A 57671-nucleotide genomic window follows, 5' to 3' on the forward strand; every position below is an offset into this window, starting at 1 on the left:
AGGATGACTAGCGTTGAAAAAGCTTGGTTTAAAGCGCATTTTCAATGCAGTCAGCTACTGCCAATATGAAACGAGGCTAGGACAATCAATAGTGTCCTAGCCTCGTTTGATTTAAGCTTGTTGTTTTAATTCTGCTTCTAACTTACCTAAATGTCGTAATGTTGGTGTTAAAGCGGCGAAGAAAAATCCTTCTTTTAATTTACGCGCTTGTGGTGCTTTATGAGAGTATGCACGTGCACCGCCATTGACCATAGAAGCTTGATTAACTTCAAGTAATAAATAACCTGCTTCTTTTTTAATACGGATAATGTCAGCGAAATAAGCAGACAATTCATCTTTATGCGCATGAACAAGCTCATAAAATTCTGTTCTTAATTGTTGGTACTGTGCTTCATAAGCATCAACATCATAATCAAGATATTGATTAATGCCATTTTGCGCAGTAGAAAATTTATGAATCAAGTCAAGTGATGAGCGAATAGATCCTAAGGCAATAGGTATTTGCAATGTCACGAATTGTGGTCTGATTTGTGTAGCAAAAGACTTAGCATCTTTTGTAATGATATGTTTCTCTGGGATGATGACATCGTCAAATTGAATAGTATAAGTTGCAGAGCCATTGACACCTAAGAAATTAGACATTTCTGTTAACTTAATGCCTTCTTGGTTGGCACGAACAATAAACATTACTAATTCTTCACCGTCTTGAGCTTTCGAAATTGCTCCAAAATAATGGTCGTCTCCAATATTGCTGACCGCTGGTAACTTTCCATTAACATATAATGTACCATCTATATAATAGTGGTTTAAATTAAAAGCTTCTAAGTCGTTAAAAGATTTCATTGGATTAGATAAGCCAGTTGCACCTAAAATTTCGCCATTTAATAGTTTGTTTTGTAACTCAGTGTTTAAATAGTTTGTGGATGCATGTTGTAAGTAGGTGGAAAATGCTAATTCACACCATAAACAAAAACCTGTAGTTAAACATGAGTTTGAAACTTGTTCAATTGTAAGTAAGTTTTTTTCGATATCTTGTTTTGAAAAATGGTTTTCTTTAAATAAATCCTGAATAAAATCTTTGGCATAGTGAGACCCGTCATCAATTTCTACTAAATAAGGATCTAATTTGTTTGCTATTAATGTATTTAACGTCATAATTTTAACACTCCTAATTTTCTCCAAATCGTTTTAAAATATATGTTTCTAAATATGTGATTAAGCGGTCTATAATAAAGCCAAATAAACCAATAAAGAAAATAGCTGATAATACATCTTCTAAATTCAGCATATTTCGAGCATCGACAATTAAAAATCCTAAGCCCGATTGTGCACCAATCATTTCACCGGAAACTAAGAAGATCCAACTGGTTCCAACTGCCATGTGTATTCCACCCATAATGTGTTTAAAAGCACCGGGGAATAAAATATTTCTATAAAGTGACCATCCAGTTAAATTCAAATTAGACGCTATTTTTAAATATTGTGGTTCCACACCTTTTACTCCTTTGATGGTATTAAAGGTAATAGGGAAAAACGCAGCAATAAAAATAATAGCCATCGCTGGCAAACTTCCTATGCCAAACCACAACACTACGAATGGTGACCATGCGATTGGTGAAATTGGACGTATTAGTTGAAAGATTGGTTCAATGGCAGTATAAAAAAACTGACTTCTACCGAGTAGAAAACCAATAGGTATCCCGACAATAATAGCTAAAATGAATCCTACAGCAAAGCGGAATAAACTAATACCTAAATGACTAAAGATTTCACCAGTGAATATAAAGTTTATAATACTTTTGCCAACAAGTAGTGGCCCAGGTAATAAAATGGGTTGGTAATCTCCAATCCATATAATACATTGCCAAATAAATAATAATAGGATAACCGATCCTATTGGAAGGGTGTATCTTTTTACAATATTAAAAGCCACAGCTTACCCCTCCTTATATAATGATGAATCGACAAATGATTTGTACGAAGGCGCTGTAAATAATTTATGTTCTTGTACTAACTCAGTAATTTTCTGATAGCCATCTTCTTCAATTGTTAAATCGCCGTAAGATGTCCATTCTGCAGATTGTGCCAATACTTTGTCATCTTGTTTAAAGTGTTTAGACATAACGTCGACACTTTTACTTTTGTCAGTCATTTGGTAACCTGCTTTTTTATAATCAGTCATAAATTGTTGAGCGACATCGTGCTGGTTATTAATTAAATCTTCACGTAAAACAAGGGCACAACAATAGGCATCAGGTATAATTTCACTACCATGTTTAAGTGTATGTCCTTTACCTAGTTTTTCTCCTAATGCACCAAAGGGTTCAGCTACAGAATAACCTGCAATGCGGTTTTCATTTAAAGCAGCAGGCATTTCTGCGGGAGCCATTTCATGATAGTCAAATGTATTATGGTCTAGTTTCAATTGTTTGCGCATTTCTTCTAACAACAGATAGTGTGTAGAATAGCGGTGCGGTATAGCAAAACTATAGTTATTATGGTTGTGTAAATCTTCTACACTTTTACCTTTTTGTCCCATAATGACGTTACCTTCATGATGTCCTAAGGCAGCAGCTTTAATAGGGCTACCTTTTTGTTTTGATTTCATAGCTAATTCGATTAAAGTTGATGCACCATCTATACGACCGCTATTTAAAGCATCCATCAAATCTGGCCAATTATTAAATCTAGCTAATTCTAAGTTGTAATTGCCATTACTACGCGATTCTAATACTTTTTTCGTCATCATTAAATTAGCTGCATGTGTAATGGGTAGATAACCGATTTTTATAGTTTTTTTATCTGCTTGGTGATTTGAGCGTTCATTAGATGTGTTGTTATTGCTACACCCAGAAATCAATATAAGAAGTACCAACATACTATACAAAAGTTTTTTCATAGGTGACACTCCTTAGATAAAATATTCCGGCTCAGCCATATGATGATTCAACGCGAAAGTCTCCATAATATTATTCCTAATTTGTAATAAATGACTATCATTACGATTACGAGGATGAGATTGGGAAATACTGTATTGATTAATAATTTCACAACCATCACCGAGTAAGATGACTTCATCAGATAAATAGATAGCTTCATCAATATCATGAGTAACTAAAATAATAGTAGCAGTCGTGTGTTCAGATAATTGGATAAGTTGATCTTGTAAGTTATAGCGAGTAAAAGCATCTAAAGCTCCCAGTGGTTCGTCCATTAATATGGCATCTGGTTGATGAACTTGTGCACGACATAAGGCTACACGTTGTTTCATTCCTCCTGATAATTCTTCAGGGAATAAATGTCCCTTATCTTTTAAATCTACATTAGATAAATATTTGTTGATGTCTTCATCACTCAGCGAGTAACTTAAACCTAACCTGATATTGTCATTGATATTTTTCCAAGGTAATAAATTATGGTGTTGAAAAATCATTAAGCAATCTGGTGAAGGCTCAGACTTTAAGTTGTTATTAATGAGGACCTCACCGTTAGTAGGGGAAAGGAAGCCACCGATAATATTTAGTAACGTGGACTTTCCGCAACCACTTTTTCCTATGAAGCTAACAATTTTCCCTTTATCAATAGAATAGTCAAAATCATTAATTACTTGATGGTCTCCAAACTTATGTTGGATGTTATTAATTTGAATCACTACAACACCTCTAATTAATCATATCGTTTTAGTAGGCTTTTGTTATAACAAAGGGAGCGAGATTGAAATTATATAACTTAATTTCATATGCTCGCCCCCATTTAGGGTTTTATAAGTCTACAAGCTTATTTTATAATTTATAATTTTTCAATATCATCGATAGGTGTATCGACAGCTTTTCTAGCGCGTCTTACCGCATCTTCATCAGGTGCGTCATATAGACAGATACATTTTGACATATCTTCGCAGACATAAGTACGTTGGAATTGTACTTCTGGTACTTCTTCATAATGTACTGAATTTTTCTTTTTACGTGCTAAATATTGATCCATTGTAACGCCTTCTGGAATATTCCAAGTTACAAGATAGTCAACTTTAGCATCGCCTTGTTTAATCTCATCTAATTCCTTGCCGACTAAGCGTACTTCTTTAGTTAGTGAGATAGGTACTTCAGCTTGTTCTAAAAAGTCTTTAGCTTCATTTTCGTCGTTAGCTTCGACGATAAAATAAGCGTGTGTAAGATCTTCTGTTGCTTGTACTTCTATTAAAGTTGGAATTGAATTAGTTGATAATGATTGTGCTTTATTTTCTAGTTCGCTTTTAGTTGCAGCGAAAGATAAGTCATTAGATTCTAATAAATATAAAGTCATTTGAATTGCCTCCTAGTAAAATGATAAGGCTATAATATAATAAAACCTATCGAAATACAAAGGATTATAACAAGAATTAACTAAATTTTAAGAAAATTTAGAACAAAATTAATCTATGTTTAAAGTGTCTTATAAATAAAAATTGGCTTGCTATAAAGCTTGTTAAAACTAGGTGTTAATCACTGAAAGATATATATATAAATTGTTAGATAAAATTTTTTTCTTAGCGTTTTAAAAATTTTAGTGGTATCGTGTTTAAATGAACTATTTTAAATAAAGGGGGATATATTTATTTGAATGGTTTGAATACTCGGATTAGAGTATTTTATGAGGTTTTTGAGATAGCTATAGACTTTTTTAATGGCAGTTAAAAGGGTGTACAACTATTTTGAAAATCTTTCTAATTGAATATTAGGAGGAACAAGCACATGGATTCATCACAAACCTTTAAGGGAGATAATAGACTTCTCTTGGGGATTTTTTTAGCTGTTATTACATTCTGGCTCTTTGCGCAATCGCTCGTGAATATAGTGCCAGATCTAGAGTCATCGTACCACACGAACTATGGCACTATAAATGTTGCAGTTAGTTTAACGGCATTATTGTGTGGTTTGTTTGTAGTTGGAGCAGGAGGATTAGCAGACAGATATGGCAGAATGAAAATGCTGTATATTGGACTAATTATGAGCATTATTGGCTCGCTGTTGATCATTATACCTGGCTTCACTACGTTGTTAGTATTAGGTAGAGGGATTCAAGGTTTATCTGCTGCCTTTATCATGCCCTCGACATTAGCTGTTATTAATGAGTATTATATCGGAACTGACAGACAGCGTGCCTTAAGTTATTGGTCAATTGGCTCTTGGGGTGGCGGTGGCATTTGTTCTTTTTTAGGTGGGGCAATGTCAACATTTGTAGGATGGCGATCTATATTTATCGTATCAATAATAGTTACAATAGCTGCGATACTATTAATCAGACATACACCTGAAACAAAGGCACCAGTGACAGAACAATCGAAAAATGCAAAATTTGATATTGTTGGATTGATTATTTTGATTATTGCAATGTTAAGTATTAATTTAATTATTACGCAATCATCAGATTATGGTCTGTTGTCGCCATTTATTATGACTTTAATAGCTATATTTATTATTTCGTTAGTGGTGTTCATTATATTTGAAAGTAAAAAAACGAACCCACTTATTGATTTTCGAGTGTTTAAACATAAAGCTTATAGTGGTGCAACGATTTCAAACTTTATGTTGAATGCAGTAGCAGGTACTTTAATCGTTGCTAATACTTACTTCCAATCAGGATTACATTTTAGTTCGTTCCAATCAGGAGCTATGAGTATTGCTTACTTAGTATCGGTATTATTAATGATTCGTGTTGGTGAAAAACTGTTACAAGAAATTGGAGCGAAACGGCCAATGTTAATTGGTGCAGCGCTAAATGCTAGCGGTATTTTGCTAATTTCTCTCACTTTTTTACCAACAGCAGTGTACATCGTGTCATGTATTATAGGTTATCTATTGTTCGGACTAGGCCTTGGCATGTATGCAACACCTTCAACAGATACAGCGGTATCTACTTCACCTGAAGATAAAGTAGGCGTAGCATCAGGAATTTACAAAATGGCATCTTCTTTAGGAAATTCTTTTGGTGTTGCTATATCAGCTACGATATTCGGTGTAGTATCAGCAACTACTAACTTACATGTAGGGGCAATGTTTGGACTGTTTTTTAATTTGGCATTAGCCATTATTGCTTTTATAGCGATTTTAATTTTAGTACCTAAACATCAATTTAATAATTAATATTAATAGTAAGTACTACTTATTATAATTGAGGAGGCTGGGACAATATTGATTCGTCCTAGCCTTTTTTCATATTGGCAGTAGCTGACTGCATTGAAAATGCGCTTTAAACAAAGCTTGTTTCAACGCTAGTCATCCTTGCCGGGGTGGGACGACGAAATCATTTTTCCAAAATCAGATTTCTGTCCCACTCCCTTCTCTATTTATTGCTAATTACTTGTGCAACGTATTATAATCTTATAAAAGCGCTTTCTTATAGGAGGATAGGATTATATGCAATTATTATGGCAAACATACGAAGCAAGAGAAAATTTGTTAAAGCAATTAGTGCAACAGCAGACAATAACAAACACACCCGGAGAAAAAACATTTGCACGTTTTGTTGAATCATTATTACTTAAATTAACATATTTTAATCAACATCGAGAGTTAATCCAACATAGTGTCACTGAAGATGATAAAGAGTTACTTACTGCGCTATACCGTGGACAAAATAGTAATAAAACGATTGTGTTACTTAGTCATTTTGATACGGTAGGAGTGGATGATTATGCAACACATCATCAATATGCATTTAATCCAGACAAACTACAAGAAGTATTTCATGCACATCCTAACTATTTAGATGACCAAGCTCAAACAGATTTGCAATCTGATGAATTTTTATTCGGTAGAGGTGTAATGGACATGAAAGCAGGACTCATGCTCCATATGTCATTACTTGAAAAAGCATCAATGGAGCAATGGGATGTAAACTTATTATTAGTAACTGTGCCTGATGAAGAAGTGAATTCTTCTGGCATGCGTAAAGCAATCCACATTATTGCAGAGTATCAACAACAATACGACCTTGATATTCAATTACATTTAAATAGCGAGCCGAGTTTTCAGCAATTAGATAATGATCTAACGCATTATGTATATTCTGGCTCTATAGGAAAAATCATGCCAGGCGTGTTGTGTTTTGGGAAAGAAACACATGTAGGTAATCCTTTAGAGGGATTAAGTTCTAATTTTATATTAAGTTATATTACACAGTCGATTGAATACAATGCTAGATTTAAAGAAAAGTTTGAACACGAGACAACGCCCTTACCATTATCAATCGCTAATAAAGATATAAAAGAGAATTATGACGTGCAAACGCCATTTAGATCATATGCTTTATACAATATGTTTTTATTTCAACAAACACCGGCGACACTATACCAAACGTTTTTAGATGTAGTTATTAAAGCGGTGGAACGTTGTGAATATGATTGGCTGAATATTTTAGAACTAGAAAATCAATCATTTGAGTCAAAAATTAATGTACTTACATTTGAACAGTTAAACAATTATGTAGTTGCACAACATGGAGAGGAGAAAGTATCACAAATTATCCAACATGTATTAGATACGACACCTTCATTGCACATGCAAAGTATTGCTATTGCAGATGAACTGATCAAACTTTGTCGTGAAATAACGCCTGCGGTTGTTACGTTTTTTGCGCCACCATTTTATCCAGCAGTCAATTCTTCCGAGAATACGTTAGTGCAAGGTATTGTGGAGACCGTTAAAGAGACCTCTCGAACACAATTTAATAGAGATAGTCAATTAGTGCACTATTTTAATGGCATTAGTGATTCAAGTTATGTGCAATTAAATAATCATTTAGATGAAATGACAATATTTAGTAAAAATGCGCCTAGCTTCAATCGTACTTATACCATTCCTTTTGATAAAATAGCTGAAATTAGTGCCCCTGTTATTTTGTGTGGTCCTATAGGTAAAGATGCGCATAAAGTTGGCGAACGTGTTTATAAGAAAAGTGCATTTGAGGAATTGCCAATAATATTAGAAACTATTATAAAGAAACATTTTGTATAAATAATTGTGAAATTGACAACACTTACGTTATATTAATTAATATAGATAGATATTGGAGTGTTGGATAATGGTAGAGGCATATACAGATTTTTGGAAAAGGTATATAGATTTTAAAAGCAAATCAAATAGAACAGAATTTTGGGTACCAGTGCTCGTACATATTCTAGTTATTTTTATTTTGTCATTAATTGGAGCCATAACTTTTTTGACAGGATTACTGGTAATAGCTATTATTATTTTTAGTGTTATTGCTTTGTTTTTATTAGCCAACATTGTACCGATGATAGCTATAACTATGAGACGATTTTATGATGCTGGACGTAAACGTATGACAGCACTCATGTTAATTTTAATTACGTTAATAGGGGATATTATCTTTGATATTATCCAGATAGATAGTTTGGCCATTTTAATGAATATTATTACTTTAATTTCTACAATTATTTTAATTGTTATTACGTTACTACCAACTAAACCTAATCCTGAAGCACAATTGAAATGGATTTAACACTACACACGTATAGTAAAAGACCTTGAATAATCAAATGATTGATTGTTCAAGGCCTTTTTATGTTGAGTTAATTAGACGAAATAGCGATTAATTTTCATGTTCCATACGGTAAAAATCCATGCGAATTTCATTATATGTTTTACCGAAGTAGATGGGGCTCGTATGCTTTGTTGTTTTAAAACCAATTTGCTCATAAAAGGCTATGGCATTATCATTTTCTTCAACAACCCATAAGGTCATATTATCAGGATATGAAAGTTCCAAAGCACGTTGTGTCAAAGCAAAACCAATTAAATGATTTTGATATTCTTCTAATAAATAAAGGGCATAAATTTGACTCCAGTCATCGTTATCATTAACTTCTTGAGTTTTGCCATAAGCAATAAACCCAACTACTTCATTATTAACGATTGCCACAAGCGTAGGGACATCTTGTAATGCGGATTTTTTAATAAATTGATCTTTGTTAAGATTTTCTAAGTAATTATTAACAGCGATATCTTCGTATGTTTCTATCCAACTTTGGTAATGGACTAACGCCTTACTCTGTTTATCAGATTCTTCGAGCGCTCTAATTGTAAATTCCATAAGAGTCCCCCCTTTTTGATTGGTGAATAATTTCATTTATTATAGCATTTTTCTACTTCTAAGATTAACTAAAACCACTCTGAATAAGGAAGGATTTTTACCTTTAAAGTGGAGTAAAGGTCACAAAGAGGATTGAGTAAGCGAGTAAGTCCGAATGATTAAGATAAAAAGCTATTTATGTCATAATTAAAAATATATGATAAATAAATAGAGGGATAGTTATGAAAATTGGTGTGATTTCAGATTTACATATAGATAGAAGCAAGCGCTATACACCTGAAGACTTTGAACGACATTTATGTAATAGTGTACAAAGCCAACGTATAGACGTCTTATTAATTGCTGGTGATATTTCAAATAATTATCAACTTAGTGCACAGTTTATAAAGACCATAAAAACAAAGTTACAAATTACTGTGTTATTTGTGCCTGGTAATCATGATTTTTGGACTCAATCAGGTGACTTAGCATCATTAGAAATACTTGATTATTATATGGCAATGCAAGAATGTTTAATTGGGCAACCGTACATTATTAATGACGAATGGGCAATCGTTGGCAATACGGGTTGGTATGATTATAGTTACGCTGATAGTAGGTTCTCACTAGAACGCATTGAACAAAGAAAATACATTGGTGCGACTTGGCAAGATAAGGAACGGATTAATTGGCCAATTCATGATAGAAAAATGTCAGATATAGCGGTCAGACAAATTACTAAAGATATTCAACAAGTGGCTGACAAAAAACTAATATTAATGACACACATAGTAACGCATAATAATTTTGCGGTACCTATGCCGCATCGTATATTTGATTATTTCAATGCATTTATTGGTACTTCAGATTTTGATCAAATCTATGATCGATATCCAATTCACTATAGCATTATGGGACACGTACATTTTCGTAATCATTTTGAAGAACAAGGTACGACTTATATATGTCCTTGCTTGGGATATGAACGTCAATGGCGAACTACAGATCTTGCTAGGGAAATTACGCAATCATTGTATACGTTTAATATTTAAGTAATATATTATTTTGCGTTTGTAGCAGGATAGTTTAAATAAAAACTCATTCGACCTGGTGCATTAAAACTTTTTTCCATACGTGCTTTCGAAATTTTTAGTAATTGAAATTTATTAGGAACTAAAGCAGGTAATATGATAGCCTTACCAAAATGTGACCACAGTGGGTCTATATAGTAATAATGAGTGTCGTCATAGCCAACTAACACTATAGTGTGAATATTAGAGACGATTTTGGTAGGTCTATTTTCAAATTTAAACGTACGCATAATTGGTCTCTTACCTAAAACAGTATGGTATATCACTACAGGTTGGCCTTGAGTTATAACACGTTCTAATGAGTGTAATGATTGTCCTGTGCTATCTTCAATGTGCGCATTAAATTGTTGAAGGTGAGGGACAAAGGCAGTAGGAAATATTGTTTGATGGTAACCAAATTTAATACCTATTTGGTGACCTACATAGCCTTTATAAGGATTGTTAGGATGTTTAGGCCAACTTTTCATAATATCTGTAGCTTTGATAGGATAATCATTATATTGGAGAATCATTGCAGCACAGACACCTTCGCAACCCATAATCATTGGTATGGGGAATAATTGACTAATCGGTGTAACATTCAAAATTTTTGTCATGTATGTTCACTCCTGTATGACACAATATATTAATATGTTAATTATTATAGCTTGCATTGTACAAAAGGGGTAGTATAGCGTTTTAACTTGATGCGAATTGTATATGTACCTGTACCCGGGTGAGTAGATTTGGTATGCTGTCACAAAAGAGAGATGGGGTGTTAATAGTGGATTATCGTATTGACAAAACAGAAAAAATGACAATTGTTGGTTTGAAGACAAAGTATGCAACTGGTCAAAAAGCAAAAGAACATATTTATAAGTTTTGGTTGGATTTTGATGCGTAACAATATAAAACTACACTCACTTTATTAAATAACAACTATTTTGCAGGGATTTTGGGTGTTTGTATGCCACAAAATAATGGTGAGATGCATTATTTAATTGGCGTTACTACCGATGATGAAAATAACAATTTCGATGCAATAGAGTTACAGGCAGGACGCTACCTTGTATTTGAAGCAAAGGGTCCAGTTCCAGAATCGATTCATAACGCAATGCAACATATAAATAAAACACTTCTACCATCATTGGATTATAAATTACGAGAAGCACCATTTTTTGAATATTATCGTGACGGCAATACAGCCGAAGATAGCTATATTACTGAATTATGGTTACCAATAGAATAGCTACAAAAAAACTAGTCTGGTAAGATGCTGTTCCAGACTAGTTTTTATTATGTTCATATTAAATAGTGGTATATTACTTGCTCTGAAGCGGTCTATTAAACTTGAGGGCTACTTCAAGCACAATAATAATGACAGAAGTAATAATTAAAATATATAAGTATGGTGTAACGCTATATTGACCTTGTAGTCCTACTAAAGGCGAAATTGCGCCCCCTAAAATAAATTGGAAGAGACCTAGTAAACTAGAGGCATTACCACTTCCTGCAGTACGTGACTCCATAGCTAAAGCAAAGCTAAGAGGACCAATGCCTGTAACAGGACAAACATTTAAGAAGAAACCAATCACTACGACCCATAACGGTAAATGTACCACTAAGGCAAAGACTATAATAACAACGCCTATGATTTGTATAGCTGTCAAAATAAGTAATAAAACGTAGCGATTCATATATTCGACTAATTTAGCCGTAAGTTGACTCATAATAATTAAACCCACACCATTAATAGCAAATAAAACACTAAATTGCTGAGGTGTCATATCATAGATTTTTTGTGTTATAAAAGGCGCTGCAGCTGAAAAGCTAAAGAGCATAATGTAGGTTAATCCTTGTAATAACATAGGAAGAATAAATCTTGGCTTCTTAAATAACTGGCCAAAGTCCTTGAAAATAGCACCAAAATTTAATCGTTTGTTAGCTACTGATTGTGTTTCTGTCATTTTAATAGTAGCTAATACTAAAATAATTAAGCTGATAACAGTTAGAACAGCAAAAATACCTTGCCAAGTAGTGACGCTTAAAGTATAACCACCAATTAATGGTGCTAAAATTGTAATAATACCGTTCACTACTAACAATGATGCTAGACCTTTAGCTAAGGTTGCACCTTGGTAACGATCACCAACTGAAGCTTTAGCAATAACAATGGCGCCACCACCTGTTAAACCTTGAATAAAGCGTAACAATAAGAACAGGGGCATTATTGTAGTAAATATTGCGATAAATGAAGCGATGATATAAATTGCGATAATAATAAGTGCCACTTTTTTACGGCCAAAAGCATCAGACAGAGGTCCGAAGATAAATTGACCAATGGCTAAACCAATCATAGCAAAGGATAACGTGAGTTGTACTTGAGAGGTTGTGGAACCAAAGTCATTTTGCACGCTTGGTAAAGATGGCACATACATATCTATAGTTAAAGGACCAAAAGTAGTCATTATGCCCAAAACAATAAGCATCATTAAAGGGAAAGGGCGTTTAATGTGGTTGTCCATTGAAAGATCTCCTTTATATTTCATTCAATAATTCATTATAACCCCTGTTATATGGTTTGTAACTAGCAGATTAGAACTTTTCCGTGAGCGTTATAACTCTTGCAATGTTTTCAGCAGTCTTTTCGATATTGAGCACACCATTTTTTAAAGCGGTAAGTAAATCATGAGGTTGTTGCAATATATTAAATACTGCATCAATACCATGCTGATACACAGCTTCATAGCCCTCACCAAGACTACCAGAGAGTGCTATTACTGGAATATTATATTTTTTAGCAAGCTGTGCTACGCCTATAGGTGTTTTACCATAAATAGTTTGATGATCTATTTTACCTTCTCCAGTAATAACTAGGTCTGCACCTTGGAGATGTGTATCAAATTTTGTTTCCGTTAATACAATATCAATACCTTTTTTTAGTGTTGTATGACAAAACGCCAATAACCCTGTCCCTAAACCTCCTGCAGCTCCTGCTCCTGCAATATCTTTAACTGATATATTGAGTTGTACTTCTATTTGATTATGATAATGGGCTAATGCTTTATCTAATTGTTGAACCATCTGAACATTAGCTCCTTTTTGCGGACCGTATATCACACTTGCTCCTTGAGAGCCAAGTAATGGATTTGTTACGTCACATGCTACTTCAAAAGAAACATGGGCGAGGCGTGAATCGAGTTTTGATAAATCAATAGTAGCCAAACGCAATAAATCAGCCCCTCCTGCTTGTAACGGTTGCTGCTGTGCATCTAAAAATTGAACACCTAGTGCAGAAAGCATACCTGTGCCACCGTCATTAGTAGCACTACCACCAATGCCTAAAATAATACGTTCAGCACCTTGGTCTAATGCACTTTTAATTAGCTGTCCCGTACCGTATGTTGTAGTAATTAGTGGATTACGTTCAGTTGTTGATACTAAATCTAGTCCGGAAGCTGCAGCCATTTCAATAACAGCAGTGTTAGTCGTAGCAGAAAAACCATACTGTGCTTGAATTGGACGTTGTAACGGGTCGAGTACCGTAGTTGAAACGTAGCTAGCATTCAAAGCATGCATGAGTGCATCAGTAGTACCTTCACCGCCATCAGCCATTGGGATTAATTCGTAATGGGTATCGTGTGGAAAAATTTTCGACATACCTTGTTGAACTGCTTGAGCAGCTTGCATAGCAGACATACTTTCTTTAAATGAATCTGGTGCGATAATAACCTTCGAAATAGTCATCTTAATACCTCCAGCAAATGTTAATGTGTTAATAATTTTTTTATCTTATTATGAAACTATATGTGAGTAAAACGGTTACAATAAGTTTAACTATATTATTACAATAATCATTGAAATAAAAAAATATAGTGCCTGTAAAAATGTAGGCGCAAAATTAAGTGATGTGTTAAAGTATGATTGTTATATATTGCATGACTAAAGGAGTACGTAAATGAATTTAACAAAAACACAATATGAAATATTAAAGTTTATTATAGTGGGTGGTATTAATACTTTAAATTATTACATTATTTATTTGTTATTATTGAAATTAATTGGTGTGAACTACTTAGTTAGTCACATCTCAGGTTTTGTTATTAGTTTTATAATTTCATATTATCTTAATTGTTACTTTGTTTATAAAGTACAACCAACTTGGAAAAAATTTATACAGTTTCCACTAACTCAAGTAGTTAACATGGGTATGCAGACTTTATTATTATATATATTCGTACAATGGTTTAATATTTCTTCTGTGATTGCGCCATTTGCAGGTTTAATTATTACTATTCCTGTAACATTCATATTATCTAAATATATTTTGAGAGATGCTTAATTTTATTGTGCCTGGTAATAAATTAATTTGATTTACTGTATGTATTAAATTTCAGAAAGCCTAAATTATTGTTGTAATCTATAGTGAAATAGAAATTTAGGAGAGACGAACCCTTTTTTTAGATAAAAAATATTAATTAATTTTAGAATTTAAAACGTTGTAAAATAGAATTGAATCGGTCATAATTGTATTTCAGTTGAATTAAGGTGGTCTTGAAAAATGAATCAAAGTAACCAATTAAAGCTAGCACAGCGGGGAGCATACCTCAGTTTAATTATTTATATCATTTTATCTATCGCTAAATTTTTCGTAGGAACAATTTATGATTCGGCAGCAGTACGTGCGGATAGTTTAAATAATATGACTGATATTATTGTATCTATTGCCGTTATTGTTGGCTTGAAAATTTCAATCAAACCTGCGGATAGTAATCATCCTTATGGGCACTTGAAATCAGAAAATATTGCAACATTATTAGTTTCTTTCGTAATTATGTTTGTAGGTATTCAAGTTGTTATTGAAAATTTACCGCGAATTTTTATAAAAGAACATCCTACGCCGAACATTATAACTATTTATGTCAGTATGATTAGTGGTATCATCATGTTTATCGTTTATTATATTAATCAAAGATTAGCTAAATATACTAATAGTAGCTCCTTAAATTCTGCAGCAAAAGACAATTTGTCTGATGCATTAGTCAGTATTGGTACAGCCATTGGGTTAATTTTTACACAAATTGGTATGCCAATCGTCGATACTATTTTGGCCACAATACTTGGTCTGCTAATTATTTATACTGGTTTTGGAATTTTTAAAGAATCTATTTTTGCTTTAAGTGATGGTTTTAATGAGCGTGAATTAACAGCATTTAAAAATTATATTTTAGAAGTAGATGATGTTATAGATGTGCAATCTATTAAAGGACGGTATTATGGCAGCAGTATTTTCGTAGATGTGACGATAGTCGTTGAGTCCAATTTAACGTTAGAAGAAGCGCATCATATATGTGATGCTGTTGAACAACATATGCATAATAAGGGTGTCTCATCTATTTATGTACATCCCGAACCAGCTTCTATACAGTGATTACTTTGTTAATACCTTTTGAACTATAGCGTTTAGGAATAATATGACGAGCACTGTCAGGCATAAAAAAGGCTATTCCATTTAAATATGGAATAGCCTTTTTATGTGTAAGTTATAGGTTTCTATAACTTACCACCAACCATTTGCTTCACGGAAATCAATTGCTGCATCAATAGAACCATAGCGTTCCTCAGCGTAATTAATCATACCTTTAGTTTGTGTTTCTACTGAGCCAGTTCCCCAGTCTTCTTTAGTTTGACCAAGTCCTTTGTATCCTAACTCATTTACAGCATTTGGATCTCCACCAGATTCAGGTAAGACAACTTTTTCCCATAGTTCTGGTGTGCCTCCAGCTTCGATAAATTCTTGATATACAGCGTCAGTAGATTGTTGTGTTGTTTCAGCGGCATCGGCAGAATTAATATTTGCACTAGCACCCACGCCTGCTGCTGTAATAGATAATGTGGCAAATGAAGCAATTAAAAACTTTTTCATGATAAAAAATCCTCCTAATTATTCGTGTTATTCATTGCGATACAATATAATATTTCATCTTGTTTGCTAATTACTTTTCGAATTAATGATTAATACTATAACATCTAAATTTAAGGTATAGGTTACAATGAGATAAAAAAAAGAGCGACTTTATGACTAAAATAAGACATTTATTTCAAAATAACGTGTAATTTGTTACAATTATTTTGTGATTTACAGTTTTGAGTCACTGTAAAATACATACTTGGGCATATATGAACGATGAAAAATTTATATTAAAAAATTGCAATATTTTGAAAATAAATGAAAGAAGTGATTAACATGCCAAAATTAATATTATGTCGTCACGGTCAAAGTGAATGGAATGCTAAAAATTTATTCACTGGCTGGGCTGATGTAGATTTGTCAGAGCAAGGCAAACAAGAAGCAATTACCTCAGGACAAAAATTGAAAAGACAAGAAATAGAAATAGATATTGTTTATACTTCTTTGCTAAAAAGAGCTATTAATACAACATATTATTTATTAGAACAATCTGATCAACTGTATATTCCAGTTGTAAAATCGTGGCGTCTTAATGAGCGTCATTATGGAGGACTTCAAGGGTTAAACAAAGATGACGCTCGTAAGCAATATGGTGAACAGCAAGTTCATTTATGGCGACGTTCATATGATGTTAAGCCGCCCGAACAAAATTCGAAACAGCGGCAAAGTTATTTAGAAGATAGAAAATATGCTCATCTTGACCGGAGAGTTATGCCAGAAGGTGAAAGTTTAAAAGATACACTTGACCGTGTTATTCCGTATTGGAGCGACCAAGTATCACAACAACTCTTAGCTAATAAAACAGTGCTCGTGTCAGCACATGGCAATTCTCTGAGAGCGTTAATTATGTTCTTAGAAAATGTGTCTCCAGAAGATATAGTTGGATATGAAATTAAAACAGGTGCGCCATTAATTTACGATTTAAAAGAGGATTTAACAGTAATAGATAAATATTATTTATAATGAATAAAGACAATGTATGTTATTAATATAAAAAGCATTCAAATCGTGTATAGTCGAGTTGAATGCTTTTTTCGTATTTACCTTCTCTAAAACTCAAACTATTTAACCGTGGTAGGACAAATGAAGAAAGAATTAAACCATATGACACTGTTACTAACAAAATACATAATAATTTTAAAAACATATAATCGTGATTTTTGAAATAATAATAAATTTAATACTATTTTTAAATATTTTTACTATCCAATCAAGAAAAATATATGTATAATGTGACGTTGCAGTCGAAAATAAAAGAATACATTTTATCCATATAGAATGAATGATGAGGAGATAAATATGTCACATAAAAATAAATTAATTATGATTATTACAATGCTGTTTGGTGGTTTCTTTGGTTTGTTAAATGAAACATTATTAACCACAGCATTACCAAGTATTATGAAATCATTTGATATAGGGTACACACAAGTACAGTGGTTGACTACGGCCTTTCTATTAACTAATGGTGTAGTCATCCCTCTATCAGCGATGTTTATTCAAAGATATAGTACGAGACAAGTATTTCTAGTCGCAATTTCAATCTTCTTTATAGGTACAGTTATAGCTGGATTTAGTCCTAATTTTACGGTGCTATTAATTGCGAGAATTGTACAAGCTATGGGTTCTGGTATAATGATGCCACTTATGATGACGACAATTTTAGATGTCTTCGAACCTCATGAACGCGGTAAGTATATGGGGACATTTGGGTTAGTTATTGGTTTAGCACCAGCAATAGGTCCTACATTGTCCGGTTACTTAGTAGAATATTTTGATTGGAGATCATTATTCCATGTAGTTGCTCCAATTGCAGCGTTAACGTTTATAGCAGCGTTAAAATTTGTGCATAATGTAGGGACAAATATCAAGTCACGTATTGATGTCTTATCGATTATTATGTCAGTGCTCGGTTTTGGTGGTTTATTGTACGGTACAAGTTCAATTTCTAGAGATGGATTTCAAGACCCTATAGTTTTGACGACGATAATTGGTGGAGCAATTTTAGTAGCACTATTTGTTTATAGACAAACAAAACTAGAGTCTCCATTATTAGATTTCTCGGTATTTAAAAATAGTCAATTTGCTGTAGGTATTATTATTATGGCCTTTACAATGATTTCCATGATTGGATCTGAAACGGTATTGCCTATGTTTGTACAAAATATTATGCAAGAAAGTGCATTGCAATCTGGCTTGATTTTATTACCAGGGGCAATTGTTATGGCAATTATGTCCATTATTTCTGGAATGTTATATGAAAAATATGGTGCAAAAATTTTAGCTTTCATTGGTATGTTAATAGTAGTTATTACAACGTCATTCTTTGTCTTTATGGATGGAGAAACGTCAACAGCGGCATTAGCAACTGTATACGGTATTCGTATGATTGGTATTGCTTTAGGTTTAATGCCATTAATGACACATACTATGAATCAATTGTCACATGAAATGAATGCACACGGTTCATCAATGACTAATACAGTACAACAAATTTCAGCTTCTATTGGTACAGCTGGACTGATTACTATTATGAGTCATATAGCCAACAAGTTTGAACCGAATATGGCAGATTATCAAAGAATGAATAAGCAAGAAATGACTTTACAAATACAACATGATGCCTTACTTAATGGTTATCATGCTGCCTTTTGGTTTGCGGTGTCAATTTCAATTATTAGTTTGATTTGCGTCTTTTTCTTGAAAGGTAAGACCAAAAAACACGCATAAAAGTATTATAACTAACACATAGTAGCACTATGTATGTAAACAGCTGATTCTATACTTGGTGTATAGTAATTCAGCTGTTTTTAATATAGACAATAAATTGCTAACAAAGAATAAAGGGAACAACTATTCAAGCACTGTAAAATAATAGTATAATGTAGACTAATTAGGATAAGAGTATGTATCATAAATAAACAGAAGAAAAGTAATTTGGAGGTAAGCTATGGAACACAGGATGCAATTACAAGATAAACCATTTCAATTAATTAAACAAAAAACAAAAACGATCGAAGTACGGTTACATGATGAAAAAAGACAACAAGTGACTGGTAATGATATTATTATTTTTACTAATATAGATAAACCACAAGAAACATTGAAGGTTAAGGTGATGGAAACTGTTGAATTTCCATCATTTCAAGCGCTATTCAATCAATATTCAAATATTGAGGTAGGTGCAGATGAAGATGCACAGCTCTCACAGAAATTAGCGGCGATATATCAAATATATAATCAACGCGATGAGTTAGAGCATGGTGTGTTAGCGATTAGTATTAGATTAATTAAGTAGCGTAATTGGTATAGCTAATTCGAATTATGGTTATGAGATACAGATGAACAAACAATAACTAAATAATAGTGAACTTTTAGGAGCGATCTAAATGAAAAAACGAATGATAGTATCAATTATTATTGTCGGTGTATTGTTAGCGGGGTGTAGTAGTGGGAAATATGCGGATAAAATTGATAAAGCAGTATCAGCACAAAAAGATTATCAGGCTGATTTAGCTGAGCAACGACATGGTGATGTTGATAAAAAATTTGATCAAAAAGAAGCAAATATTTATGTCTATGATAAAGGGAAATATATTACTATCGCATATAAACCGCTAAAAAAAGATGCAGAAGTACATTACTATACGTACCGTGTGAACAATGATAAAGCACAATATTTAGCAGATTTTAATTCTAAAGGGTATGCTGAAACACATGAACCAGATTATAAAGAAGAAAATATGAATTTGAATTAGTGAATACAACAAGATAATGGAGGAACTATGAAAAAATATCTAAGTATTTTACTACTTATAAGTGTCGCTATGCTTATAGTTGTCGGCTGTAGTAATAAAGATGATGTGCACAAAGATGACCAATATTCCAAAGATGGAAAGGTGAAAATGATAGTGTATGGAGACTTTAAGTGCCCATATTGTAAAAAAGTAGAGACGAAAATCATGCCTAAAATAGAACAACAATATATTGATAAAGGTTTAGTGGATTACCAATTTATTAATATGGCTTTTTTAGGTAGTGATTCTATTATCGGTTCACGTGCAGGGCATGCAGTACAACTGATTGCACCCAAACATTATTCTGATTTTCAAAAAGCAATGTATGCACAGCAACCTAAATCTGAGGACAATTGGATTACTGAAAAAGTTGTAGATAATCAAATAGACACATTGGATATTACTAATAACAAAAAAGAACAAATCAAAAAAAGTTATAAAACAAAGAATAGTAAAGCATGGCAAGCCGCCAACAAAGACAAAAAACTAAGTGAAGAGCGCCACATTGAGACTGCACCAACCGTTTTTATTGGTGGTGAAAAAGTCGAAGATCCTTATAAATTTAAAAACTATAAACAACTCATTGAGAAGTACTCAAAAAAATAACTTTATTGTGAATAGCAAATAACCCGCAACTTATTCGAAAATTGGCTAATACATTATTATGTGTATTAGTCTTTTTTGTATTGAAAAAATAAATCGTAACAATTACTAAAAAACTATTGTAATTATGGCGGTAGGGATATATAATATTAAATCGTAAAGATTACTATTTACAGGAGGGTATTATGAAAAAGATTACATATATGCTTATAATGATAGGCGCTTTGATGATTGTATTAGCTGCTTGTAGTAGTGCTTCATCAACTGATAAAAAAAGCGAAAAACTTACTATTAATACAACGGTTTTTCCATTAAAATCGTTCACAGAACAAATTGGTGGTAAACATGTAGAAGTTAAATCAATTTACCCAACAGGGACTGATTTACATAGTTACGAACCAACACAAAAAGACTTAATGGAAGCAACTAAAGCGGATTTATTTATTTATACTGGGGACGACTTAGACCCTGTTGCTAAAAAAGTAGCAAAGACAATTAAAGATAATGATAAAAAGTTATCCTTACAAAAAGATTTGAAAAAGTCAGAGCTATTAACTGATCAACATGAGCATGAAGCACATGAATCGCATGATGATCATCACAAACATGAACATGAAGAACATCAACACGGTACGTATGATCCACATGTGTGGTTAGATCCAAAGTTAAATGAACAATTTATTAAGTCAATCAAAGAACAATTAATAGAAAAAGATCCATCACATAAAGAAACTTACGAAAAAAATTATAAAAAATTACAAGCAGATCTTGAACAATTAGACCAACAACTAACAAAATTGACAAAAGATAAACAAGGGAAAACATTGTATATTTCACATGAATCAATGGGCTACTTGGCAAAACGTTACGGCTTTGAACAAAAAGGTGTACAAAATATGAGTGCTGAAGACCCATCACAAAAAGATTTAACAAACATGGTTAAAGCGATAAACAAAGCGAACGTTAAATACATTTTGTATGAAGATAATGTTTCTACAAAAGTTACAGATACTATTCGCAAAGAAACAGATGCAAAGCCAGTTAAGTTTTATAATATGGAATCACTAAATAAACAACAAGAACAAGATAATAAGGTGACATACCAACAATTAATGAACAAAAATATCAAAAATATTGAAAAAGCGCTAAGCTATTAATACCTTACAATCAAAAAGTAATAAATAACAGACGCAATCTATTGCATGGGAAAGGCTGGGACATAATTAATTTGTCCCAGCCTCATTATATTTGCAGTTATTTGGGCTGACTCCGGTGGGAAAAGCACTAGCCGAGGACTACAGGCTAAGGCAGTGCCCACAGAAAGCGAGCAAAAAAATTGCCAACATTAATTTCACATTGTCAGAGATAACTGAAATGAAAAGGCGCTTTAAAATGAAGTTTTCACTTCTAGCATGGGATGATACAAACCATTTAATAAAGTTAAATTTCGGTTACTCCCTGTTTTGTCGGCAGTTTAATACAGAGAAACTACAAATTTTTTGTTGTAAAAATAGTTAAGAAAATAATAATTTTTTTAGCAAAATGATTAGTAAAAGAACTTAATGGGAAGATGAAAAGAAGAAGTTTGAGTTTATTACTTGATATATTTATTATATTTGGTATACTAAATATATCATAAAATTTGGAGGTAGAAAGCATGGCAAAATTAAATTTTGATAAAGCACATTCTGCAGTAGAATTTTCTATTAAACACTTAGTAATCTCAAATATTAAAGGACGTTTCCAAGATTTCGATATTCAAGCTGAAGGTGATACAAATGATTTAAGTTCATTAAAAGCATCAGTTGTAATTCAAGCTAATTCAATTGATACAGGAGTAGAAGATAGAGATAATCATTTACGTACTAATGATTTCTTCGATATTGAAAATCACCCTGAAATAAAATTCGAAACGACATCAGTAAGTAACAATGAAATTACTGGTAACTTAACAATTAAAGGACAAACACACGAAGAAACTTTTAATGTTGAATTCCCAGGTGTAAGTAAAAACCCAATGAACGGTGCACAAACAGTTGGTGTTGTTGTTACAGGTAAAGTGGATCGTGAAAAATATGGTATGACATTTAACCAAGCACTTGAAACTGGTGGCGTAATGATTGGTAAAGAAGTTAAATTTGAAGTCAGCGCAGAATTTGCAGTAGAAGAATAAAAGAAACATATTCATAATAAATAAGGCCACACTCAATTGTCCATATATTGAGTGTGGCCTTATTGTTATCAATAATTAACTTAAAACATTTCGGGTATGATATACATACAAATTTGTATAAATTTGAGGAGGTAGCAAATGAGTCAACCTTTACCTAAAATTGGCAAACCAGCAACTCATGCATTAAAGCATGAAGGTATAACTACATTAGAACAAATAGCGCAATATGATAAACAAACTTTATTGAAATTACACGGTGTAGGTCCTAAGGCAATACAAATATTAGAAGAGGCTTTAACAAACCACAGCTTATCTTTTAAATCGTCAGCACCAAAGGACCCACAATTACCGTTTGAATTAATTGGTGATTTACAGTGTGACAATGCACCGAAAAGACGAGTGCTCTTAGATTATATAATTGCCACTGCGACACTTGATCAACAACGCTTAGATGAATTATTAAACACATCATTTCAGTGGAAAGTGCCTGGATATTTTACCATTGAGGGGAAAGATAAGTTTTATGAAGAGTTGTCTGCACATCCATCGGAACTTTCTACTATCGAAGTGAAGCACAATATAACTCATGGTAAAACTGGAGCAATTCACGGTACACTAGTTGATAAAGCAGGTAAACCAGCATATTTTGCTGATTTTATCGAGTTTGAAAATCATAGTAAGACAGCAAAAATTAAAACAGTTACGTCTTACGTAATTATGCCAGAAGGAGATTTATAAATGACAATTGAAATCAAAGAAAATCAAATTATATTCACTCGAACTTTTAAGGCTCAGCCCAAGCATATTTTTCAAGCGTATACAGATGCCACGTTGTTTAAACAATGGTTTCATCCTGAAGGAACGACGTTAGAAATATATGAATTCGATGTTCGTGACGGTGGGTCAGCATTTTTTGCTATTCATGCACCCCAAGGCTCAAGTTATACGGTAACGCATTATAATGAAATAACAAGACCTAATATTATTGATTATTATGATTATTTTGCGACGCCAGATGGTGAAATTGATAAGTCAATGGCAGGGATGCACAATAACATAAACATTCAAGATATGGGTAATGGGGTATCTCAACTGACTGCCACATCTATATTGCCTGATGCCAAATCAGCACAACAGTTATTAGAAATGGGTGTAGAAGAGGGAATGAATAGTACCTTTGATAATTTAGAACGTTTGTTAGCCACAAAATGATAAAGAAAGTGAATTAAATAGCAAACAGCAGTACCTATTTCAGTTATAATAAATAAGTGAAATGAGGTGCATAAATTGTATAAACGATATTTACAAGTATTGGGTCTATATACTTTAAGTACTTTGATTCCTAACATACTCTGCCAGCCAAAGAATGTTAAAGTTAATTTTAAACAGTGGTTGATGCAGAACATTTTAGGTTATGGTATTTTTGCGTATGGCTTACACATACTTTCAAAACTTAAAAAATAAAGTTAATATTCATAAAGAGTCGGGGATATAAATAGCTCTGACTAAAAATAAACGTCAATTTCTATTGAGCAGATATAGAAATTGACGTTTTCTGATTTCACCATTTATAATTGTTCACCATTGCTTGCGATGACATTTTTATACCAATCAAATGATTCTTTTTTAGTACGCTGTAATGACCCATTACCTGCATTATCTCTATCTACGTGGATTAGACCATAGCGTTTTTTCATTTCACCAGTAGTAAAAGAGATAATATCGATAATGCCCCAAGGTGTATAACCCATTAAATCAACACCATCTTCATGTACGGCATCAATTGATGCTTTAATATGAGCTTTTAAGTAATCAATACGATATGGATCATGTATTTCTCCATTGTCGTCAAAAGTATCAACTGCTCCAAAGCCATTCTCGACTATAAACAGCGGTAATTGATAACGATCGTATAAAATATTTAGCGTGTAACGCAAACCTGTTGGATCTATAGCCCATCCCCAATCACTTTGTTCGATATATGGATTGTCGACAGAGTTTGGCAAACCACCATTGGTTACATTTTCACCTGTATATTGTACGGCATCATGTTTGACAACCGTTGACATATAATAACTGAAACCAATATAGTCCACAGTACCTTCTTTAAGAATTTTCTCATCTCCATCTTGCCAACCTATATTATAATTCTTTTTAGCGAACATTTTCTTAGCATAACCAGGGTAATATCCTCTTACTTGTACATCAGGGAAGAAGAATCTTAAACGGTTTGCTTTAACAGATTCCATCATATCTTCAGGGTTACAAGAATAAGGATAAATTGCCACATGGGAAATCATTAAACCAATTTCAAAGTCTGGATTAATTGCTTTGCCGATTTTTACTGCTTTGGCACTTGCAATCAATTCATTATGAGCTACTTGATATAGAACTTCTTCAGGGTTTTCTCCTTCTTCAATTGTCACACCTGAATTGGTCCATAAGAAAATTGGATTATCAGTATCCATTTGGTTATTAATTTCATTAAAAGTCATCCAATATTTAACTTTATCTTTATAGCGTGTAAATACCGTTTCTGCGAATTTCGCAAAATAATCAGCAACTTTTCTACTTCTAAAACCGCCATAAGTTCTAGCTAAATGTAATGGCATTTCAAAATGCGATAGTGTAATGACTGGTTCAATACCGTATTTTAATAATTCATCGAACACATTGTCATAAAATTGTAAACCTGCTTCATTTGGTTCACTTTCATCGCCGTTTGGAAAAATTCTTGACCAAGCAATAGAAGTTCGTAAACATTTTAATCCCATCTCATTAAATAACGCAATATCCTCTTTATAGCGATTGTAAAAATCTATACCGATATGATTAGGATAATATTGATTAGGATCTACATCTTGTGTGATTTGTCTTGCTGTACCATGAGCACCTGCAGTCATTATATCAATCACACTTAATCCTTTGCCATCTGCGTCATAGCCACCTTCAAATTGATTGGCAGCTAAAGCGCCACCCCATAAAAATTCTTTTGGTAATTTTGTCATAACTAAACTCTCCTTTAAATTATTTGTTGATAATTGATAGCACCGTATCATTGTGTGTAGCTTGTTCATAATACTGCGGAATAATCTCATTGAATTCACTTGAGTTAGTAATAATGAATGGCACAATTGAAGTATAACCAGAATTCTCGATGAACTTTTTATCAAATTCTAATACTGGCTGATTTTTAGCTACGGTATCATTTTCAGCCACTAAGAGTTTGAAACCTTGACCTTCCATTTTTACAGTGTCTAATCCGACATGTATTAACATTTCTATGCCATCAGCAGTAGTAATACCAACTGCGTGTTTACTTGGAGCTACCATGCTAATTACACCATCACTTGGTGCATACACAGTAGTGTCACTTGGTTTAATGGCAATTCCTTGTCCCATCATTTCTTCAGCAAAAATTGGGTCATCAACTTCCGATAGTGGTACAATTTGTCCATTAATCGGTGTTACTAAATTATTTTCTGTTTGTGTCATTGTTGTTGCCGTTGACTCAGTAGTATTATTTGCACTTGGTTCATCAGTCTCAGTTTGAGTCGTATCTTCTCCATAACCTAAAAATTGAATTAAAATTATAGGTAATAAAAGACCTATAAGTGATCCTATAATAATGCCCCAAATCGACGTAGGATTATCTGGGCTGAAGCCATTAAAGATAGTAATAGGACCTGGTAAACCAGCATAAGCATAATATTTAGGGTTAAAGAAACTTGCGACAAAAGCACCTATAGCACCACTGACACAGGCGATAATAAAGGGCTTTTTAAAGCGTAAGTTAACACCATACATTGATGGTTCTGTAATTCCAAAGATACCAGTTATAGCTGCTGATGAAGCAACACGCTTGATATCGATAATTTTAACTTTAATTAATACTCCTAAAACTGCACCAATTTGAGATATAACTGCAATCGTCTGATAAGCTTGAAAGGCATCGCTTTTATATTGTTCAAAATTGGATAAAATTACAGGTGTGATACCCCAATGTACCCCGAAAATAACAAAAACTTGCCAAAATCCACCGATTAATGTGCCGGCTAACCATGGCGCAACATCAACTAAAGTATTAAAGCCACCAGCTAATCCTTGAGCAATCAATGTAGTGATAGGGCCGATAACGATTAATGTTAGAGGTACCATAATTACAATGCTAAAGAATGGTGTGAATAAAGGTTTTACAACATCATGAATATATTTATTTAGGAATTTTTCAACATATGATAATAACCATACTAGAAACAATGGTGGTAATACAGATGTTGTATAACTCGTCTCTGATAAAGGTATACCTAGAAATTTAACTGTATCTCCTGAACCAATTTTATCTATTATCGCTGTTAAATCTGGGCTAACTAAAGCAGCTGAACATGCTACAGCAATATATAAATTTACATTAAAATGTCTAGCCGCTGTAATAGCTATAAAAATTGGTAAAAAGGTGAAAGGTGCCCATGAAATAAAGTTAAATACTTCAAAAGTACCTGTATGTTCTACTGGAGGGTAGATCATTTTGCTTATTATAAGTAATCCTTGCAAAATACCTGCTGCTGCTAAAATGTAAATAAATGGTGCAAATACTGCAGACATAGTAGCGATAACTCTATTTAATATACTTCCTTTTGGTTCGTTAGACGCTTGCGTTGTCTCATTAGTGTCTTCGGAGTGAATTAAACTTTCGAAAGCTTTATAGACATCTCCTACATTATTGCCAATAACAACTTGAAATTGGCCATTGTTTTCTACAACGGTAACTACACCATCGATATTAGCAACTTTCTTTTTGGCATCAGGTTGAGAGCGTTTTAAGACTAAACGTAATCGTGTTGCACAGTGTGTGCTACTGATAATATTTTCTTCTCCACCTACAGCTTCTAAAATATTTTGTGCTAATGTTTCATTTTTAGCTGACACATAAACTACCCCTCTCTTTTAGTAAAGCGTTTTCAAATAACATAAGCCTATTATATTTGTACCGGTACAATTTGTAAAGAGGGGTGTATTTAGATTGTCTGTTATGTTATGTTATATCATGCTAAAATTAGATTATAATAATATAAGTGAGGACTAGGTATGCTGAAATACGAAATGATTGCTCAAGAAATAAATGAATATATAGAAAAAGAACATTATGAAGCGGGAGATAAATTACCTAACGTTGAAAAATTCAAAGAGATATATGGTGTGAGTAAGAGCACTGTGATAAAAGCTTTAGAGAATTTGGAAAAAAAGGGTATTATATTTCAAACTAGGGGTAGCGGAATATATGTGAGAAACAAAAAGAAAGATGGCTATGTTAATTTATTTTCAGCTAGTGGATTTCATGATGAAATAGTTGGACGTCAATTGACTTATGAAGTGAAAGAAGTAGCTGAGGTAACACCTAGTAAACATGTACAAAAGCAGTTGAAATTAGAGGCTGATGAACCAATTTATAAAGTTGAGAGAGTTATTTATGTAGATAATAAAACGTTTTGTACTGAGTTATCTTATTTTAACAAAAGTGTAGTGTTGTATTTAAATGAAGGGATAGCAGAGTCTTCTATATTTGAATATTTAGAGCAGCACTTAAAAGTGAAAATTGGCTTTTCAGATATTTATTTTAAAGTAGATAAATTAACAGAGAATGAAGCGCCAAAACTATCATTACAAGCTGGAGAACCATGCTTACGATATGAGCAATTATTTTATACGACTACAGGAGTGCCATTTGATTATTCACAACTGGTTTATCATTATGAAAATGCGCTATTCTATATTCCAGCATTAAAATAAAGTTTGGAACATAAAGCTCTATGTTTAAAATAAGGGAGAGGCTGGGACAATATTGATTCGTCCTAGACTCTTTTCAAATTGGCAGTAGCTGACTGCATTTAAAATATTCGATTTTGACCGTGCATGCTTGCCTGGGGTTTGGTTCGAGCCTGTAGTCTCTCACTCATACTATTACCCCGGGCGTCAGCAAGTTACAAAATCGGTACAAGTTATATTTTGTTATTCAATAATAAGGACCTTTGAATAACAAATAAAAAGTTGTTTTAATTGCTTATACGATGATGGATGTTTGCAATAGTGTAGTTACTTAATTTATCAATGATAGCTTGATCTACTTCTTGATAAATATCATCTAATACGTGCGTAATATTATGTCCTATTGGGCAGTTAGGATTGGTATCTTGATGAATTTTTGCAAAGTGTGTCTCAGCGTTGAATATATATTGATAGACAGCGCCTAAATTAATTTCAGAGGCACGGGTATTTAAACTATAGCCAGCCACACCTTGACTACTTTTTATAAAGTGACCATCTTTTAAATAGCGACAAATTTTTCTCACTAGCGTAGCATTACTGTTAACACTTGAAGCGATATACTGACTAGAACTAGGTTCTTTTTCAGCTGCAAGTAGTACTAAAATATGAATGGCTACGGAAAACTGTGTGTTCATCGTGTAGGCCCCTTTCTTTATATTCCTTGTGTTATTTTTAGATACAAGTAAAGTTTACGCTCTTTAGTAGGTAAATTCAATATCTTTAATACTTTGTGTCGAAATTCACCTCTATCATATAAGCGAACATTTTAGTATGATGTAATTGAATTTTAAAAAAATATTAATTTTAAAGGGGATTTACTATGATTAAAAATACAAAGTCTGTGGAAGATACGTTTATGTCAAAAGCTACAGTCGAAAACGCAGTAAATCAAGTACAAATGAAGCAAGTAATGATCGAACGTACACCTGGACGATACATATTGAAAGCTATTATGTCAGGTTTTTTATTAGCTATAGTTACTGTGTTTATGTTTGCTATGAAAACGTTATTTGCTGGAACAAATGATGGATTAATAGGCTTAGTAGGTGCAATATCCTTTAGTTTAGCTTTAGTGTTAATTGTACTAACGCACTCAGAGTTGTTAACTAGTAATTTTATGTACTTAACTATTGGATGGTATTACAAAGTAATAACATTAAACAAAATAGTTGTAATTGCTATGGTGTGTTTTGCTTTTAATATTGTGGGTGGTTTTATTTTATTTGGTTTAATGAAATTCACTCAAATAATGACGCCTGAAATGATAACAGCATTGTCAGATATGGTACAACTTAAAACAGTTGACTCATCCTGGTATGAAATATTAGTAAAAGCTATTTTTTGTAATTTCTTTATCAACATAGGTATCTATGTATCGATACAATTTAAGGATGGGCTTTCTAAAACATTTTTTATTGCTTGTGGCGTAATTGTATTTGTGTTCATGGGATATGAACATGTAGTGTTTAATGCTGGTTTATATGCAGGTATGGTGTTTTATAATTTAGAAGCATTGAGTTGGTTAGATGTACTTAAAAATTTATTCTATGCATTTATTGGTAACTATATTGGTGGGGGTATTTTTGTCGGTCTTGTTTATGCGTACTTAAATGGTGATAGAAATAGTATGGTCACAAAAGAAAAATAAAATAACTATAAATGACTTGGGCTGTGACTTGCTCAAGTCATTTTAATTGTACTACTCTTGTTGAGCATGTACTATTTATGCAGGTGATTTGAATATTACAGCTAAGTAATGAGAACAAGGAGGAGTATTATTGTGTCTGAATATAATATTAGAATAGCAGTAGAAGCTGATGCTGAAGCATTGCAAAAATTAATGTATGAAGCATTTACACCATTACGAGAATTAGGCATAGATTGGCCATCTGTTAATGCTGATTTAGCATTAGTTAAGAAAAATTTAACTAATAGTACTACTTTCGTATTGGAAAATGATAGTGAAATTATTTCTACAATAACAGTGCGTTACCCATGGGAAGGACAAAGTCGTATTTCTATGTATCCATTTGTATGGTGGTTTGCCACGAAACCTAGTTATGATGGACAAGGCATTGGTAGTAAACTATTGACCTATGTGGAAGAGACGTATTTACGTGATACTTTAAAAGCACCTGCAGTTACTTTAGGGACTTCTGCACGCAAACATCCATGGTTATTGGATATTTACAAAAAACGAGGGTATGAAGTGTATGCAGAACATGAAAGTGATGACGGTGATTTAGGCGTAATTATGCGCAAAGTGTTAATACCAGAACGCTTTGATGAATCAGTTTTAGGGCATCCACCGTTTTAACTAACTATACTGTGATACGTATATAATAAAGGCTAATGTAATTATGCGATTACATTAGCCTTTATTAGTTTAATTTAGTTAATTTCAATTGTTGATGCATCATCAACGGTGTCTACTTTTTTCGGTAATGTTACATATAGTAAACCGTTAGTAAAAGTCGCTGCAATTTTAGTTTTATCAATATGTTCAAATGAGAATTGACGACGTAAATTGTGTGTATTACGTTCTTTATGAATAACAGTACCTTTGTCAGCCTCATTAACAATTACTTGATCAGCAGCAATAGTAAGTACTTGGTTCTCATATTGTAAGGTTATACTTTCTTTAGTGAAACCTGGTAATTCGGCTACTACAGTGTATTTATCTTCAAATTCAATTATGTCAGTTTTTATATCACGTTTTAGTGGCGTTTGTTCAAATATTTGGCGTCCAAAATCCTTAAAAAATTCACCTGGATCAACGTCAAATAAAGCATTATTAAATGGTTTTTTTTCAAATGCCATACAATATCGCTCCCTTTATTAAAATGGATAATATGTTGCAATAGTTAAAGTATCATCTAGCTATATTGTAAAAGGTAAAAGTGGAAAAAGAAAGCAAAGACACATATTAGTACATATGCGCTAAGGAGAGGTAAAGTAAATTAAATAGAGGTAAAAAGGCAAGCAAAAGGCAAAGTTTAAGGCTAATTCTGCATAGACTTACTCTAGATACCTCAACTAATGGAATTTACAGATCTTTTGAGAAGTTCTTATTTACGAAATTTTGAAGCGTTGATTTTAGCTCGATTGCTTCATCTAAATCCATATCGAACTCACCAAATACTTGCATGGAAATTTTTGAAAGTGGTTCTTGGATAGATTTGCCTTTCTCTGTCAGTGAAATTTGTAAATTTCTTTCATCGTTTGTTTCACGAATACGGTCGACATAACCTTTTTTTTCTAATTTTTTCAGTAAAGGTGTTAATGTACCGGAATCAAGAAATACACGTTCCCCTAGTGATTTAATATTGATTTTTTCGTCGCTTTCGATAGCGAGTAAAACAATATACCCAGTATACGTCAAGTCATACTCTTTTAAATATGATGTATATTTTTTGATAATTTCTTTCGAAGATACATAAAATAAGAAACATAGTTGTCGTTCCAAATAATTATCTTTTTTTGTCATATTTGTCACCCCTTTTGAAACTTAACGATAGTATGAAGTAAGCGTCTTGTCAATAAAGAATCGCTTGTCTAAGGTACAAATATAGTAATCTAAGAAGATATAGGTAAATTTATTAGTTAAATAGTTAATATTAAGGAGATTTTGTTACAAATCTTGAGTATGTCTTTCTAAAATAAATATTTTAAGTCATACTAAAAAGAACATGATAAAAATTGCAGATTCAAAGGAGATTAGTAATGAAAACGGTTTTGAAAGTAATTGTTATTTTAATTGTATCGTTTATAGTAGCTGCTGCTTTATTTATTGGAATGCGAATGTATCAAGGACATAAAAATATAGAATTAGTAGATAAATATTTAGCAGAGCATAATTTAACAGATAAAATAAAAGAGGAAAAAACAAAATACAGTGGGCAAAAAGGATTATATTATAAAGAAGTGAAGTTTAAAGATAATCCGTCAATCACATATGTAGTTCAACCTATTAGTACTTTTAAAGGCATAGTAGTTCAAGGTTTTGATACTGAAACGAAGAAAAATATTAAAAAGGCAAAGTATAATGAGTTTGATGATAAATATAAACCACAATAATATTTAATATTTAGTGTCATAAAATAGCGCGTCCATTTAAGTTGAATTAAATGGACGCGCTATTTTTTTGAACAGTAGTGAAGCATTCGATTAATGTTTCATTTCGTCCATGTCATGTATTTTCATCATTAATCCGTGAGGTACATCATCATGGCTAACTACTTGCATTTTAGTATATTCATCTGATTTAGAGGATTTTACTAATCTTACAAAATCTCCTTCTTTTGGAGAAAATCCATCTTTTGCAGGTAGCTTAACATTTTCTTCGATTTTATGATCTTTTTCGTTAATTACTTTGTCAGCAGTGTTACTATTTTTCATATAGCCAAAATAAGTTTCTTTTTCACCTGAAGTCATCATAATAATTATGAGTACAACACTGACAATTAGCATTACGGCAATTAAGCCAATACTGAATACTTTTTTATTCATTGTAATCATTGCTCCTTTTAATCATCTAATTCTTTTATAACTAAAATATAGGTAGAAAGCAATTAAATATGAACTATAAATATAGAAAATGTTGAATCTGTAACAAAATGGACGTAATTTACAAAAAATTACTAAAAGTAGGTTGGAGTAGGAAATAATTAAAAAAAAGTTTGCGATTTTAGTTGGAACCGGTTACAATTGTTTATGTGTTTTGGAACCGGTTCTATTTTACTGTGGAGGTTTATTAATATGAACAATAAAAAGATTGCAGAAGAAATTTTAACCGCTATAGGTGGAAATGATAATATCGATACGATGGCACATTGTGCTACTAGACTTAGATTGGTATTAAAAGATACAGAGCAGATTGATGAGAATCAATTAGCTGAGATAGAACATGTCAAAGGAACTTTTATGACTGGTGGACAATATCAAATCATATTAGGTTCAGGGATTGTTAACAAAGTGTTTAGTGAACTTGAAAAACTTACCGGTAAAGAAGCTTCGACGACTTCAGAGGTAAAATCTCAAGGGACGAAACGAATGAATCCACTACAACAATTTGTGAAAATGTTATCAGATATTTTCGTACCCATTATTCCAGCTATTGTAGCGGGCGGCTTATTGATGGGTATTAATAATATATTGACGGCACCCGGTTTATTTTATGAGAATCAATCTATTATAGAAATGCATCAGCAATTTGCTGGGTTGGCAGAAATGATTAATATTTTTGCTAATGCGCCATTTACACTATTGCCAATTTTAATTGGTTTTAGCGCGGCCAAGCGATTTGGTGGCAATGCCTTTCTTGGTGCAGCATTAGGTATGATACTAGTGCATCCAGAATTAATGAGCGCATATGATTATCCTAAAGCATTAGAGCAAAATAAAGAAATACCACAATGGCAACTATTTGGGTTGGATATCAATCAAGTAGGATATCAAGGACAGGTATTACCTATTTTAGTTGCGTCATATATTTTAGCTAAATTAGAGCTTAGTCTTCGTAAATTTATGCCCACAGCATTAGATAATTTAGTAACGCCTCTAGTTTCGATATTTGTGACTGCGTTTCTAACGTTTTTATTCGTAGGCCCAATTACACGTACTTTAGGCTATTGGCTATCTGATGGCTTAACGTGGTTATACGAATTTGGAGGTGCAATAGGTGGTTTGATATTTGGTCTATTGTACGCACCAATCGTCATTACTGGAATGCATCATAGTTTTATAGCGATAGAGACCCAATTAATAGCTGACAGCGCATCAACAGGTGGTTCTTTTATTTTTCCTATAGCAACGATGTCAAATATCGCACAAGGTGCAGCTGCCTTAGCAGCGTTCTGCGTGATTAAACAAAATAAGAAGTTAAAAGGTGTAGCATCTGCGTCTGGCATTTCAGCATTGTTAGGTATTACAGAACCAGCACTGTTTGGAGTAAACTTAAAATTGAAGTATCCTTTTATCGGTGCGATTGTAGGTTCAGGCGTAGCAGCGGCGTATGTTTCATTCTTTAAAGTTAAAGCTGTAGCATTAGGCACAGCTGGCTTACCAGGTTTTATTTCAATCAATGGTCTCAATGCTGGATGGTTACATTACTTTATTGGTATGCTTATTGCATTTAGCGTGACCTTTATCATTACTGTTTTATTGTCATTCCGCAAAACATACCGCCAACAAAATTAATGAGTGTTAAAAAGCCTGCAGTCAGAACATAAATAACCCCTTCGCACACTAATGCGAAGGGGTTATTTATTACATTATGAAAACGACGTGTATAGTTTTTACTAAAGATCCAAAATAAGGTGTTTTATGCCGACTCCTGCGAGAATAGCACTCGCCGAAAGCGTGTATAAAAAAACTGCCAACAAAATTGAAAACTTTGTCGACAGTCTAAAAGGTTGAGTATTATAAATAACCTAAAAACAAGGTCTTACAGCATCAGAGTTTTTGTTTTCTCCATAGAAACGCCCCTACAATAGATACTAAAATGAGTGAAAGTCCAATGACGATGATCCAAGAGATATAACTATGGTCATCAATCGGTAAGGGTACATTCATGCCAAAAAAGCTAAAGACTAATGTAGGCAAAGTTAAAAATACAGTGAATAATGTTAAAGTTTTCATTGTATTATTCATTTCATTAGATAATAGAGATGCATATGAAGTTGTAATACTTTCTAAAATATTAGTGTACAATTCTGTGGTTTCTACTGCTTGTTTATTTTCTATAATTAAATCTTCTAATAATTCTTCGTCAGCTTCAAATCGCTTAATTGCAGGTAAACGAAATAGCTTTTTAATAATATTATCATTACCTTTTAAAGCAGCTAAAAAGTACACTAAACTTTTTTCTACTTCCATTAGATTATAAAGTTGTTTATTTGTCACATTGTTTTTTAGTTCACGCTCAATTCTTAAACGTGTTTTGTTTAACAAACGTAAATTTCTATTATAATGATTGGCAATTGTTAACAAGATATTTAAAGCAAAACGACTATGGAAGTTTAAATTAATAGGTTGGCGTGAAAAATTATCGAGAAATTCTATTTCTTCACTACACACAGTTAATATTTTTTTATTACCAATAATGATGCCTAAAGGTATGGTTATAAATGATAGTACTTTTAAATTTTTATTGTTAACTATAGGTAAATCAATAATGATCAGTGAATAGCCACTATCTTCATCATATTCAATACGAGCACTTTCTTCTGAATCTAAAGGGTCGCGTATAAAATCCTCAGGAATATGAAATTGTGACATTAATAATTCAATTTCTTCGCGTTCTGGGTCAATCACGTTAATCCATGATGTAGAAGTGTCTAAAGCTGAGCGAGTAATTGCTTGTGAACTGTCGTGTTTGTATGCATTTATCATGACCTAGATACTTCCTTTCAATTTTTAATACTTATTTATATTAGCGAATAACTAATAAAGTGACAAGATTTTATACGATATATTGTGCTAAATACTGTCACTATCAATGTTATAGGCAATGAAAGTGCTCAACAAAAGCATATATGCAGCTGATATTTATTTTAAATTATGAGACTATTATGATAATTTGTAATCATATTACGTTAATATTTTGTTATTACTTCTAAAAAATTAACTTAAAATTTACATTGGCTTAAAAAACATTAGATATAATTAACGTGATTTACAAATTATATGAAGAGGTGCAAAAATGGATATATCTGCAATGGAGATTATCTTCACTTTCATCGGTGGTTTAGGTATTTTTCTATATGGAATTAAGCAAATGGGTGACGGTTTACAAGCTAGCGCTGGAGATCGACTACGCGATATTTTAAATAAATTTACAAGTAACCCAATTATGGGTGTTATAGCAGGTATGGTTGTGACTATTTTGATTCAAAGTAGTTCTGGTACAACTGTAATTACAATCGGTTTAGTTACAGCTGGATTTATGACAATGAGACAAGCAATTGGTGTAGTTATGGGGGCTAATATAGGTACTACGGTAACTGCTTTTATCATCGGGATAGATATCGGTGAATATGCATTACCAATACTTGCATTAGGTGCATTTTTAATTTTCTTTATACACAAACGTAAAGCAAAAAATATAGGTATGATCTTATTTGGCTTTGGTGCACTATTTTATGGATTGGAATTGATGAGTGGTGCGGTAAAACCACTTGCTGAGTTAGACGGCTTTAACGAAATTATGTTAAATCTTTCATCTAACCCTATATTAGGTGTTTTAGCAGGAACTTTCTTAACTGTGATTATACAAAGTTCAAGTGCAACAATAGGTATTTTACAAGGATTTTATGCAAATGATTTAATTTCTTTACATGGCGCATTACCGGTATTATTAGGTGACAATATAGGAACGACAATTACTGCAGTATTAGCAGGTTTAGCAGGTACATTAGCTGCTAAACGTGTTGCACTAGTACATGTACTGTTTAACGTTATAGGTGCCATGGTTTTCTTAATAATACTACCGTTATATCAAAATATTATGGAAGTATTCCAACGTGTTTTCTCATTGAACCCTGAAATGGTGATTGCTTTTGCACATGGTACATTTAATGTGACAAATACGTTAATTCAATTACCGTTTGTCTTTGTTTTAGCATGGATAGTAACTAAAGTTATTCCTGGTAATGATGTGAATGAACAATTTAGACCAAGAATATTAGACAAAAATTTAATAGATAGAGCACCAAGTTTTGCTTTGCAAGAAGCACAAGATGAAATTCAAAATCTTGGTAAAATGTCTTTATCTATCTTAGAAAGTGCGCAAAATAAAGACGAAAAAAGTAAGAAACATGCAGAGGAAAAACATCAAGTCATAGAAAATATGTACGATAATATTCGTCAATATTTAACGAAGATATCGCAAAAGAAATTATCTGCAAATGATGCTGAACGCATGTCCGTATTATTTGATGTTAATAGAGCAATTTTAAAAGTTTCTAGCCTTTCTCAAGCTTATATGGATGATTTAGACATACAAGCTAAAGGTAAGGTGAATATATCTGAAAAAGCATTAACTAGTATAAGTCAATTGTACGAACATGTTACTGTGTCCTTTAGAGATACGGTTGATATCATTAATGTGTATGATGATATTAAGAAAGATGAAATTGTTAAACGTAGCCAAGAAGCATATGGTTTAGAACATGATCTACGTAAAGAACATATTAAGCGTTTGAGCACTGGTGAATGTACACCTGAAGGGGCAGTTCGCTATCTTGATATGATTTCTATTTTAGAACGTATTGGCTATCATTCTCGTGTAATTTCAGAATCTATGATTAATTATGGTGACGATATTAGTAATGATAAGACCTATACAGAAAATAATTCAGCATGGGTATAATAATTCAATTAGAAGCTGGGACAAAATTGATTTGTCCTAGTTTCTTTTCATATTGGCAGTAGCTGACTGCATTGAAAATGCGCTTCAAAGCAAGCTTTTTTTCAACGCTAGTCATCCTTGCCGGGGTGGGACGACGAAATCATTTTTTCAAAATCAGATTTCTGTCCCACTCCCTTTTTAATCACCTTAAATCCGACTAAATCGATAAGAATGATTGACAAAATAAACATTTAGGCATAATATAAATATAATTAAACGGTAAAAAGTAGGAGGGCATTCGTATGGTTGCGCTAAGCATTTTAGATCAAAGTCCAATTGAACAGCATGAATCAGTGCAAGACGGTTTAAAGCGGACAATTGAATTATCACAAATTGCAGATGAACTAGATTACACTCGTTATTTCTTAGCAGAACATCATAATATTCCTGAAGTAGTAGGTACGAGTCCAGAAATATTAGTAACGCATTTATTAACTAAAACAGAGCGTATAAACATTGGTTCAGGAGGAGTAATGTTACAGCACTATAGTCCTTTTAAAGTGGTGGAACAATTTCATCTCATAAGTCAATTAGCACCCGGTAGAGTAGATTTAGGTGTTGGCAAAGCGCCAGGGGGCTTTCCATTAGCTACAAAAGCGCTACAAATGGAATTACAAAATCCGCCAATTGCATTTGAAGAAAAATTACACTTATTAAATCAATTTAACTCTAATAGCTTTCTAAAAGATAATGAGTTTAAACAATTACAAACAGCTAACCGTTCAGATGATACACCGAAGCCAAATATTTTTCTGCTAGGCGGTAGTAAATCTTCGGCTGAATTAGCCGCAAAGGAACAAGTGAATTTCATATTTGCTTATTTCATTAATTCGAGTAAAGAGGCACTTGAAGAAGCAGCACGTATTTATAAACAATTATTTCCAGAGGGGATTTTTGTAGTAGCGGCAGCTGCAGTTGTGGTCGAGAATGATGCGGACAAACAACAAGTTGAAGAAGGTCGTACGAATTATCGCGTCCAGCTAGCAGAAGGCAAAAGTTTAACAGTTAATACCCTCGAGCAAGTCGAAACATTTCGTTCACAATCCTCAGAAAATCTAACTGTTGAAGAGAAGAAAATTGATGTGATTAATGGCTCTAAACAAGAAGTAGAAACAGAATTACAACGATTAGTCATCGAAGGCTATGTAGATGAATTAATGTTACATATGCCAGTGCAAAGTCATGCGCTACGTGTTAAGACAGTTAAGCAACTAGCACCTAGCAATAAGATAATAAATAATACGAAAGCAGGGATTATATGAGCAATAAAAAAATAGATTTTGGCATAATGTTAAATGGTCCAGGGGGTCATATGCATGCTTGGAAGTCTGACGAAGTACCTAGTGACGCTAGTACTAATTTTGACTTTCAATTAAAAATTGCTCGTCAAGCGGAAGAAGCAGGCTTTAGCTTTTTATTTGTTGCTGATGGTTTATATATTAATGATAAATCGATACCACATTTCTTAAATCGTTTTGAACCTTTAACATTATTAGCTGCGTTGGCACCTATTACGCGTTATATCGGTTTAGTTGGAACGATTTCTACGTCTTATAGTGAACCTTTTACAATAGCGAGACAACTTGCAACTATAGATAAGTTGAGTCATGGACGTGCAGGTTGGAATGTAGTGACTTCTCCATTAGAAGGAAGTGCTGACAATTATAGTAAAGGTGAACATCCAGAGCATGATGTTCGATACGACATAGCTGAAGAGCATATAAATGTAGTTCAAGGATTGTGGGATTCTTATGAAGACGATGCATTTCCAAGAGATGTAGAGCATAACCAATATGTAGATCAGGACAAAATGCACACTTTAAATTATCAAGGTAACTATTTCCAAGTTAAAGGACCTTTAAATATTGATAGATCAGAACAAGGTCAACCTGTAATTTTTCAGGCAGGTGCGTCTCCAAAAGGGCAAGCTTATGCTGCACAATATGCAGATGCTGTCTTTATTATTGGTGAAAGTATAGAAAGTGCTGTGAAGAATTATGACAGCATTAAACAACAAGCTGTTGAATATGGACGCCAACCTGATGATATTAAAATTTATCCTATATTATCACCTATACTAGGTGAAACTATTGATATTGCCGAAGCACGTTATGATGAAATAAAGTCATTAACAACAATTGAAGAAGCGTTAACTTATTTAGGCCGTTATTATGATCACCATGATTTTTCTCAATATGAACTTGATGCACCTTTCCCAGAGTTAGGTGATGTTGGTAAAAATAGTTTCCGAGCTACTACTGAAGCTATTGCACAACGTGCACGCGACAACAATTTAACTTTACGTCAAGTAGCATTAGAAGAAACAACACGCAAATCTCCATTCTTTGGAACTTATAAAGATGTAGCTCAAACAATAATTGATTGGTTTGAGGCGGGAGCTGCAGATGGTTTTATATTCGGACCTCATATTTATGGAGATAATTATGAAGAGTTTATTAACAATGTTTTACCGATTTTAGAAGCTAAAGGCTATTACGATGCAACTTATCAAGGAACAACATTACGTGAAAATATTGGAGTTCCATTTAAAGCTAATAGATATCAACAACAAAGTGTTGAGCATACCAAATAGCGACAAATAAAATTATGCGCAAACTTAAATCAATGAGATAGGAGTGATATGTTGAATAGTTCAAGTACAACATCAAATAACAATAATGTATCAAACTATAGCAAAACAGAAAAAGTATCAACAGTATCAAAAGTACAACGCAGATTTAAATTGCCACATGTGTTGATTATGATGTTAATCATGATGATGTTTGCTTGTCTTTTAACGTATATTATTCCTGCAGGTGAGTTTAATACACAAAAAAATGGCACAATTATAGAAGGAACTTACCATCAAATTACGCAAAACCCAGTTAATCCTATTTATGCCATCACACTATTATTAGATGGTGGTATACAGGCTGCCCAAACAGTAACATTATTGCTATTTGTAGGTGGCGCTATAGGAGGAATACTTTATTTAGATTCAGTAAAAAAAGTAACTAATTATTTAATATTTCGATTTGAACATGCTGGAGCTGTGCCACTTGTCACAGGTTTATTTTTATTAATGGCATTTATAGGTTTTTTTGTCGGTGGAGACCAAATGATTGTCTTTGTAACATTAGGTGTGATTTTAGCGAAGCGATTGAAACTGGATCCTATTATGGCATTAGCAATGACCTTCTTACCACTATATATGGCTTTTTCAGTTTCTCCTTCTGGTATGGCGAAACTAGGTCAAATCGTTTATCCTGAAGTGCCAATGTATTCTGGTTATGGTGGTAGAGCGATTATGTATAGTGTGTTTTTAATAGTGACACTTATTTATGTACTATGGTATACACGTCGTATTATTAAAAAACCACAATCTAGTGCGATGCCAGTAGAAGATTGGTTTGGCAGTGATGACAACTTAGAAGATGCCCAAACAGATAATAATGATAGACATGTGACATGGCGAGATTTAGTTGTCGTTGCATTAGTTGTTTTTACGCCAATTATTTTAGCTATTGGTAATAGTGTACTTCAGTGGACTGAAAGATATGGTAATGGTGTATTTATCACGATATTTATGCTGAGTTTTATTTTAGCTTATATAGTTAAACGGAAAAATTCAGAAACAATGGTCGAAGGATTTATTGAAGGTGCTCGTCCAATGTTAGTAGTGGCGTTTGCTATTATTATGGCAAATACAATTAGTGTTATTCTCGAAAAAGGAAAAATATTAAGCACAATTGTACATACATTAACGACTCAACTAGATGGAGCTTCATCTGGGGTTGTAGCAATACTTGTTTTCCTAGTTGCTACTGTCTTTAATTTTTTAGTGCCTTCAGGTTCAGGATTGATGAGTGTTATGGTACCAATTTTACAACCAGTAACTCATACGTTAGGTGTTAATGATCAAATGTTAATAACAACTTTATCTTTTGGCGGTGGATTAGGTAATTTGATAACGCCAACATTAGGTGCAACCATCGGTGCTATTGCCATAGCACGGGCAAATTTTGGTGCTTGGATTAAATTTATGGGTCCATTATTTATTATATGGTTAGTTATAGGTTCGATTATATTATATATTTTTACCAACGTAGGTTGGTCTGGAGGTATTTAAGTAACATTAAATTAGTAGTGTTACTTAATAAAAATAAAATTAATGTGTAAAAGCTGGAACAGTATGCTGTTCCAGCTTTTTTATGAAGATTAAAATAGTGGTTATGCAGATAGTTAATCTTGGGCAACAGTTAGTGTAAATGGAACGTTTGCTTGCCATTTTGCTGCAGGGTATTCATCAGTAATTATTTCATTAATATCAGCAATTTTAGCAAAAGATAAAGTCGACGATACATCAAACTTACTATGGTCTATTAAAGCAATAACTTGATCACTTTCTTGAACCATTTGTTTTTTTAATTGAACTTCTGGTAAAGAAAAATCAGTTAAACCATTGTCCATAGTCAAACCGTTCGAAGATAAAAAGAAATAATCAATATGATACATTTCTAAAATTTGAGAATCTATATTCCCTGTTATGGCATTAGAATCTTTAGATACAAAGCCGCCGACAATTAACACAGTTAAATTTGGATTTTCTTTTAATAATACGGCATTTTCTAAACCATTCGTAATAATAGTTAATTCCATAGTTGTTTCAGCAAGTAATTTTGCCAATTCGTATGTAGTGGAACTTGCATCAATCATAATACATTGTTGTGGTTTGATTTTTGCTAGCGCGTGCATACTGATAAGATGTTTTTCATTATGCTTTTGAGTTAAGCGGTAAGAAAAATTTAGTTTAGAACCCGAATTTTCATTTACTTTGGCACCACCATGTGTGCGTATCACTTTATTTTCGCTTTCTAATCTACGTAAATCACTGCGCACGGTTGCTTCAGTGACGCTTAAATAATCAGAAAGTTGCTTAACAGTAGCGCGTTTGTGAGATTTTATATACGTATATATATGTTCTCTGCGTTCATCAGGGTACATTTTCATTTCAGTCACATCCTTAAATTTATCATAAATGATTTGTACAATATACTCAATAACCAAATATAAGCGAAGATAAACGAAAAGAAATGAAAAAATATTTGAAAGAAACGAAAAAATATATTAGAATATAAAGTGTAAATGAAAGCGTTTTCCAAAATGAAGGGAGTTATTTGATTATGACTAAAAACAATTATCCAGAAAAAATGAAAGCAGTAGTAGCTTATGCACCTGGTGATTATAAATATGAAACTGTAGATACACCGACACTGGAAAATGACAAAGAAATTATCGTCAAAGTAGAAGCATGCGGAATTTGTGCTGGAGATATTAAAGCTTATGGAGGGGCACCTAGCTTTTGGGGTGACGAAACACAACCTTCATACATTAAAGCACCAATGATTCCTGGGCATGAGTTTATTGCACGTATCGTTGACAAAGGCGATGCTGTTACTGATTTTGAAATTGGTGACCGTGTAATATCTGAACAAATTGTACCTTGTTGGGATTGTAGATTTTGTAACCGTGGTCAGTATTGGATGTGCGAAAAACATGATTTATATGGTTTCCAAAATAATGTCAATGGCGGCATGGCAGAATATATGAAATTTACGAAGGAAGCAATTAATTATAAAGTGCCAGAAGATTTACCTATAGAAGAAGCTATTTTAATTGAACCATATGCGTGTAGCTTACACGCAGTGCAACGTGCCAATATTAAATTAGGTGATTTTGTTGTGTTATCAGGTGCTGGTACTTTAGGACTTGGTATGGTAGGCGCAGCGAAGAAAAATGGAGCTGAAACATTAGTAGTACTTGATATGAAAGATGACCGTTTGGAATTAGCTAAAAAATTCGGCGCAGATATTGTAATGAATCCATCTAAAGTAGATGTAGTGAAAGAGATTAAAGCATTAACAGATGGCTATGGCTGTGATACTTACATCGAAGCAACAGGACATCCAAAATCAGTAGAACAAGGGCTAAGTGCTATTCGTAAGTTAGGAACTTTCGTAGAGTTTTCAGTATTTGGAGATCCAGTTACAGTTGATTGGAGTATTATTTCTGACCGTAAAGAATTAGATTTATTAGGTAGTCATTTAGGTCCATACTGTTATCCATTAGTTATAGATGGTATTCAAAAAGGTGATTTCCCAACTGAAGGCGTAGTGACACATCAATTGTCATTAGATCAATTCGAAGAGGGATTCGAACTTATGAAACAAGGTGACAAATCATTAAAAGTAGTATTAGTTCCATAGTAAATAACATTTGGTCAAAGGAGAGGTAAGTAATGAAAAAAATGATAAATAATCCTGATAATGTCATTGATGAACTCATGAGTGGCTATGTAGCTGCTTACCCTGAGTATATTAGACGCTCTGAGTTGCATCAACGTGCACTGATTGGTAAAAAAAGAAATCCGCAAAGAAAAGTAAGTGTGTTAATCGGTGGTGGTTCTGGTCATGAACCTGGATTTTTAGGCTATGTAGGACAAGGCATGGCTGATGGTGTAGCAGTTGGTAATATTTTTGCATCTCCTTCTCCAATACCAATCCAAGCTGTGACAAGAGAAATTGATCAAGGTCATGGTGTGTTATATATTTATGGCAATTATGCTGGAGACTTAATGAATTTCGAAATGGCGAGTGAAATGACTGAAATTGAAGATGAAATTACTACCGCTGCAGTAATTGGTAATGACGATGTAGCATCTTCGAAAACACTTGACGATCGCCGTGGTATTGCAGGCGAATTATTAGTTTATAAAGTTGCAGGTGCAGCTGCAGACTTTGGCCATGATTTAGCAGAGGTAAGACGTCTTGCACAATTAGCAAATGATAATACTCGTTCAATGGGTATTGGCTTAAGTCCATGTTATTTACCACAAACTGGCAAACCTAGTTTTGATTTGGAAGATAACGAGATGGAAATCGGTTTAGGACATCATGGCGAACCTGGTATTGAAAAGACTACAATTCGAACTGCACAAGAAACAGTTAAAGTGATTATGCAAAATATACTAAAAGAAAATATCTATCAGGAAAATGATGATGTCGTAGTATTGGTCAATGGTTTGGGTGCAACATCTCAAATGGAACTATATATCATTAATAAAGAAGTTAATGCGATTTTAAATGAACGTAATATTAATGTTTATAAAACTTATGTTGGTAATTTTATTACGTCGATGGAAATGGGTGGCTTTTCTATCACGTTAATGAAATTAGATGAAACATTAAAAGGTTGTATTGACCATGCGGTTGATTGTCCTAATTTTAAAGAAGTGTAGGTGAAACCATGACATTAACAAATGATAACTTTAAAGATTATCTATTAGCATTAACTGAGTTATTCGAAACAGAAAAAGATAATTTATGTGAACTTGATCGCAAAATAGGAGATGGTGACCATGGTGTCACAATGAATATTGGGTATCAAGCAGTAAAACAAACACTCGAATCTGAGTTACAAGATCAACAAGACATAGCAAAAATTAGTGTGGCAATTGGAAAAAGCTTTTTAGATGCTGTGGGATCTTCAGTAGGTCCTTTATATGCATCAGGTTATCTAAAAGCAGCTGTCGCAGTTAAAAATAAAACTGAATTAGATGACGAAGGGCTCTATGATTATTGGATTGCATTTAGTAAAGGCATTAAAGATAGAGGGAAAGCTGAAATTGGTGACAAGACCATGATAGATACTTTAGAACCATTTTTCACGACATTACAGCAATATAAAGCGCAACAAACACCGTTTCATGAGGCATTTGATAAAGCTCTAAGCGCTGCCAAACAAGGTATGGAAAGTACAAAAGATATTGTTTCTAACAAAGGGCGCTCCAAGCGTTTAGGTCATCGCTCACAAGGACATGTCGATCCTGGTGCAATGTCATCTTATTTAATGTTAGCGCAATTTAAACCATTTAGTGGTGCATAATTAATTTTAAGGAGGAAGATAACTATGAAAATAGCTATTGGTGCAGATCATAATGGATATGAATTAAAAGAAGCGGTAAAAGCACATGTCCAAAAATTAGGTCATGAAGTAGAAGATTTTGGTTGCCATCAATGTGCAGAGACAGATTATCCTGATGTTGCAGCAGAAGTAGGTAAAAGTATACAAGAAGGTCAAAATGAACGTGGCGTGTTAATTTGTGGCACTGGTATTGGTGTAGCTATTACTGCTAATAAGTTGAAAGGTATCCGTGCAGCATTAGCACATGATGTTTATTCTGCAGAACGTGCCCAACTTAGTAATAATGCACAAATTCTAACAATGGGTGCTCAAATTATTGGCATAGAAGTCGCTAAGAAAAACGTTGAAGCATATTTAAATGTCGCTTGGGAAGGCGGCTCACAACGCAAAGTCGATAAAATAGATGATATTGAAGCACAAGAATAACTTTAAATAATAATAAAACTAGAGAGGTTGGGACAAATCAAAATTGTCCCAACCTCTTTTCATATTGTGTTGTAATGGGTGAATTTGCTATTTAATTATTTGACGAAAACATGACAAATCAGTATTTGTATTGTTTATATAACTATTGTTTTATAAAATTGTGAAGAAGCATAAATAAATGATATAGGGGGATAATATGCTGCTTTATACAAAGAGAGTTATGTCCAAAAGCACGTTGATAGTAGTCTTCTTTGCACTACTTTTAATGGCAGTAGCAACAAATCAAGTTTCTGCTCACGCTACATTAGAAAGTACAACGCCTGCTCAAAACAGTGTAGTATCGCATCCTCAACAAATAGAATTGCACTATAATGAACCAGTAAATACTAAATATTCTAGTATTACAATTTTTGATGATAAGGGAAAGTCTCTTGGTGAATTTAAACCAACAAATTCTGGAACCAACCAAACTTTGACCTTTGATGTAGGCCAACTGGACAACGGGACACACAAAGTGAGTTGGCATACAACATCAGCTGATGGTCATGAAATTCAAGATGAATTTGAATTTTCTATTAATAAAAAGACTACAAGTAATATAGATGTTACACCACCGTTTTATGAGACTTCTAACTTTTGGTTTGGTCTATTTAGATTTATTACTGAAGGGAGTCTTATCGTATTAATGGGATCATTTTTAGTCAATAGTGTAGCCAAACGTTACCAATTACCGACATATTTGGCATTCTTTAGTTACAAACCAATCTCTTGGATATTAAGTGCTATGGCATTTATAACGGCTATTATTTACATAATGACATTGTCTCCAGAACTTGTTTCAAACATAATGGCTTTAGACATGACTGCATTATTGCAAGCGCCATTCTTATTAGCAATGATAGCTATAATAGTATTGTTACTATTATTTACTTTAAATGAGATGATGACTATTTGGTATATAGCAATCTCTTTAATTATTATTGTGACATTAAGTATGTCTGGACATGTTTGGGCCCAAAGTTTTCCATTGTGGTCAATTATACTACGATCAATACATTTATTAGGCATGGCATTATGGCTAGGCGGTATGGTGTACTTAGTTTGGTTAGCAACTACTAAACAGTTGCAAGACATTGTAAAAGTAAAACGGTTTTTCTTTAAACTTAATCTAGGCGCAGTGATTGCACTTGTCATATCTGGAGTATTGATGGCAATAGACGAAACAAGTCTGGCGGCTATTTGGTCTAGTGTAACAACTTGGAGCAGTTTGTTTTATGTAAAAATAATTGGAACTATTTTAATGATCACATTAGGTGGTTATCAAAGTTTTAGAGCTTTAACGAACTTACAAAAAGTTAATAAGAAAGTATTATATTGTGAAATAATAATTGGTATTATGTTAGTGCTAGCTGGCATTATTATGAGTCAAATTCAAATACCAAGTTAAAGGAGTAGAACAATGATTAAAAAAATAAGTTTAATGGCATTCTTTGTCTTTACAATGGTATTAATGACTAATATTGCTAATGCCCATGTAACATTAAATCCAGACAAAAGTGAACCGGGAGCATATGAAAAACATGATGTGCGTGTGCCAGTAGAGAAGGATACGAATACAACAAAGGTCGAATTAGTAGTGCCTGATGGGTTACAATTAGTAGCAGTAGCACCAGTGGACGGTTTCAAACATAAATTTACTAAAGATTCAAAAGGTAATATAACAAAAGTTACTTGGAATGCAACAGGTGAAGGCATCGGACCTAATGAATTTATTGATTTTCCAATACAAGTGGCAAATTCTGAAGAGGAAGGTCAATATAAATGGAAAGCTTACCAAACTTACGAAGATGGTGAAACCGTAAAATGGACAGGTGGTAAGGATGCTGAAAAACCAGCACCTGTTACGACTGTGAGTGCCAACACTGCTCAAGAGCAAGGTGAGAGCAAAGATGAAGAGCAACAAAATACTACACTTTTATGGATTGTCGCTATTATAGCTATTATTTTGTCACTAATTGCTATTTTTAAAAAGACTAAAAAATAATAGTATGTTATAACGGGCAGTGGTTGATAAGAAGGGAGATATATTATGCGTAGAATTTTATATGCATTTTTGGTTTATACAATTTTAGGGTTATTGAGTGGATTTTACTATAGAGAGCTTACCTTAGCATATGACTTTACAGGAGAGACACAATTAGTCGTTGTGCATACGCATACGTTAATATTAGGTATGTTTATGCATCTAATCATGCTTCCTTTAAATAAAGTGTTTAAGTTAAGTAGTTACTATTTATTTAACTGGTTCTTTATTATTTATAATTTAGGTGTATTATCGACAGTTGGAATGATGTTTACTAAAGGTACATTCCAAGTAATTGGTAAAAACGTACCAGAATCATTTGCTGGTTTTGCTGGTATTGGACATACAACTTTAACAGCAGGATTTATCTTGTTATTCTTTTTATTAAGAAATGCAATAGTTAAAGCTCCTCATAATGAATAAATAATCAAGGTACAACATATTACGAGAGAAAAGAACACAAACGATGTCTATTTGTGCACTTTTCTCTTTTTATATAGGTCGAAATATGGATTTTTACGAGATATTGATGTTTTTCATTGATAATGGTTATCAACTATAGGATAATGACTAGTAAATGGTGTCATGTTTGGAGGATTATATATGAAAGACGTAACAATTATAGGTGGTGGGCCAGCTGGGCTATTCGCTAGTTTTTATTCAGGTTTAAGGGGCATGGACGTTAGAATTATTGATGTACAGGAGAAACTAGGTGGCAAAATGCATATATATCCTGAAAAAATAATTTGGGATATTGGGGGATTGGCACCGAAACCGTGTTATGAAATTATTAAAGACATGGTCTCTCAAGGAACACATTTTAATCCTGAAGTAGCTTTAGGAGAAAAAGTTATTGATATTCGTAAACTAAATGAACGCCACTTTGAATTAGAGACAAATTTAGGAAATGTTTATGAGTCTAAAAGTGTTATTATTGCAATTGGCGGTGGTATTATCAATCCAAAAGAATTAAATGTTCAAGGCGCCGAACGATATAAGTTAACTAATTTACATTACGTAGTACAATCATTAAAACAATTTAAAAATAAAGATGTGTTAATTTCTGGGTCAGGTAATTCTGCATTAGACTGGGCACGCGATTTAAGTGGATATGCGAAAAGCGTGACCTTAATTTACCGTAAAGCAGATATTAGTGGTTACGAAGCAATGAATCAATTGTTAGAAGAGTTACAAGTCAGAAAACTACCTAATACCCAAATTAAACAACTGATAGGCGATCCTGCCGGAGATTGTATAGAACAAGTGATATTAGAAAATACAGATACAGGAGAAATTGATACAGCAAATTATGATGAAGTAATTGTCAGTCATGGTTTTGATCGTGAAAGCACTTTGTTGGCTCAAGCGACTACACGTGTTGAAATGTTAAATGAATATCAAATTAAAGGGTTAGGTAATACTACAACAAGCGTACCTGGTCTATTTGCTTGTGGTGATATTGTACATCATGAAGCAAAAGTACATCTGATTGCTAGTGCATTTAGTGATGCTGGTAATGCCGCAAATTTGGCCAAACAATATGTAGAGCCTAGTGCCAAACCAGAAGGCTATGTTTCAAGTCACAATGCTGTATTTAAAGCTGATAATGAAAAAGTGATACAACAGTATTTGTAATATCATAATGTCTTACAAGAGATAGTTTAAGTCTTAATCTTATTAATTGAACAAATAAGTATAGGAGAATTACAAATGATTGATATAAAACATGAACCACCAACTGTTGAAACATACCGTCGCTTAAGAAAAGACTCAGGTATGAGTGAAAAGACAATACAAGCAGCTGAACAAGGATTAGGCAATGCGTGCTTTGATGTTGTGATTTATGATGATGGTTACAGTTTTGCGATGGGCCGAGTAATTGGTGATGGTGGTACGGCATTTCAAATAATCGATGTTGCTGTAGACCCAAAATATCAAGGACTTGGTTATGGCAAAATGGTATTAACACATATTATGGATTATATCGAAGCGGTTGCTGTACCAAGTAGTTATGTAAGCTTAATTGCTGATTATCCAGCAGATAAATTATATAAACAATTTGGCTTTGAATCTACTGAACCAAATTCAGGAGGTATGTATATAAAATATTAGTGACTAACTATGTAATCACTAATAGCTAAAGTTTGATAACTTATCTTAATATAAAACGAAGTTTATATTTTGGTATTCAAAAGACTATGCGAAAACAAACAAAAAGTTAAGCAAGAACTTGGTTTGGGTTAATGATATTTCATAAAACTAAAGAAAACGTCAATTTCTATATCTTCTTAATAGAAATTGACGTTTATTTTTTAGTCAAAGATAGTTATATCCCGACTCGTTTTAGTATGTTTTTATTCCTTAAGATGAGCTTCAGTAGCATTTGTTCGAGCACGTAAATCTGCTTCGATTTCTTCTAAACTACGTCCGCGTGTCTCTGGTAAATACTTGATTACAAAGAATAATGCGAAAATACCAATGACTGCAAAGATTAAGAAGACTTGTTCTACCGGTAAAACTTCAGTCAACATTGGGAAGAATTGTGCTACAAGTAAACTACCAATTGATAACACAAGTGCTGCTACACCTGTTGCTGCACCACGTGCACGCATTGGGAATAATTCTGGTAACATAACCCATAATACTGGTCCCCAAGTGAAACCGAAAAATATAATGAATATTGTTAGACATAAAATAATAATCCAAGCAGAAGATTGAATTCCAATAGCCCAAATCAATATTGCCATGATTAATAATGAAGAGACCATACCAATATTACCTATAACAAGTAAACGCTTACGGTCAACTTTATCAATAATCATAATAGCGACAATTGTAATTAAAACGTTAACTGTACCGATACCCACAGTACCTAAAATTGATGTGGCATCGCCTAAGCCAGCTTTACTAAATATCGTAGGAGCATAATAAATTATGGCATTGATTCCAATAATTTGTTGGAATAACGCGAAGACTGCACCAATAATTAGTGTTGGTCGTAGCCATGGTGATTTCAACACATTCCATGTGCTATCAGAAATACGATTGATTTCTTTCATAGCGGCAATTTCTTTATCGATTTCACTGTCATTAAATGTTAAACGCATTACATCACGTGCAGCTTTTTCACTTTTATGTTCTAACAACCATCTTGGGCTTTCTGGCATAAAAGCAACACCGATTAATAAAATTAATGATGGTACGACTGCTAAACCAAGCATCCATCTCCAACCTTCGATTGGTGCTAAAGCATAATTGATTAAGTATGAAGATAAAATACCGATAGTAATCATTAATTGATTTAATGAACTAAGTGAACCACGTTGTGCAGTAGGTGCCATTTCCGATAGATAAACCGGTACGATGGCAGTTGAACCACCTACAGCTAGTCCAATAATTAAGCGGCCAATAACTAATACTGGCATAGAAGGAGCCAATGCTAAAATCAAGGCACCAATGATAAATATAATTGCAATAATAAAGACGACGCGTCGTCGACCAAGTCGATCTGACATAGGACCACTTGCACCTGAACCGACAATAGCACCAATGAGCATAGAAGATACTACAAGTCCTTCAGTAAAGCTATTTAGTGGAATATCATCTTTAATGAAAAGTAAGGCACCTGAAATAACTCCCATATCATAACCATAAAGTAATCCTCCAAGTGCACCTAAGAAGAAAATGAGTTTCTTATTTACTTTTAATCCCATAAAAAATTCCCCTCCTGATTAAATTCATAAACACAAGTATACGCTTTCATTTTATTCTTGTAAATAATAAAATATAACTATATTATTTATTTGTACGGATTATTATTTGAAAATGACTATTTAATAATTAAAATTAAATTAAAAACAATTTGTGAATACATGAAAAAGGAAGTATATAACAGCATCTGAATAAAATTGCTGTTATATACTTCCTCATATAGTTATTGAGTTACGTTGTAAAATATTGATTTATGCTTCGAAATCAATAATAATGCGACCTTCATTTTTATGGTTAACCACTGTTTCAATGCTAGACTCAAGTTCTGAGAAGCTAATGACAGTTTTGATATCGTGTAATTGTTTTGGCTTAAGATCTTTTGCTAATCTACGCCAAATTAATTGTCTCTTACGTAAATTCGTATAGACAGAATCGATTCCAAAGATATTAACACCACGTAAAATAAATGGGAATACTGAAGTTGCAAAGTTATCGCCACCAGTCATACCTATAGCAGCAACACTACCATTGTAATCTAAATGTTTTACAGCATGTGCTAATCCATCCCCGCCGACAGGGTCAATTACTGCTTGCCAAGTACGTTTTCCGAGTGGTTTAGAGTCATTGTCAGGGAGGCGATCAATAATTTCTTTAGCACCAAGGGTTTGCAATTTGTCTGCAGCTGATGTTTTGCCTGTACTGGCAATAACTTTAAAGCCTATTTCTTTTAGCATCATAACGGCTAATGTCCCAACTCCGCCTGATGCTCCTCGAACTAGTACAGGTGCATGTTCAATTGATAATCCGTTATGTTCCAATGTTTCAATTGCCAAACCAGCAGTATAACCTGCCGTACCATAAATCATTGCTTCTTCTAGTGTTAAATCTTTAGGCAGTTTGACAAGGCATTCTTCTTTTACACGAGCGTATTCGCTAAAGCCGCCGAAATGGGCTACACCTAAGTCAAAACCAGTAACTATTACTTCATCGCCTGGTTCATATGCATGGCTGTCAGACGCTTCTACTACACCAGCTAAATCTACACCTGGAACCATTGGATAAGATTTGACAATCTTATTTCCAGTTGTAGTTGCTAATGCATCTTTATAATTGATTCCAGAATATTTAACTTTGATTAGTACTTCACCTTCTGGAAGGTCATCTATCGTTAATTCTTTAAATTGACTAATTACTTTGTTATCTTGTTCATCGACTACGAAAGCCTTAAATGTATCACTCATTGCGCTATGGCACTCCCTTATGTAATTTTAAATTTATGAACAATATAAAAACTAAAATATACTCTATCACGAATTTATTGCCTATACAATACGCTGTAGTTATTCTTAATGTAAGTAAACGCTTTATATTGAAATTAAACACAATTATATGGTTTATTATTATTCATGCAACTGGTCTATTATAAAATAATTATAAATGTTTAACAATATTAGGACTAAAATTAAGTTGGCAGAATTTATAAAAGATTTTAATTGAAATGTAATACATATATTTATATTATAGGGATAACTTGTTATAAATTAAGAGGAGATAATTTATTATGACATATCAAATTGATTTAGTAAGACGAGCCGAAGTACAAATGTTACGTGATATCTGTATTACTACTTTCCGAGAAACATTCGAAGGTAGTTACAGTGATGAAGATTTTCGTGACTTTTTTGAAAGTGCCTATAGTATAGAAGCTTTAGAACAAGAATTGAATAACCCGCAATCTGAAACTTACTTTTATAGAGAACATGGTGAATTATTAGGATTTTTTAAAATAAATGTAGATGCAGGACAAACAGAAGCAAAAGGTCCAGAGTATTTAGAATTACAACGTATTTATTTTGTTAAAGATGCACAAAGTGGTGGTAAAGGTACACGTGTCTTTAACTTTGTATTACAGCGTGCACAAGAATTAGCTAAAACCAAAATCTGGCTCGGTGTTTGGAAACATAATAAACAAGCATTGCAATTTTATAAAAAACATGGGTTCGTCAAAACTGGAGAGCATCAATTTATTACAGGAAATACAATTGATCTTGATGCAGTTATGGAAAAAGAGTTAACAACCAATTGAACTCCAAGTAAACCTTATATTAATACTCAAACTGTCGACAAGGTCTCTGGCTTTGTCGGCAGTTTTTTATGCACGCTTTCCGCGGGCACTGCTTCAGCCTGTAGTCTTCAGCGAGTGCTATTCCCGCAGGAGTCGGCATAATCCACTGCCAATAAATAATACACTGGTTTTGTTTACGCTTTTATAGGTTGGGATAATATTGATTCATCCCCGTCCCATTTCAAAGAGACAGTAGCTGATTGTTTTGAAAATGCGTTTCAAATGAAGCTTTGTTCGATACTAGTCATGCTTGCTGGGGTGGGATTTCTGTCCCAATTTCTGAATACAGTTTTTATGTAAATTGAAAATAAATTTTTATGAAATATGTTTATTTGAAATTTTTTAGTGTATAACATAGTAATTCTTGCTATGAAAGTGGAGTGAAGCATATTACATAGTGAAATATCTACGAATTAGCAAGTGTACAAAAAATAGAGGAGGTTGTTTTAAATGAAAAAACTTTTGGCAGGTTTCTTAACATTATCACTTGCTTTGGCTGCATGTTCTAATGGGGGCGATGAAGGTTCGGACAACGGCGGATCTGACGATAATAAATCAAAAGATTCAGCTAGTGACAGTAAGAAAAATAATGATGATAGTTCAAAAGACTCAAAAGATTCGAAAGATGGAGAAGATAAATCAAACTCTGACAACAAAGATGGCAACTCAGAAGACGATAGCAGCTCTAATGGCTCTGATGACTCTAATAGTGCTAGTAGCTCTGACAGTTCTGATAGCGATTCAAGTAGTTCAGATTCAAGTGCTAGTAGTAATGGTAATAGTGGAGACCAAGCTAGTGACAGTGCTAATGGTACTGCTAACGACAGTAACAGTGCTAATAGCGGAGCAACTAATAATGCTGGGGCAGATAGTGCTTCTGATGATGCAACAGCTAACGCTGGTAATGGAGCGTCTAGTGATGCGAATGCTAATAATGGTAATGCTAATAGTGGTAATGCTAATAGTGGTAATGCCAATGGTTATGTGCCACCTTATCAAGGAGAAAATGCAGTACCAGTATCACAAAACATTACATCATCAAATGTAGATCCTCAACAAGCGTTACAAACGTTACCTAATTTTGAAAATTCTTTAGCAAACGCTACGTCAGAAGTTAATGCTATTAATGGACAAAATAATGCATATAATGATTATGCAATTGAAGGTAGTGAAGGAAATTACAGTTATATCTTTAGTTTCCAAAACCAAGCTCAACCTGGTACCTACGCTATAGCTACAGTTGACCAACAAGGTACTGTACGTGTAGTAGATCCAGCTTATCAACAATAATAACAAGGGAATGGGATATAAATTCCTTTCTCAAAATAAGAGGACTAATCCGTAATATGGATTAGTCCTCTTTATATTTAAAGCCTTAAGATTTTGTTATAGGTTCATATGTTTTTTTATGATATTCGATATCGTCTCAAATGCATGATTATTTTTGTTTACAAATGCATTGTTAGTAATGTCTGACATTTGAAAACTGATTAAATCATTGAGTAATGCTTTGGCATCACTGTAACGCACCACTGCGAGTGAATGCATTACATCTTCATAAACACCACGTTCTGCTATATATTTTTCATGATTTGGTGTGAACTGACAAACTGTTTTGTCTAAAGTCAGTGCATCAAAAATAATAGATGAATAATCTGTTAATACTACATCTGAGATAAGAATTAAATCCTGTGTCTCTATATTTGCTGGTGCAATAATTGCATTTTCAGGTAGGTAAGTTGAAGTATTTTCGATATGTCCTTTATAAATGACATTATACTTATTTAACAACCCGTCACTGAGTGGTAATAAATCAGACTCGTCTTCAGTAGTTTTCCAAGTTGGTGCATAAAGCAATGTTGGTTTTGCTGGATCAATTTTTAATTCATGTTTAATAAATTTTACATAAGGTGTATCTTTTTGTTTATCCAATAAATATTTAACGCGTGGATAACCGCTACTAACTACTTTTGTATGCTGTAATGGAAAGGCGGATTTGAAGTAATCGATAATTTCTTCACAATCACAAATTAAGTAATTTTGTTGTAGCCATTTGTTATACTTTCTTGCTCTATAATTATAAATCTTACTATTTTGATGTACTTCATGGCTATCTAAGAATAGTTTTTTAATTGGTGTTCCATGCCATAATTGAATAATAGTACCGTTTGGACGTATATCATCCGGTATATTACTTTCTAAAATAACAACACGTGCTGATTCGATTAAAGCTTTAGTGTTTGGGTCATTAGGTTTGATGAAATTTGGTCCATTTACATCTTCGGTAACGAAATAAATAGGTACTTTTGCAAAGTGTTTAGCGAAATGGTTGAATAAATAACGTGAATTTCCTCTAAAACCGTAGTCAAACCCTAAAAAGACAATATGGTCTTTTAATTTGTTTTCATTTTTCTCATATATATAGCTCATTTGACGATGTTTCTTTGTAAAATGATGTTGCGCAAAATTATAGATCCAATGTGGTAATTTGAAGCGGAAATTTTTTATCAATTTATCTGTATAGCGTAACTGATCGGGAGCTAATGTTTCGTAATTTTTAAACGGTATAGAGTGCTTGTGTATGTATGCAAGCTTATTTAAATTGAATTTTGTTGTATTCAGTACCGTACATTTTTTAATCTCTTCCCATAACTGAGAAGAGGTCAAGTAAGTTTGTTGATAGTCGAACACGACATGTGGATCAACTTTAACCGTATCTTGTAATAGTGCATGCACAGCTAAATCAAACATTGTATTAACGTGGTGCGTTTCTAACATGGTTAACGTTGTTTCAATATGATATATCACGTTAGGGTAATGATTGATATTTTCGATCCAATCATTAAAGGTAATAGTTTCCTGCGCAAAATAGCGACAATCATTTTGATATAAGCCGTTAACAGTATAATCAGCAACAATGTTAGATTGATCTAACGTTACATTATTCAACATTTCTGGATAAATATGTATGAAGTCATCTACAAGAATAAAGTGAGTATAACCTTCTTGTAATGTTTTATTTAAATGCATAGTTAAATCTTGCCAGATATTTAAATTTAATTGTTTAATCATAAAATCCCTCTACTTATCATAATTGAACTCAATTTTATCATGTAGGAGCTTAGAGATAAACTTTGAGTTATATAAAGACACTAAAATCATTGAATATAACAGTAATGATAAAATAGTGTTATTTAAGTATTTATAAGCTGATACAACAAGTAAGTAACATAAACTAGAGCCTGACATATTCATTATTTCAGGCTCTATATATTATTATATATAATGTTTAATTTGTTAAAAGGACGCAAAGTGGTTATTGACATATAAGGCTGAAATTATTCTGTTAACGTCTTTTAGTTTAGCTAATAAATTAGTGTTTTAACATAGTTGAAAATCGTGTGTAAATAGCATCAGGTGAA

General features: G+C 33.1%; 57 protein-coding genes and 1 pseudogene (1 of these 58 running past the window's edge). 36 read left to right on the forward strand and 22 right to left on the reverse strand.

Going from position 1 to position 57671, the window contains the following annotated elements; all coding sequences use genetic code 11:
• Window positions 1-111 precede the first annotated feature (111 nt).
• From JVU85_RS00005 to JVU85_RS00025, 5 genes are all read right to left on the reverse strand, one after another.
• Window positions 112-1155 (reverse strand): acyl-CoA dehydrogenase family protein, encoded by a 1044-nt coding sequence (locus JVU85_RS00005; RefSeq protein WP_135024416.1) that lies wholly within the window; start codon window positions 1153-1155, stop codon window positions 112-114.
• Between the two features lie 13 nt (window positions 1156-1168).
• Entirely contained in the window at window positions 1169-1933 is a 765-nt protein-coding gene (locus tag JVU85_RS00010; protein ID WP_107373569.1) for an ABC transporter permease, read from the reverse strand.
• A gap of 3 nt (window positions 1934-1936) precedes the next feature.
• On the reverse strand, window positions 1937-2899 hold the full coding sequence (locus JVU85_RS00015) for an ABC transporter substrate-binding protein (RefSeq protein WP_204171422.1): 963 nt from the start codon (window positions 2897-2899) through the stop codon (window positions 1937-1939).
• 12 nt (window positions 2900-2911) lie between these two features.
• The gene (locus tag JVU85_RS00020; RefSeq protein WP_002510042.1) at window positions 2912-3652 is read right to left on the reverse strand and encodes an ABC transporter ATP-binding protein; all 741 of its coding nucleotides are present in this window, start codon (window positions 3650-3652) and stop codon (window positions 2912-2914) included.
• A 137-nt stretch (window positions 3653-3789) separates the two neighbouring features.
• Window positions 3790-4302 (reverse strand): DUF4242 domain-containing protein, encoded by a 513-nt coding sequence (locus JVU85_RS00025; RefSeq protein ID WP_002510043.1) that lies wholly within the window; start codon window positions 4300-4302, stop codon window positions 3790-3792.
• Window positions 4303-4730: 428 nt separating this feature from the next.
• Between JVU85_RS00025 and JVU85_RS00030 the strand changes: the two genes are divergently transcribed.
• The 3 genes from JVU85_RS00030 to JVU85_RS00040 all read left to right on the forward strand — a co-directional run bounded on the left by JVU85_RS00030 (window position 4731) and on the right by JVU85_RS00040 (window position 8502).
• Entirely contained in the window at window positions 4731-6122 is a 1392-nt protein-coding gene (locus JVU85_RS00030) for an MFS transporter (protein ID WP_002510044.1), read from the forward strand.
• A 273-nt stretch (window positions 6123-6395) separates the two neighbouring features.
• Window positions 6396-7994: a M20/M25/M40 family metallo-hydrolase gene (locus JVU85_RS00035; protein ID WP_204171501.1), complete on the forward strand. Its 1599-nt coding sequence runs from the start codon at window positions 6396-6398 to the stop codon at window positions 7992-7994.
• Between the two features lie 67 nt (window positions 7995-8061).
• The gene (locus tag JVU85_RS00040; protein WP_204171502.1) at window positions 8062-8502 is read left to right on the forward strand and encodes a DUF805 domain-containing protein; all 441 of its coding nucleotides are present in this window, start codon (window positions 8062-8064) and stop codon (window positions 8500-8502) included.
• A 90-nt stretch (window positions 8503-8592) separates the two neighbouring features.
• On the opposite strand, the gene JVU85_RS00045 is transcribed toward JVU85_RS00040, so the two are convergent.
• Window positions 8593-9093 (reverse strand): GNAT family N-acetyltransferase, encoded by a 501-nt coding sequence (locus tag JVU85_RS00045; RefSeq protein WP_002510047.1) that lies wholly within the window; start codon window positions 9091-9093, stop codon window positions 8593-8595.
• A gap of 221 nt (window positions 9094-9314) precedes the next feature.
• Between JVU85_RS00045 and JVU85_RS00050 the strand changes: the two genes are divergently transcribed.
• Window positions 9315-10124, forward strand: a complete 810-nt coding sequence (locus tag JVU85_RS00050) for a metallophosphoesterase (protein ID WP_204171503.1) — start codon at window positions 9315-9317, stop codon at window positions 10122-10124.
• Window positions 10125-10132: 8 nt separating this feature from the next.
• Here JVU85_RS00050 and JVU85_RS00055 read toward each other — a convergent pair whose 3' ends face one another.
• Entirely contained in the window at window positions 10133-10759 is a 627-nt protein-coding gene (locus tag JVU85_RS00055) for a C39 family peptidase (RefSeq protein ID WP_204171504.1), read from the reverse strand.
• A 338-nt stretch (window positions 10760-11097) separates the two neighbouring features.
• Here JVU85_RS00055 and JVU85_RS13890 point away from each other — a divergent pair, with 338 nt between their 5' ends.
• Window positions 11098-11391, forward strand: a complete 294-nt coding sequence (locus JVU85_RS13890) for a GyrI-like domain-containing protein (protein ID WP_275427742.1) — start codon at window positions 11098-11100, stop codon at window positions 11389-11391.
• Between the two features lie 73 nt (window positions 11392-11464).
• Here JVU85_RS13890 and JVU85_RS00065 read toward each other — a convergent pair whose 3' ends face one another.
• Window positions 11465-12667 carry a putative multidrug effflux MFS transporter TcaB gene (locus JVU85_RS00065; RefSeq protein WP_204171505.1) on the reverse strand — a complete coding sequence of 401 codons (1203 nt, stop codon included), beginning with the start codon at window positions 12665-12667 and terminating at the stop codon, window positions 11465-11467.
• 70 nt (window positions 12668-12737) lie between these two features.
• On the reverse strand, window positions 12738-13889 hold the full coding sequence (locus JVU85_RS00070; protein ID WP_204171506.1) for a glycerate kinase: 1152 nt from the start codon (window positions 13887-13889) through the stop codon (window positions 12738-12740).
• A gap of 211 nt (window positions 13890-14100) precedes the next feature.
• On the opposite strand from JVU85_RS00070, the gene JVU85_RS00075 reads away from it, so the two are divergent.
• The gene (locus JVU85_RS00075; RefSeq protein ID WP_002510053.1) at window positions 14101-14484 is read left to right on the forward strand and encodes a GtrA family protein; all 384 of its coding nucleotides are present in this window, start codon (window positions 14101-14103) and stop codon (window positions 14482-14484) included.
• Window positions 14485-14703: 219 nt separating this feature from the next.
• Window positions 14704-15573, forward strand: coding sequence for a cation diffusion facilitator family transporter (locus JVU85_RS00080; protein ID WP_002510054.1), 870 nt, complete (start codon window positions 14704-14706; stop codon window positions 15571-15573).
• A gap of 129 nt (window positions 15574-15702) precedes the next feature.
• Here JVU85_RS00080 and JVU85_RS00085 read toward each other — a convergent pair whose 3' ends face one another.
• Entirely contained in the window at window positions 15703-16068 is a 366-nt protein-coding gene (locus JVU85_RS00085; RefSeq protein ID WP_002510055.1) for an aggregation-promoting factor C-terminal-like domain-containing protein, read from the reverse strand.
• A gap of 321 nt (window positions 16069-16389) precedes the next feature.
• On the opposite strand from JVU85_RS00085, the gene JVU85_RS00090 reads away from it, so the two are divergent.
• The 9 genes and pseudogenes from JVU85_RS00090 to JVU85_RS00130 all read left to right on the forward strand — a co-directional run bounded on the left by JVU85_RS00090 (window position 16390) and on the right by JVU85_RS00130 (window position 23898).
• Window positions 16390-17076 (forward strand): 2,3-diphosphoglycerate-dependent phosphoglycerate mutase, encoded by a 687-nt coding sequence (locus JVU85_RS00090; RefSeq protein ID WP_135024427.1) that lies wholly within the window; start codon window positions 16390-16392, stop codon window positions 17074-17076.
• A 336-nt stretch (window positions 17077-17412) separates the two neighbouring features.
• Window positions 17413-18843, forward strand: coding sequence for an MDR family MFS transporter (locus tag JVU85_RS00095; RefSeq protein ID WP_193325451.1), 1431 nt, complete (start codon window positions 17413-17415; stop codon window positions 18841-18843).
• A gap of 220 nt (window positions 18844-19063) precedes the next feature.
• Entirely contained in the window at window positions 19064-19411 is a 348-nt protein-coding gene (locus JVU85_RS00100; protein WP_002510058.1) for an ASCH domain-containing protein, read from the forward strand.
• 91 nt (window positions 19412-19502) lie between these two features.
• Window positions 19503-19871 carry a cystatin-like fold lipoprotein gene (locus JVU85_RS00105; RefSeq protein ID WP_193325450.1) on the forward strand — a complete coding sequence of 123 codons (369 nt, stop codon included), beginning with the start codon at window positions 19503-19505 and terminating at the stop codon, window positions 19869-19871.
• Between the two features lie 27 nt (window positions 19872-19898).
• On the forward strand, window positions 19899-20516 hold the full coding sequence (locus tag JVU85_RS00110) for a DsbA family protein (protein WP_002510060.1): 618 nt from the start codon (window positions 19899-19901) through the stop codon (window positions 20514-20516).
• Window positions 20517-20698: 182 nt separating this feature from the next.
• Window positions 20699-21661 (forward strand): annotated as a pseudogene (locus JVU85_RS00115) (metal ABC transporter solute-binding protein, Zn/Mn family); the annotation flags it as partial.
• Window positions 21662-22170: 509 nt separating this feature from the next.
• Window positions 22171-22686 carry a YceI family protein gene (locus JVU85_RS00120; protein WP_002510063.1) on the forward strand — a complete coding sequence of 172 codons (516 nt, stop codon included), beginning with the start codon at window positions 22171-22173 and terminating at the stop codon, window positions 22684-22686.
• 138 nt (window positions 22687-22824) lie between these two features.
• Entirely contained in the window at window positions 22825-23424 is a 600-nt protein-coding gene (locus JVU85_RS00125) for a helix-hairpin-helix domain-containing protein (protein ID WP_107377774.1), read from the forward strand.
• Window positions 23425-23898: an SRPBCC domain-containing protein gene (locus tag JVU85_RS00130; protein WP_002510065.1), complete on the forward strand. Its 474-nt coding sequence runs from the start codon at window positions 23425-23427 to the stop codon at window positions 23896-23898. It begins immediately after the preceding gene.
• Window positions 23899-24254: 356 nt separating this feature from the next.
• On the opposite strand, the gene JVU85_RS00135 is transcribed toward JVU85_RS00130, so the two are convergent.
• Window positions 24255-25694, reverse strand: a complete 1440-nt coding sequence (locus tag JVU85_RS00135) for a 6-phospho-beta-glucosidase (protein WP_204171507.1) — start codon at window positions 25692-25694, stop codon at window positions 24255-24257.
• 19 nt (window positions 25695-25713) lie between these two features.
• Entirely contained in the window at window positions 25714-27615 is a 1902-nt protein-coding gene (locus tag JVU85_RS00140) for a beta-glucoside-specific PTS transporter subunit IIABC (protein ID WP_193325448.1), read from the reverse strand.
• A gap of 159 nt (window positions 27616-27774) precedes the next feature.
• On the opposite strand from JVU85_RS00140, the gene JVU85_RS00145 reads away from it, so the two are divergent.
• On the forward strand, window positions 27775-28476 hold the full coding sequence (locus tag JVU85_RS00145) for a GntR family transcriptional regulator (RefSeq protein ID WP_002510067.1): 702 nt from the start codon (window positions 27775-27777) through the stop codon (window positions 28474-28476).
• 263 nt (window positions 28477-28739) lie between these two features.
• On the opposite strand, the gene JVU85_RS00150 is transcribed toward JVU85_RS00145, so the two are convergent.
• Entirely contained in the window at window positions 28740-29147 is a 408-nt protein-coding gene (locus JVU85_RS00150; RefSeq protein ID WP_142019420.1) for an Rrf2 family transcriptional regulator, read from the reverse strand.
• A 185-nt stretch (window positions 29148-29332) separates the two neighbouring features.
• Between JVU85_RS00150 and JVU85_RS00155 the strand changes: the two genes are divergently transcribed.
• Together JVU85_RS00155 and JVU85_RS00160 are read left to right on the forward strand one after the other, a co-directional pair.
• Complete coding sequence (locus tag JVU85_RS00155; protein ID WP_002510069.1) at window positions 29333-30160, forward strand: formate/nitrite transporter family protein; 828 nt, start codon at window positions 29333-29335, stop codon at window positions 30158-30160.
• 132 nt (window positions 30161-30292) lie between these two features.
• Window positions 30293-30829 (forward strand): GNAT family N-acetyltransferase, encoded by a 537-nt coding sequence (locus JVU85_RS00160; protein WP_002510070.1) that lies wholly within the window; start codon window positions 30293-30295, stop codon window positions 30827-30829.
• A 74-nt stretch (window positions 30830-30903) separates the two neighbouring features.
• On the opposite strand, the gene JVU85_RS00165 is transcribed toward JVU85_RS00160, so the two are convergent.
• Window positions 30904-31332 (reverse strand): Hsp20 family protein, encoded by a 429-nt coding sequence (locus JVU85_RS00165; protein ID WP_002510071.1) that lies wholly within the window; start codon window positions 31330-31332, stop codon window positions 30904-30906.
• A gap of 226 nt (window positions 31333-31558) precedes the next feature.
• The gene (locus JVU85_RS00170) at window positions 31559-31999 is read right to left on the reverse strand and encodes a MarR family winged helix-turn-helix transcriptional regulator (RefSeq protein ID WP_002510072.1); all 441 of its coding nucleotides are present in this window, start codon (window positions 31997-31999) and stop codon (window positions 31559-31561) included.
• 236 nt (window positions 32000-32235) lie between these two features.
• Between JVU85_RS00170 and JVU85_RS00175 the strand changes: the two genes are divergently transcribed.
• The gene (locus tag JVU85_RS00175; protein WP_002510073.1) at window positions 32236-32589 is read left to right on the forward strand and encodes a DUF3139 domain-containing protein; all 354 of its coding nucleotides are present in this window, start codon (window positions 32236-32238) and stop codon (window positions 32587-32589) included.
• Between the two features lie 90 nt (window positions 32590-32679).
• On the opposite strand, the gene JVU85_RS00180 is transcribed toward JVU85_RS00175, so the two are convergent.
• Window positions 32680-33021: a DUF4889 domain-containing protein gene (locus JVU85_RS00180; protein WP_002510074.1), complete on the reverse strand. Its 342-nt coding sequence runs from the start codon at window positions 33019-33021 to the stop codon at window positions 32680-32682.
• 249 nt (window positions 33022-33270) lie between these two features.
• Between JVU85_RS00180 and JVU85_RS00185 the strand changes: the two genes are divergently transcribed.
• Window positions 33271-34710, forward strand: coding sequence for a sucrose-specific PTS transporter subunit IIBC (locus JVU85_RS00185; RefSeq protein ID WP_002510075.1), 1440 nt, complete (start codon window positions 33271-33273; stop codon window positions 34708-34710).
• 255 nt (window positions 34711-34965) lie between these two features.
• Here JVU85_RS00185 and JVU85_RS00190 read toward each other — a convergent pair whose 3' ends face one another.
• Complete coding sequence (locus JVU85_RS00190) at window positions 34966-35904, reverse strand: magnesium transporter CorA family protein (RefSeq protein ID WP_002510076.1); 939 nt, start codon at window positions 35902-35904, stop codon at window positions 34966-34968.
• Between the two features lie 310 nt (window positions 35905-36214).
• Between JVU85_RS00190 and JVU85_RS00195 the strand changes: the two genes are divergently transcribed.
• From JVU85_RS00195 to JVU85_RS00210, 4 genes are all read left to right on the forward strand, one after another.
• Window positions 36215-37882 carry a Na/Pi cotransporter family protein gene (locus JVU85_RS00195; RefSeq protein WP_204171508.1) on the forward strand — a complete coding sequence of 556 codons (1668 nt, stop codon included), beginning with the start codon at window positions 36215-36217 and terminating at the stop codon, window positions 37880-37882.
• A 281-nt stretch (window positions 37883-38163) separates the two neighbouring features.
• Window positions 38164-39183 carry an MsnO8 family LLM class oxidoreductase gene (locus tag JVU85_RS00200; RefSeq protein WP_135024438.1) on the forward strand — a complete coding sequence of 340 codons (1020 nt, stop codon included), beginning with the start codon at window positions 38164-38166 and terminating at the stop codon, window positions 39181-39183.
• The gene (locus tag JVU85_RS00205) at window positions 39180-40514 is read left to right on the forward strand and encodes an LLM class flavin-dependent oxidoreductase (protein ID WP_135024439.1); all 1335 of its coding nucleotides are present in this window, start codon (window positions 39180-39182) and stop codon (window positions 40512-40514) included. Before JVU85_RS00200 ends, JVU85_RS00205 begins: the two co-directional genes overlap by 4 nt.
• A 51-nt stretch (window positions 40515-40565) precedes the next feature.
• Window positions 40566-42050 carry a Na+/H+ antiporter NhaC family protein gene (locus JVU85_RS00210; protein ID WP_002509720.1) on the forward strand — a complete coding sequence of 495 codons (1485 nt, stop codon included), beginning with the start codon at window positions 40566-40568 and terminating at the stop codon, window positions 42048-42050.
• Window positions 42051-42163: 113 nt separating this feature from the next.
• Here the strand turns inward: JVU85_RS00210 and JVU85_RS00215 are convergent, their stop codons facing one another.
• Complete coding sequence (locus tag JVU85_RS00215) at window positions 42164-42931, reverse strand: DeoR/GlpR family DNA-binding transcription regulator (RefSeq protein ID WP_002509067.1); 768 nt, start codon at window positions 42929-42931, stop codon at window positions 42164-42166.
• 173 nt (window positions 42932-43104) lie between these two features.
• On the opposite strand from JVU85_RS00215, the gene JVU85_RS00220 reads away from it, so the two are divergent.
• From JVU85_RS00220 to JVU85_RS00260, 9 genes are all read left to right on the forward strand, one after another.
• On the forward strand, window positions 43105-44187 hold the full coding sequence (locus JVU85_RS00220) for an erythritol/L-threitol dehydrogenase (protein ID WP_002509068.1): 1083 nt from the start codon (window positions 43105-43107) through the stop codon (window positions 44185-44187).
• 32 nt (window positions 44188-44219) lie between these two features.
• The gene (locus JVU85_RS00225) at window positions 44220-45218 is read left to right on the forward strand and encodes a dihydroxyacetone kinase subunit DhaK (protein WP_002509069.1); all 999 of its coding nucleotides are present in this window, start codon (window positions 44220-44222) and stop codon (window positions 45216-45218) included.
• Window positions 45219-45226: 8 nt separating this feature from the next.
• Complete coding sequence (gene dhaL, locus JVU85_RS00230; protein WP_002509070.1) at window positions 45227-45865, forward strand: dihydroxyacetone kinase subunit DhaL; 639 nt, start codon at window positions 45227-45229, stop codon at window positions 45863-45865.
• A gap of 24 nt (window positions 45866-45889) precedes the next feature.
• Window positions 45890-46330: a ribose 5-phosphate isomerase B gene (gene rpiB, locus JVU85_RS00235; protein WP_002509071.1), complete on the forward strand. Its 441-nt coding sequence runs from the start codon at window positions 45890-45892 to the stop codon at window positions 46328-46330.
• Window positions 46331-46526: 196 nt separating this feature from the next.
• A complete protein-coding gene (locus tag JVU85_RS00240; protein ID WP_002509072.1) occupies window positions 46527-47777 on the forward strand; it encodes a copper resistance CopC/CopD family protein in 1251 nt (416 codons plus the stop codon).
• Window positions 47778-47789: 12 nt separating this feature from the next.
• Window positions 47790-48374 carry a YcnI family copper-binding membrane protein gene (locus JVU85_RS00245; RefSeq protein WP_193325475.1) on the forward strand — a complete coding sequence of 195 codons (585 nt, stop codon included), beginning with the start codon at window positions 47790-47792 and terminating at the stop codon, window positions 48372-48374.
• A gap of 45 nt (window positions 48375-48419) precedes the next feature.
• On the forward strand, window positions 48420-48836 hold the full coding sequence (locus JVU85_RS00250; RefSeq protein WP_002509074.1) for a DUF2871 domain-containing protein: 417 nt from the start codon (window positions 48420-48422) through the stop codon (window positions 48834-48836).
• A 180-nt stretch (window positions 48837-49016) separates the two neighbouring features.
• The gene (locus tag JVU85_RS00255; RefSeq protein ID WP_002509075.1) at window positions 49017-50048 is read left to right on the forward strand and encodes an NAD(P)/FAD-dependent oxidoreductase; all 1032 of its coding nucleotides are present in this window, start codon (window positions 49017-49019) and stop codon (window positions 50046-50048) included.
• A 75-nt stretch (window positions 50049-50123) separates the two neighbouring features.
• Window positions 50124-50525, forward strand: a complete 402-nt coding sequence (locus JVU85_RS00260) for a GNAT family N-acetyltransferase (RefSeq protein ID WP_204171509.1) — start codon at window positions 50124-50126, stop codon at window positions 50523-50525.
• A 242-nt stretch (window positions 50526-50767) separates the two neighbouring features.
• On the opposite strand, the gene glcP is transcribed toward JVU85_RS00260, so the two are convergent.
• On the reverse strand, window positions 50768-52126 hold the full coding sequence (gene glcP / locus JVU85_RS00265) for a glucose transporter GlcP (protein ID WP_002509077.1): 1359 nt from the start codon (window positions 52124-52126) through the stop codon (window positions 50768-50770).
• A 249-nt stretch (window positions 52127-52375) separates the two neighbouring features.
• Window positions 52376-53365, reverse strand: coding sequence for an acrylyl-CoA reductase family protein (locus JVU85_RS00270; RefSeq protein WP_204172032.1), 990 nt, complete (start codon window positions 53363-53365; stop codon window positions 52376-52378).
• A 320-nt stretch (window positions 53366-53685) separates the two neighbouring features.
• Here JVU85_RS00270 and JVU85_RS00275 point away from each other — a divergent pair, with 320 nt between their 5' ends.
• Both JVU85_RS00275 and JVU85_RS00280 read left to right on the forward strand, forming a co-directional pair.
• Window positions 53686-54210 carry a GNAT family N-acetyltransferase gene (locus JVU85_RS00275; protein ID WP_021459721.1) on the forward strand — a complete coding sequence of 175 codons (525 nt, stop codon included), beginning with the start codon at window positions 53686-53688 and terminating at the stop codon, window positions 54208-54210.
• Between the two features lie 489 nt (window positions 54211-54699).
• Window positions 54700-55539, forward strand: coding sequence for a hypothetical protein (locus JVU85_RS00280; RefSeq protein ID WP_204171511.1), 840 nt, complete (start codon window positions 54700-54702; stop codon window positions 55537-55539).
• A gap of 96 nt (window positions 55540-55635) precedes the next feature.
• On the opposite strand, the gene JVU85_RS00285 is transcribed toward JVU85_RS00280, so the two are convergent.
• The gene (locus JVU85_RS00285) at window positions 55636-57321 is read right to left on the reverse strand and encodes a CDP-glycerol glycerophosphotransferase family protein (RefSeq protein WP_002509081.1); all 1686 of its coding nucleotides are present in this window, start codon (window positions 57319-57321) and stop codon (window positions 55636-55638) included.
• A gap of 301 nt (window positions 57322-57622) precedes the next feature.
• Window positions 57623-57671: the end of a glycosyltransferase family 4 protein gene (locus JVU85_RS00290; protein ID WP_002509082.1), read on the reverse strand. It continues 1100 nt past the right edge of the window; only the last 49 of its 1149 coding nucleotides appear in the window; the start codon falls outside the window, past its right edge — the gene reads right to left on this strand; it ends in the stop codon at window positions 57623-57625.

Source organism: Staphylococcus sp. GDY8P72P, assembly GCF_016890655.1.
GTDB lineage: Bacteria > Bacillota > Bacilli > Staphylococcales > Staphylococcaceae > Staphylococcus > Staphylococcus arlettae.

Bases quoted from the DNA above. Each gene is read 5' to 3' on its own strand.
- JVU85_RS00155 (WP_002510069.1), top strand. From the start codon at position 29,333: ATGATTAAAAATACAAAGTCTGTGGAAGATACGTTTATGTCAAAAGCT.
- JVU85_RS00025 (WP_002510043.1), bottom strand. From the start codon at position 4,302: ATGACTTTATATTTATTAGAATCTAATGACTTATCTTTCGCTGCAACT.
- JVU85_RS00070 (WP_204171506.1), bottom strand. From the start codon at position 13,889: ATGACTATTTCGAAGGTTATTATCGCACCAGATTCATTTAAAGAAAGT.
- JVU85_RS00040 (WP_204171502.1), top strand. From the start codon at position 8,062: ATGGTAGAGGCATATACAGATTTTTGGAAAAGGTATATAGATTTTAAA.
- JVU85_RS00095 (WP_193325451.1), top strand. From the start codon at position 17,413: ATGTCACATAAAAATAAATTAATTATGATTATTACAATGCTGTTTGGT.
- JVU85_RS00100 (WP_002510058.1), top strand. From the start codon at position 19,064: ATGGAACACAGGATGCAATTACAAGATAAACCATTTCAATTAATTAAA.
- JVU85_RS00200 (WP_135024438.1), top strand. From the start codon at position 38,164: ATGGTTGCGCTAAGCATTTTAGATCAAAGTCCAATTGAACAGCATGAA.
- JVU85_RS00170 (WP_002510072.1), bottom strand. From the start codon at position 31,999: ATGACAAAAAAAGATAATTATTTGGAACGACAACTATGTTTCTTATTT.
- JVU85_RS00015 (WP_204171422.1), bottom strand. From the start codon at position 2,899: ATGAAAAAACTTTTGTATAGTATGTTGGTACTTCTTATATTGATTTCT.
- JVU85_RS00150 (WP_142019420.1), bottom strand. From the start codon at position 29,147: ATGAACACACAGTTTTCCGTAGCCATTCATATTTTAGTACTACTTGCA.
- JVU85_RS00065 (WP_204171505.1), bottom strand. From the start codon at position 12,667: ATGGACAACCACATTAAACGCCCTTTCCCTTTAATGATGCTTATTGTT.
- JVU85_RS00035 (WP_204171501.1), top strand. From the start codon at position 6,396: ATGCAATTATTATGGCAAACATACGAAGCAAGAGAAAATTTGTTAAAG.
- JVU85_RS00075 (WP_002510053.1), top strand. From the start codon at position 14,101: ATGAATTTAACAAAAACACAATATGAAATATTAAAGTTTATTATAGTG.
- JVU85_RS00225 (WP_002509069.1), top strand. From the start codon at position 44,220: ATGAAAAAAATGATAAATAATCCTGATAATGTCATTGATGAACTCATG.
- JVU85_RS00270 (WP_204172032.1), bottom strand. From the start codon at position 53,365: ATGAGTGATACATTTAAGGCTTTCGTAGTCGATGAACAAGATAACAAA.
- JVU85_RS00260 (WP_204171509.1), top strand. From the start codon at position 50,124: ATGATTGATATAAAACATGAACCACCAACTGTTGAAACATACCGTCGC.
- JVU85_RS00255 (WP_002509075.1), top strand. From the start codon at position 49,017: ATGAAAGACGTAACAATTATAGGTGGTGGGCCAGCTGGGCTATTCGCT.
- JVU85_RS00165 (WP_002510071.1), bottom strand. From the start codon at position 31,332: ATGGCATTTGAAAAAAAACCATTTAATAATGCTTTATTTGACGTTGAT.
- JVU85_RS00190 (WP_002510076.1), bottom strand. From the start codon at position 35,904: ATGATAAATGCATACAAACACGACAGTTCACAAGCAATTACTCGCTCA.
- JVU85_RS00055 (WP_204171504.1), bottom strand. From the start codon at position 10,759: ATGACAAAAATTTTGAATGTTACACCGATTAGTCAATTATTCCCCATA.
- JVU85_RS00090 (WP_135024427.1), top strand. From the start codon at position 16,390: ATGCCAAAATTAATATTATGTCGTCACGGTCAAAGTGAATGGAATGCT.
- JVU85_RS00280 (WP_204171511.1), top strand. From the start codon at position 54,700: ATGAAAAAACTTTTGGCAGGTTTCTTAACATTATCACTTGCTTTGGCT.
- JVU85_RS00085 (WP_002510055.1), bottom strand. From the start codon at position 16,068: ATGAAAAAGTTTTTAATTGCTTCATTTGCCACATTATCTATTACAGCA.
- JVU85_RS00275 (WP_021459721.1), top strand. From the start codon at position 53,686: ATGACATATCAAATTGATTTAGTAAGACGAGCCGAAGTACAAATGTTA.
- JVU85_RS00120 (WP_002510063.1), top strand. From the start codon at position 22,171: ATGGCAAAATTAAATTTTGATAAAGCACATTCTGCAGTAGAATTTTCT.
- dhaL (WP_002509070.1), top strand. From the start codon at position 45,227: ATGACATTAACAAATGATAACTTTAAAGATTATCTATTAGCATTAACT.
- JVU85_RS00205 (WP_135024439.1), top strand. From the start codon at position 39,180: ATGAGCAATAAAAAAATAGATTTTGGCATAATGTTAAATGGTCCAGGG.
- JVU85_RS00220 (WP_002509068.1), top strand. From the start codon at position 43,105: ATGACTAAAAACAATTATCCAGAAAAAATGAAAGCAGTAGTAGCTTAT.
- JVU85_RS00125 (WP_107377774.1), top strand. From the start codon at position 22,825: ATGAGTCAACCTTTACCTAAAATTGGCAAACCAGCAACTCATGCATTA.
- JVU85_RS00105 (WP_193325450.1), top strand. From the start codon at position 19,503: ATGAAAAAACGAATGATAGTATCAATTATTATTGTCGGTGTATTGTTA.
- JVU85_RS00215 (WP_002509067.1), bottom strand. From the start codon at position 42,931: ATGAAAATGTACCCTGATGAACGCAGAGAACATATATATACGTATATA.
- JVU85_RS00050 (WP_204171503.1), top strand. From the start codon at position 9,315: ATGAAAATTGGTGTGATTTCAGATTTACATATAGATAGAAGCAAGCGC.
- JVU85_RS00045 (WP_002510047.1), bottom strand. From the start codon at position 9,093: ATGGAATTTACAATTAGAGCGCTCGAAGAATCTGATAAACAGAGTAAG.
- JVU85_RS00135 (WP_204171507.1), bottom strand. From the start codon at position 25,694: ATGACAAAATTACCAAAAGAATTTTTATGGGGTGGCGCTTTAGCTGCC.
- JVU85_RS00130 (WP_002510065.1), top strand. From the start codon at position 23,425: ATGACAATTGAAATCAAAGAAAATCAAATTATATTCACTCGAACTTTT.
- rpiB (WP_002509071.1), top strand. From the start codon at position 45,890: ATGAAAATAGCTATTGGTGCAGATCATAATGGATATGAATTAAAAGAA.
- JVU85_RS00145 (WP_002510067.1), top strand. From the start codon at position 27,775: ATGCTGAAATACGAAATGATTGCTCAAGAAATAAATGAATATATAGAA.
- JVU85_RS00240 (WP_002509072.1), top strand. From the start codon at position 46,527: ATGCTGCTTTATACAAAGAGAGTTATGTCCAAAAGCACGTTGATAGTA.
- JVU85_RS00110 (WP_002510060.1), top strand. From the start codon at position 19,899: ATGAAAAAATATCTAAGTATTTTACTACTTATAAGTGTCGCTATGCTT.
- JVU85_RS00005 (WP_135024416.1), bottom strand. From the start codon at position 1,155: ATGACGTTAAATACATTAATAGCAAACAAATTAGATCCTTATTTAGTA.
- JVU85_RS00195 (WP_204171508.1), top strand. From the start codon at position 36,215: ATGGATATATCTGCAATGGAGATTATCTTCACTTTCATCGGTGGTTTA.
- glcP (WP_002509077.1), bottom strand. From the start codon at position 52,126: ATGGGATTAAAAGTAAATAAGAAACTCATTTTCTTCTTAGGTGCACTT.
- JVU85_RS00185 (WP_002510075.1), top strand. From the start codon at position 33,271: ATGAACAATAAAAAGATTGCAGAAGAAATTTTAACCGCTATAGGTGGA.
- JVU85_RS00250 (WP_002509074.1), top strand. From the start codon at position 48,420: ATGCGTAGAATTTTATATGCATTTTTGGTTTATACAATTTTAGGGTTA.
- JVU85_RS00245 (WP_193325475.1), top strand. From the start codon at position 47,790: ATGATTAAAAAAATAAGTTTAATGGCATTCTTTGTCTTTACAATGGTA.
- JVU85_RS00180 (WP_002510074.1), bottom strand. From the start codon at position 33,021: ATGAATAAAAAAGTATTCAGTATTGGCTTAATTGCCGTAATGCTAATT.
- JVU85_RS00175 (WP_002510073.1), top strand. From the start codon at position 32,236: ATGAAAACGGTTTTGAAAGTAATTGTTATTTTAATTGTATCGTTTATA.
- JVU85_RS00030 (WP_002510044.1), top strand. From the start codon at position 4,731: ATGGATTCATCACAAACCTTTAAGGGAGATAATAGACTTCTCTTGGGG.
- JVU85_RS00285 (WP_002509081.1), bottom strand. From the start codon at position 57,321: ATGATTAAACAATTAAATTTAAATATCTGGCAAGATTTAACTATGCAT.
- JVU85_RS00080 (WP_002510054.1), top strand. From the start codon at position 14,704: ATGAATCAAAGTAACCAATTAAAGCTAGCACAGCGGGGAGCATACCTC.